Annotated in this window: 53 protein-coding genes and 1 pseudogene; 37 read left to right on the top strand and 17 right to left on the bottom strand. The window is 69.1% G+C overall.

Annotated elements, in window-relative coordinates:
• On the bottom strand, window positions 1-276 hold a 276-nt coding region (locus tag A8G18_RS05675), incomplete at its 3' end, for a glycosyltransferase family protein (protein ID WP_483414365.1).
• Window positions 277-450: 174 nt separating this feature from the next.
• On the opposite strand from A8G18_RS05675, the gene A8G18_RS05670 reads away from it, so the two are divergent.
• The 14 genes from A8G18_RS05670 to holA all read left to right on the top strand — a co-directional run bounded on the left by A8G18_RS05670 (window position 451) and on the right by holA (window position 15,250).
• Window positions 451-1,449: an NAD(P)H-dependent glycerol-3-phosphate dehydrogenase gene (locus A8G18_RS05670; RefSeq protein WP_064063080.1), complete on the top strand. Its 999-nt coding sequence runs from the start codon at window positions 451-453 to the stop codon at window positions 1,447-1,449.
• Window positions 1,450-1,454: 5 nt separating this feature from the next.
• Window positions 1,455-2,579, top strand: coding sequence for a cystathionine gamma-lyase (locus A8G18_RS05665; protein WP_084421539.1), 1,125 nt, complete (start codon window positions 1,455-1,457; stop codon window positions 2,577-2,579).
• A gap of 72 nt (window positions 2,580-2,651) precedes the next feature.
• Window positions 2,652-3,758 (top strand): D-alanine--D-alanine ligase family protein, encoded by a 1,107-nt coding sequence (locus tag A8G18_RS05660; RefSeq protein ID WP_064063078.1) that lies wholly within the window; start codon window positions 2,652-2,654, stop codon window positions 3,756-3,758.
• A gap of 48 nt (window positions 3,759-3,806) precedes the next feature.
• Window positions 3,807-5,090, top strand: coding sequence for a glutamate-5-semialdehyde dehydrogenase (locus tag A8G18_RS05655; protein WP_064063077.1), 1,284 nt, complete (start codon window positions 3,807-3,809; stop codon window positions 5,088-5,090).
• Window positions 5,091-5,119: 29 nt separating this feature from the next.
• The gene (locus A8G18_RS05650; protein WP_064063076.1) at window positions 5,120-6,016 is read left to right on the top strand and encodes an AAA family ATPase; all 897 of its coding nucleotides are present in this window, start codon (window positions 5,120-5,122) and stop codon (window positions 6,014-6,016) included.
• A gap of 1 nt (window position 6,017) precedes the next feature.
• Window positions 6,018-7,463, top strand: coding sequence for a vWA domain-containing protein (locus A8G18_RS05645; RefSeq protein ID WP_064063075.1), 1,446 nt, complete (start codon window positions 6,018-6,020; stop codon window positions 7,461-7,463).
• Window positions 7,464-7,482: 19 nt separating this feature from the next.
• Complete coding sequence (gene nadD / locus A8G18_RS05640) at window positions 7,483-8,196, top strand: nicotinate-nucleotide adenylyltransferase (RefSeq protein WP_084421535.1); 714 nt, start codon at window positions 7,483-7,485, stop codon at window positions 8,194-8,196.
• Window positions 8,193-8,603: a ribosome silencing factor gene (gene rsfS / locus A8G18_RS05635; RefSeq protein WP_064063073.1), complete on the top strand. Its 411-nt coding sequence runs from the start codon at window positions 8,193-8,195 to the stop codon at window positions 8,601-8,603. Before nadD ends, rsfS begins: the two co-directional genes overlap by 4 nt.
• Complete coding sequence (locus tag A8G18_RS05630) at window positions 8,600-9,271, top strand: histidine phosphatase family protein (RefSeq protein WP_064063072.1); 672 nt, start codon at window positions 8,600-8,602, stop codon at window positions 9,269-9,271. Before rsfS ends, A8G18_RS05630 begins: the two co-directional genes overlap by 4 nt.
• Entirely contained in the window at window positions 9,258-10,040 is a 783-nt protein-coding gene (gene octT / locus A8G18_RS05625; protein ID WP_064063071.1) for a diglucosylglycerate octanoyltransferase, read from the top strand. Before A8G18_RS05630 ends, octT begins: the two co-directional genes overlap by 14 nt.
• Before the next feature lie 5 nt (window positions 10,041-10,045).
• Entirely contained in the window at window positions 10,046-10,894 is an 849-nt protein-coding gene (locus A8G18_RS05620) for a DegV family protein (protein WP_064063070.1), read from the top strand.
• A gap of 147 nt (window positions 10,895-11,041) precedes the next feature.
• On the top strand, window positions 11,042-11,896 hold the full coding sequence (locus A8G18_RS05615) for a ComEA family DNA-binding protein (protein ID WP_064063069.1): 855 nt from the start codon (window positions 11,042-11,044) through the stop codon (window positions 11,894-11,896).
• A 28-nt stretch (window positions 11,897-11,924) separates the two neighbouring features.
• Window positions 11,925-14,282: a DNA internalization-related competence protein ComEC/Rec2 gene (locus A8G18_RS05610; RefSeq protein ID WP_064063082.1), complete on the top strand. Its 2,358-nt coding sequence runs from the start codon at window positions 11,925-11,927 to the stop codon at window positions 14,280-14,282.
• The gene (gene holA, locus A8G18_RS05605) at window positions 14,279-15,250 is read left to right on the top strand and encodes a DNA polymerase III subunit delta (protein ID WP_064063068.1); all 972 of its coding nucleotides are present in this window, start codon (window positions 14,279-14,281) and stop codon (window positions 15,248-15,250) included. The genes A8G18_RS05610 and holA overlap by 4 nt, the downstream gene beginning before the upstream one ends.
• Window positions 15,251-15,380: 130 nt before the next feature.
• Here holA and rpsT read toward each other — a convergent pair whose 3' ends face one another.
• Window positions 15,381-15,641: a 30S ribosomal protein S20 gene (rpsT, locus tag A8G18_RS05600; protein ID WP_016933984.1), complete on the bottom strand. Its 261-nt coding sequence runs from the start codon at window positions 15,639-15,641 to the stop codon at window positions 15,381-15,383.
• 370 nt (window positions 15,642-16,011) lie between these two features.
• On the opposite strand from rpsT, the gene A8G18_RS05595 reads away from it, so the two are divergent.
• Window positions 16,012-16,833 (top strand): aquaporin, encoded by an 822-nt coding sequence (locus tag A8G18_RS05595; protein ID WP_064063067.1) that lies wholly within the window; start codon window positions 16,012-16,014, stop codon window positions 16,831-16,833.
• A 24-nt stretch (window positions 16,834-16,857) separates the two neighbouring features.
• On the opposite strand, the gene A8G18_RS05590 is transcribed toward A8G18_RS05595, so the two are convergent.
• The gene (locus A8G18_RS05590) at window positions 16,858-17,514 is read right to left on the bottom strand and encodes a type II toxin-antitoxin system PemK/MazF family toxin (protein ID WP_064063066.1); all 657 of its coding nucleotides are present in this window, start codon (window positions 17,512-17,514) and stop codon (window positions 16,858-16,860) included.
• Window positions 17,515-17,574: 60 nt separating this feature from the next.
• Between A8G18_RS05590 and lepA the strand changes: the two genes are divergently transcribed.
• Complete coding sequence (lepA, locus tag A8G18_RS05585; RefSeq protein WP_425337691.1) at window positions 17,575-19,473, top strand: translation elongation factor 4; 1,899 nt, start codon at window positions 17,575-17,577, stop codon at window positions 19,471-19,473.
• Between the two features lie 35 nt (window positions 19,474-19,508).
• On the top strand, window positions 19,509-20,441 hold the full coding sequence (locus A8G18_RS22320; protein ID WP_084421533.1) for an NAD(P)H-dependent flavin oxidoreductase: 933 nt from the start codon (window positions 19,509-19,511) through the stop codon (window positions 20,439-20,441).
• Between the two features lie 68 nt (window positions 20,442-20,509).
• Here A8G18_RS22320 and A8G18_RS05580 read toward each other — a convergent pair.
• Window positions 20,510-22,450, bottom strand: a pseudogene (locus A8G18_RS05580) (glycoside hydrolase family 15 protein); the annotation flags it as partial.
• 66 nt (window positions 22,451-22,516) lie between these two features.
• Between A8G18_RS05580 and A8G18_RS05575 the strand changes: the two are divergent.
• The 6 genes from A8G18_RS05575 to A8G18_RS05555 all read left to right on the top strand — a co-directional run bounded on the left by A8G18_RS05575 (window position 22,517) and on the right by A8G18_RS05555 (window position 26,879).
• Entirely contained in the window at window positions 22,517-22,723 is a 207-nt protein-coding gene (locus A8G18_RS05575; RefSeq protein WP_016935190.1) for a hypothetical protein, read from the top strand.
• A gap of 172 nt (window positions 22,724-22,895) precedes the next feature.
• Window positions 22,896-22,988, top strand: coding sequence for an Ms4533A family Cys-rich leader peptide (locus A8G18_RS23625; protein WP_332307017.1), 93 nt, complete (start codon window positions 22,896-22,898; stop codon window positions 22,986-22,988).
• Between the two features lie 152 nt (window positions 22,989-23,140).
• Window positions 23,141-24,169 (top strand): sulfate ABC transporter substrate-binding protein, encoded by a 1,029-nt coding sequence (locus A8G18_RS05570; protein WP_064063064.1) that lies wholly within the window; start codon window positions 23,141-23,143, stop codon window positions 24,167-24,169.
• Between the two features lie 114 nt (window positions 24,170-24,283).
• Window positions 24,284-25,081, top strand: a complete 798-nt coding sequence (gene cysT, locus A8G18_RS05565) for a sulfate ABC transporter permease subunit CysT (protein ID WP_016933374.1) — start codon at window positions 24,284-24,286, stop codon at window positions 25,079-25,081.
• Window positions 25,078-25,884, top strand: a complete 807-nt coding sequence (gene cysW / locus A8G18_RS05560; protein ID WP_016933375.1) for a sulfate ABC transporter permease subunit CysW — start codon at window positions 25,078-25,080, stop codon at window positions 25,882-25,884. Before cysT ends, cysW begins: the two co-directional genes overlap by 4 nt.
• Entirely contained in the window at window positions 25,881-26,879 is a 999-nt protein-coding gene (locus A8G18_RS05555) for a sulfate/molybdate ABC transporter ATP-binding protein (RefSeq protein WP_064063063.1), read from the top strand. Before cysW ends, A8G18_RS05555 begins: the two co-directional genes overlap by 4 nt.
• A 6-nt stretch (window positions 26,880-26,885) precedes the next feature.
• On the opposite strand, the gene A8G18_RS05550 is transcribed toward A8G18_RS05555, so the two are convergent.
• From A8G18_RS05550 to A8G18_RS05520, 7 genes are all read right to left on the bottom strand, one after another.
• On the bottom strand, window positions 26,886-27,764 hold the full coding sequence (locus A8G18_RS05550) for a universal stress protein (RefSeq protein WP_016933377.1): 879 nt from the start codon (window positions 27,762-27,764) through the stop codon (window positions 26,886-26,888).
• Between the two features lie 96 nt (window positions 27,765-27,860).
• Window positions 27,861-28,751 (bottom strand): polyphosphate kinase 2, encoded by an 891-nt coding sequence (ppk2, locus tag A8G18_RS05545; RefSeq protein WP_016933378.1) that lies wholly within the window; start codon window positions 28,749-28,751, stop codon window positions 27,861-27,863.
• A 103-nt stretch (window positions 28,752-28,854) separates the two neighbouring features.
• Entirely contained in the window at window positions 28,855-29,598 is a 744-nt protein-coding gene (locus A8G18_RS05540; RefSeq protein WP_064063062.1) for a sirohydrochlorin chelatase, read from the bottom strand.
• Entirely contained in the window at window positions 29,595-30,929 is a 1,335-nt protein-coding gene (locus A8G18_RS05535; RefSeq protein ID WP_016933380.1) for a sulfate adenylyltransferase subunit 1, read from the bottom strand. Before A8G18_RS05535 ends, A8G18_RS05540 begins: the two co-directional genes overlap by 4 nt.
• 2 nt (window positions 30,930-30,931) lie before the next feature.
• Window positions 30,932-31,876, bottom strand: coding sequence for a sulfate adenylyltransferase subunit CysD (gene cysD / locus A8G18_RS05530; protein WP_064063061.1), 945 nt, complete (start codon window positions 31,874-31,876; stop codon window positions 30,932-30,934).
• Window positions 31,873-32,598, bottom strand: coding sequence for a phosphoadenylyl-sulfate reductase (locus tag A8G18_RS05525; protein ID WP_064063060.1), 726 nt, complete (start codon window positions 32,596-32,598; stop codon window positions 31,873-31,875). Before A8G18_RS05525 ends, cysD begins: the two co-directional genes overlap by 4 nt.
• A 49-nt stretch (window positions 32,599-32,647) precedes the next feature.
• The gene (locus A8G18_RS05520) at window positions 32,648-34,366 is read right to left on the bottom strand and encodes a nitrite/sulfite reductase (RefSeq protein ID WP_016933793.1); all 1,719 of its coding nucleotides are present in this window, start codon (window positions 34,364-34,366) and stop codon (window positions 32,648-32,650) included.
• A 392-nt stretch (window positions 34,367-34,758) separates the two neighbouring features.
• Here A8G18_RS05520 and hemW point away from each other — a divergent pair, with 392 nt between their 5' ends.
• A complete protein-coding gene (gene hemW / locus A8G18_RS05515) occupies window positions 34,759-35,970 on the top strand; it encodes a radical SAM family heme chaperone HemW (RefSeq protein ID WP_026003210.1) in 1,212 nt (403 codons plus the stop codon).
• Between the two features lie 96 nt (window positions 35,971-36,066).
• Here the strand turns inward: hemW and A8G18_RS05510 are convergent, their stop codons facing one another.
• Window positions 36,067-36,420: a type II toxin-antitoxin system VapB family antitoxin gene (locus tag A8G18_RS05510; protein WP_064063059.1), complete on the bottom strand. Its 354-nt coding sequence runs from the start codon at window positions 36,418-36,420 to the stop codon at window positions 36,067-36,069.
• 158 nt (window positions 36,421-36,578) lie between these two features.
• On the opposite strand from A8G18_RS05510, the gene hrcA reads away from it, so the two are divergent.
• The 4 genes from hrcA (at window position 36,579) to A8G18_RS05490 (ending at window position 40,480) form a co-directional block, all read left to right on the top strand.
• Complete coding sequence (gene hrcA, locus A8G18_RS05505; RefSeq protein WP_016933790.1) at window positions 36,579-37,622, top strand: heat-inducible transcriptional repressor HrcA; 1,044 nt, start codon at window positions 36,579-36,581, stop codon at window positions 37,620-37,622.
• 47 nt (window positions 37,623-37,669) lie between these two features.
• Complete coding sequence (dnaJ, locus tag A8G18_RS05500) at window positions 37,670-38,821, top strand: molecular chaperone DnaJ (protein WP_016933789.1); 1,152 nt, start codon at window positions 37,670-37,672, stop codon at window positions 38,819-38,821.
• Window positions 38,822-38,830: 9 nt separating this feature from the next.
• Entirely contained in the window at window positions 38,831-39,589 is a 759-nt protein-coding gene (locus A8G18_RS05495) for a 16S rRNA (uracil(1498)-N(3))-methyltransferase (RefSeq protein WP_064063058.1), read from the top strand.
• 78 nt (window positions 39,590-39,667) lie between these two features.
• Entirely contained in the window at window positions 39,668-40,480 is an 813-nt protein-coding gene (locus tag A8G18_RS05490) for an alpha/beta hydrolase family protein (RefSeq protein ID WP_064063057.1), read from the top strand.
• Here the strand turns inward: A8G18_RS05490 and A8G18_RS05485 are convergent.
• Complete coding sequence (locus tag A8G18_RS05485; RefSeq protein WP_016933434.1) at window positions 40,424-42,037, bottom strand: MFS transporter; 1,614 nt, start codon at window positions 42,035-42,037, stop codon at window positions 40,424-40,426. The two genes, A8G18_RS05490 and A8G18_RS05485, sit on opposite strands and share 57 nt — an antisense overlap.
• 182 nt (window positions 42,038-42,219) lie before the next feature.
• Between A8G18_RS05485 and A8G18_RS05480 the strand changes: the two genes are divergently transcribed.
• The 5 genes from A8G18_RS05480 (at window position 42,220) to era (ending at window position 46,864) form a co-directional block, all read left to right on the top strand.
• Window positions 42,220-42,822 carry a TetR/AcrR family transcriptional regulator gene (locus tag A8G18_RS05480; RefSeq protein ID WP_016933435.1) on the top strand — a complete coding sequence of 201 codons (603 nt, stop codon included), beginning with the start codon at window positions 42,220-42,222 and terminating at the stop codon, window positions 42,820-42,822.
• 102 nt (window positions 42,823-42,924) lie between these two features.
• Window positions 42,925-43,983, top strand: a complete 1,059-nt coding sequence (locus tag A8G18_RS05475; RefSeq protein ID WP_016933436.1) for a PhoH family protein — start codon at window positions 42,925-42,927, stop codon at window positions 43,981-43,983.
• A gap of 49 nt (window positions 43,984-44,032) precedes the next feature.
• Entirely contained in the window at window positions 44,033-44,575 is a 543-nt protein-coding gene (gene ybeY / locus A8G18_RS05470; protein WP_064063056.1) for an rRNA maturation RNase YbeY, read from the top strand.
• A 58-nt stretch (window positions 44,576-44,633) separates the two neighbouring features.
• Window positions 44,634-45,950 carry a hemolysin family protein gene (locus A8G18_RS05465; RefSeq protein WP_064063055.1) on the top strand — a complete coding sequence of 439 codons (1,317 nt, stop codon included), beginning with the start codon at window positions 44,634-44,636 and terminating at the stop codon, window positions 45,948-45,950.
• Window positions 45,947-46,864 carry a GTPase Era gene (gene era, locus A8G18_RS05460; RefSeq protein WP_064063054.1) on the top strand — a complete coding sequence of 306 codons (918 nt, stop codon included), beginning with the start codon at window positions 45,947-45,949 and terminating at the stop codon, window positions 46,862-46,864. Before A8G18_RS05465 ends, era begins: the two co-directional genes overlap by 4 nt.
• 17 nt (window positions 46,865-46,881) lie before the next feature.
• Here era and A8G18_RS05455 read toward each other — a convergent pair whose 3' ends face one another.
• The 4 genes from A8G18_RS05455 to A8G18_RS05440 form a co-directional block, all read right to left on the bottom strand.
• The gene (locus tag A8G18_RS05455; protein ID WP_064063053.1) at window positions 46,882-47,529 is read right to left on the bottom strand and encodes a cysteine hydrolase family protein; all 648 of its coding nucleotides are present in this window, start codon (window positions 47,527-47,529) and stop codon (window positions 46,882-46,884) included.
• A gap of 47 nt (window positions 47,530-47,576) precedes the next feature.
• Window positions 47,577-49,166, bottom strand: coding sequence for a permease (locus A8G18_RS05450; RefSeq protein ID WP_115311580.1), 1,590 nt, complete (start codon window positions 49,164-49,166; stop codon window positions 47,577-47,579).
• Between the two features lie 266 nt (window positions 49,167-49,432).
• Complete coding sequence (locus A8G18_RS05445) at window positions 49,433-50,008, bottom strand: TetR/AcrR family transcriptional regulator (protein WP_064063052.1); 576 nt, start codon at window positions 50,006-50,008, stop codon at window positions 49,433-49,435.
• Window positions 49,999-51,408: an amidase gene (locus tag A8G18_RS05440; protein ID WP_064063051.1), complete on the bottom strand. Its 1,410-nt coding sequence runs from the start codon at window positions 51,406-51,408 to the stop codon at window positions 49,999-50,001. The genes A8G18_RS05445 and A8G18_RS05440 overlap by 10 nt, the downstream gene beginning before the upstream one ends.
• Before the next feature lie 103 nt (window positions 51,409-51,511).
• Between A8G18_RS05440 and recO the strand changes: the two genes are divergently transcribed.
• The 4 genes from recO to A8G18_RS05420 all read left to right on the top strand — a co-directional run.
• Window positions 51,512-52,342 (top strand): DNA repair protein RecO, encoded by an 831-nt coding sequence (recO, locus tag A8G18_RS05435; RefSeq protein WP_084421531.1) that lies wholly within the window; start codon window positions 51,512-51,514, stop codon window positions 52,340-52,342.
• Entirely contained in the window at window positions 52,299-53,105 is an 807-nt protein-coding gene (locus tag A8G18_RS05430; RefSeq protein WP_064063049.1) for an isoprenyl transferase, read from the top strand. The genes recO and A8G18_RS05430 overlap by 44 nt, the downstream gene beginning before the upstream one ends.
• Complete coding sequence (locus tag A8G18_RS05425) at window positions 53,102-53,527, top strand: hypothetical protein (protein ID WP_016935069.1); 426 nt, start codon at window positions 53,102-53,104, stop codon at window positions 53,525-53,527. Before A8G18_RS05430 ends, A8G18_RS05425 begins: the two co-directional genes overlap by 4 nt.
• A partial coding sequence (locus A8G18_RS05420; RefSeq protein ID WP_064063048.1) for a T3SS (YopN, CesT) and YbjN peptide-binding chaperone 1 occupies window positions 53,524-54,070 on the top strand: 547 nt, incomplete at its 3' end. The genes A8G18_RS05425 and A8G18_RS05420, both read left to right, overlap by 4 nt.

The raw sequence follows: 54,070 nt of genomic DNA, 5'->3' as shown, positions 1-54,070 counted from the left end.
CGCTGCGCGCAGCGCGGCATTGAGCGGATCGGGGGAGCCGGGCGGGACGTGGTCGGGAAGGACGTCCGCGTCGCATGCCCGCGCGGCGACCGCGACGCGATCGTCGGCCGTGACGACGGTGACCGTCACGTCTCCGGCGGACAGCGCCGCCGTGACGGTGTCCTGCAGCATCGCGAGCACCAGCGATTCCCGTGCCACCGGGTCGAGAACATGGGCGAGCCGCGACTTCGCCAGGCCGAGGGCCTTGACGGGGACGAGCACGTGCGTCGCGGACATTGCCCGATTGTGCCATCAGCGACGAGTTCGGCCACTGCGCGGTCGACCGGCGCGGTCGGTGTGGCACGCGGTCCGTCCACCGACTCGGCACGGTGCCGTGGGGCCTGCGCGATACTGGGTACGACCGTGGGTGGTGACCGCCCGTGCCGGGCATCGGACGAGAGTGAGGATCGCGTGACCACAGCAGCAGTTCTGGGCGCGGGTTCGTGGGGGACGGCGTACGCCAAGGTGTTGGCCGACGCCGGAACGGACGTGACGATCTGGGCGCGACGCGAGGAGGTGGCGCGCGGCATCGCGGAACGGCACGAGAACTCCGATTATCTGCCCGGTGTGGAACTGCCGCACTCGCTGAAGGCCACCGCCGATCACCGGGTGGCGGTGGCGGGCGCCGACTTCGTCGTCCTCGCCGTACCGAGCCAGACCCTGCGCACCAATCTCGAGGCGTGGAAGGCGGATATCGGATCCGACGTCACACTTCTGAGTCTCGCCAAGGGAATCGAGAGCGGCACCCTGATGCGCATGAGTCAGGTGATCGGTCAGGTCACCGGCGCCGAGCAGAATCGGATCGCCGTGTTGTCCGGCCCCAACCTCGCTCGGGAGATCGCCGAGGGGCAACCGGCCGCGACGGTGATCGCGTGCCCCGATTCGACCCGTGCCATGGAGATTCAGAAGTCTTGCGCGACAAAGTATTTCCGTCCGTACACCAATTCGGACGTGATCGGTTGCGAGATCGGCGGCGCGTGCAAGAACGTCATCGCACTCGCCTGCGGCATGGCCGCCGGTATCGGACTCGGTGAGAACACCGTGGCGAGCATCATCACCCGCGGTCTCGCCGAGATCACCCGTCTCGGAACCGCCCTCGGGGCGAAGCCGGCCACGCTCGCCGGCCTCGCCGGCGTCGGCGATCTCGTCGCGACGTGCACCTCCCCGCTGTCGCGCAACCGTTCGTTCGGCGAACGCCTCGGCCGCGGCGAATCGCTCGAGAGCGCACAGGAGGCCACCCACGGCCAGGTGGCCGAAGGGGTCAAGTCGTGCACCTCGGTCCGCGCCCTCGCGGCGAGCTACGACGTCGAGATGCCGCTCACCGACGCCGTACATCGCGTGTGCCACGAAGGCATGTCGGTACCGGATGCGATCGGGCAGCTGCTCGGGCGCCGGATCAAGCCGGAATGAGCCGCATGACGGGCGATTCGACACGCTGCGTGAAGGCGGTTGCACACGAAGGCGTTCCGGGCTCCCCGTTGCAGGCGGGACCGGTCTTCGCCGCGCCGTACCTCCTCGGCGAGGACGAACGCGACGACGTCGATACCTACGCGCGGGCCTCGAATCCCGGCTGGCGCGCACTCGAATCGGCGCTCGCCGCGCTCGAACACGCCTCGGCGGCGCGCGTCGTCGGCTCGGGCATGTCGGCGATCACGGTCGCGTTGCGATCGCTCGTGGCCCCGGGCAGCACGGTCGTCGTCCCCTCCGACGGCTACTACCAGGTGCGCAAGTTCGCCACCGGATACCTCGCACCGCACGGCATCGAGGTGCACGAACTCTCCGTCGCCGAATTCGCGGACGGCTCGCTGCGGCGCGTGCTCGACGGCGCGGGGAAGGGAGCGGTCGTCCTCGCCGAGACACCGTCGAATCCCGGTCTCGACACGGTGGATCTGCGTGCGACCGCGGCGGCGTGCCGTCGCGCCGGGGCATTGCTGCTCGTCGACAACACCACCGCCACCCCGCTCGGGCAGCGTCCGCTCGACCTCGGGGCCGACGTCGTGGTGGCCAGTGGCACGAAATCGCTCAGCGGGCACAGCGACCTGCTGTTCGGATATGCCGCCGTCGCCGATCCCGGTCTGCTGCCCGCGATCGACCGGGAGCGGTTGCTCTCGGGAACCGTCCTGGGGCCCTTCGAGACCTGGCTCGCGCACCGCAGCCTCGGCACCGCCGGGCTGCGCTTCGAACGGCAGTGCGCCAACGCGCTCGCCGTCGCCGCGATGCTGCTCGGGCACCCCGCCGTCACCGACGTCCGTTATCCCGGACTCGTCTCCGACCGGGCGCATGCCGTGGCCGCCGGGCAGATGAGCCGATTCGGTCCCTTGCTCACCTTCCGGTTGCCCGGCCGCGACGAGGTGCACCGTTTCGTCCGCGCCGCCACGCTGGTCGCGCCGGCCACCAGTTTCGGCGGCATCCACACCACCGCGGATCGCCGCGCACGCTGGGGCGATGCCGTGCCGGAGGGATTCGTCCGGTTGTCGTGCGGAATCGAGGACACCGCCGATCTGCTCGCCGATCTCGACGCGGCGCTGAACGCACGCTGAGCGAGGGCGGATGCCCGGTGTGGACGGGACTCGGCTGGGTCTCGGCGAGGCGCTACCGGTACGGTGCGACACGTGAGTACGCCCCGCACCCGGGTGGCCGTCGTCTTCGGTGGTCGCAGCAACGAACATTCCGTGTCCTGCATCTCGGCAGGCAGCATCCTGCGCCATCTCGACCCGGAGAAGTACGAGGTCGTGCCCATCGGCATCACTCCCGAGGGTGCCTGGGTTCTCGGTGACGCCGACCCCGCTCGCCTCGCCGCGGCCGGTCGCGAGCTGCCCGTCGTCGCCGGTGACGGCTCCGATCTCGTCCTCACCGCGGATCCCACCCGCGGGGGCGACATCGTCGCCCTCGACGAGGGTTCCTACGGCCGGGTGCTCGCATCGGTCGACGTGGTGTTCCCGGTCCTGCACGGCGCCTACGGCGAGGACGGCACCATCCAGGGACTCCTCGAACTGGCGAACATCCCGTACGTGGGTCCCGGTGTCCTCGCCAGCGCCGCCGGTATGGACAAGGAATTCACCAAGAAGCTGCTCGCGGCCGAAGGGCTCCCCGTCGGTTTCCAGATCGTCATGCGCCCCGGCACCGCGATCCTCACCGAGGAGCAGAAGGCCCGTCTGGGCCTGCCCGTCTTCGTCAAGCCCGCCCGCGGCGGGTCGTCGATCGGTATCAGCCGCGTGGCCGACTGGGCGGCCTTCGACGCCGCGGTCGCCAAGGCCCGAGAGCACGACCCGAAGGTCATCGTCGAGTCCGCGATCATCGGGCGTGAGGTCGAGTGCGGCGTGCTCGAATTCCCGGACGGTGACGTGCGGGCGAGCGTGGTGGCGGAGATCCGCATGCCCGACACCTCCGGCGACCACGAGGCGTTCTACGACTTCGACACGAAGTATCTCGACGACGTCTGCGAATTCGACGTGCCGGCGAAGCTCGACGAGGAGACCTCCGACCGGATCCGCGAACTCGCGGTCCGGGCCTTCCGGGCCCTCGACTGCCACGGCCTGTCCCGCGTCGACTTCTTCGTCACCGAGGACGGACCGGTGATCAACGAGATCAACACGATGCCCGGTTTCACGTCGATCTCGATGTACCCGCGGATGTGGGAGGCCACCGGCGTCGAGTACGCCGAGCTGCTGTCGATCCTGGTGGAGACGGCGCTCGTGAGGGGCACCGGCCTGCGCTAGCGGCACGCGGCCTGTCGGCCACCGCCAGGACCCGACTAGGCTGGACCCATGACTGCCGTGACCCCCGACTCAGCTGCGACCGACGCCGGCACGGACATCCGCGAAGCCGTCCACGAGGCCGCGCGTCGTGCCCGTGTGGCCTCGCGCCGGCTCGCGCTGCTCACCACCACCGAGAAGGACGCGGCACTGCACGCCGCCGCCGACGCTCTGCTCGCTGCCGCCGACACCGTCCTCGCCGCGAACGCGGAGGACATCGAGGCCGCCCGCGCCGGTGGCACCGAGGAGGCCATCCTCGACCGGCTGCGCCTGACCTCCGCCCGGATCGACGGGATCGCCGCCGGCCTGCGCCAGGTGGCCGGACTGCCCGACCCGATCGGCGGAGTGGTCCGCGGCTCGACCCTGCCCAACGGTCTCGAGCTGCGTCAGGTTCGCGTCCCGCTGGGCGTGGTCGGAATGGTGTACGAGGCCCGCCCGAACGTCACGGTCGACGCCTTCGGTCTGGCACTGAAATCCGGCAACGCCGCACTGCTGCGCGGTTCGTCGTCCGCGGCCCGGTCGAACGCCGCGCTCGTCGACGTGCTGCGCGCCGCGCTCGAGGAGCAGGGCATCCCCGCCGATGCCGTGCAGCTGCTGCCGAGCGCCGACCGCTCGTCGGTCACCCATCTCATCCAGGCCCGGGGTCTGGTCGACGTGGTGATCCCCCGGGGGGGTGCCGGCCTGATCGCGGCCGTGGTCCGCGACGCCACCGTCCCCACGATCGAGACGGGCACGGGCAACTGCCACGTCTACGTCCACTCCGCGGCCGACCTCGCGATGGCCGAGAAGATCGTGATCAACGCGAAGACGCGCCGGCCCAGCGTGTGCAACACCGCGGAGACGATCCTCGTCGACAAGGCGATCGCGGACACCGCCGTCCCGAAGCTGTTGCGGGCCCTGCAGGAGCACAGCGTGACGGTCCACGGCGACCTGCCCGGCCTCGTGCCCGCGACCGAGCAGGACTGGTCGGACGAGTACCTCTCGCTCGACGTAGCCCTCGCAGTGGTCGACGACCTCGACGCCGCCGTCGACCACATCGACCGCTACGGCACCGGCCACACCGAAGCGATCGTCACCGCGGACCTCGCCGCCGCACGGGAGTTCACGACTCGGGTCGACGCCGCAGCCGTTATGGTCAACGCTTCGACGGCGTTCACGGACGGCGAGCAGTTCGGTTTCGGCGCGGAGATCGGTATCTCCACCCAGAAATTGCACGCCCGGGGTCCGATGGGCCTGCCCGAACTGACGTCCACGAAGTGGGTGGTGTGGGGCGACGGCCACACCCGCCCCGCCTGATCGTTACCGGTCCGACGAAAGGAACCAGCGTGGATCGTGCGCTGCCCACCACCCCGCCGATCTTCGCGGACGTCCAGGACGTGATCGATCGTCTGGCCGGTACCGGATATCTCGCCGACAAATCCACCGCGACCGCGGTGTTCCTCGCCGACCGTCTCGGCAAGCCGTTGCTGATCGAGGGACCCGCGGGCGTCGGCAAGACCGAACTGGCCCGGGCCGTCGCCGAGACCTCCGAGGCGGAACTGGTGCGTCTGCAGTGCTACGAGGGGGTCGACGAATCCCGCGCGCTGTACGAGTGGAACCACGCCAAGCAGATCCTGCGCATCCAGTCGGCGGGGGCGACCGCCGCGGCGGGTGAGTCGTGGGACCGCACCAGGGAGGACGTCTTCTCCGAGGAGTTCCTGCTGTCGCGGCCGTTGCTCACCGCGATCCGCCGGGAGGATCCGACGGTGCTGCTCGTCGACGAGGTCGACAAGGCCGACGTCGAGATCGAAGGTCTGCTGCTCGAGGTGCTCAGCGACTTCGCGGTCACGGTGCCCGAACTCGGTACGATCCGTGCCACCCGGAAGCCGTTCGTGGTGCTCACCTCGAACGCCACCCGCGAATTGTCGGAGGCGCTCAAACGGCGGTGCCTGTTCCTGCACCTGGACTTCCCCGACGCCGATCTCGAACGCCGGATCCTCGCGAGCCGGGTGCCCGACCTGCCCGACGCTCTCGCCGATCACCTCGTGCGCACGGTCCGGGTGCTCCGAAGTATGCAGCTCAAGAAGGTCCCGTCGGTGGCGGAGACCATCGACTGGGGCCGCACCCTGCTCGCCCTCGGACTCGACACCCTCGACGACAACGCGGTCCGCAGCACGCTCGGCGTGATCCTCAAACACCAGTCCGATCAGGTCCGCGCTGCCGCCGAGCTCCGGTTGAACTGACATGGCCGCAGCGCACCTTCCCGGATCCGCGGTGCCACCGGCACCCCACGGCCTGCCCGGGCACCTGGTCGGATTCGTGGAGGCGCTGCGTCGCCGCGGCATCGCGGTCGGCCCGTCCGAGACCGTCGACGCCGGACGCGTGATGACGGTGCTCGACCTCCTCGACCGGGAAGCCTTCCGCGAAGGTCTCGCCTGCACACTGCTCCGCCGTCCGACCCACCGTCCGACCTTCGACGCCCTGTTCGACCTGTGGTTCCCGCCCGCGATCGGACGGCGCGAGGCCGACGGTCCGCAGGTGAGCATTCCACGCACCCCGACAGGGGAGGTCGACCTCGACGCGCTGCGCGACCTGCTCGCCGAACTGTTGTCCGAGGAGTCGCCGGAGGCGCTCGAGGCCACCGAGATGCTCGTCTCCGGCATCGTGGACGAACTCGGTCGGTACGCATCGTCGAACGGACCGTCCTTCTCGGCCTACCAGGCGCTGCGGGACGTCTCCCCGGACACCCTGCTGACGAAGATCCTCGAGGGGCTTCTCGGAAACGGCACCCGGGAGGAACGCGACGACACCGCCTACGAGAGCGAGGTCGCGCGTCGCACCGCGGCCCAGCGGATCGCCGATTTCCGGGCCATGATCGAACGCGAGACCCGCCGCCGCACCGCCGAACAGCTCGGCCGCGAACGCGTCGAGAAGTACGGGGTGCCCAAGCTCGCCGAGGAAGTCGACTTCCTGCGCGCCTCCGACGCGGAACTCGTGGCCCTGCGCCGAAGCGTCGTGCCGCTCGCACGGCTGCTCGCGAGCCGTCTCGCCGCGCGCCGCCGCCGTGCCCGCGCCGGCGCCATCGACCTGCGCCGCACGCTGCGCAAGTCCATGTCCACCGGCGGTGTGCCCATCGATCCGGTGAACCGCAAGCCCCGGCCGGCGCGCCCGGAACTCGTCGTACTGTGCGACGTCTCCGGTTCCGTAGCCGGGTTCTCCCACTTCACGCTGCTGCTCGTGCACGCCCTGCGCGAACAGTTCTCCCGCGTGCGCGTGTTCGCATTCATCGACACCGCAGACGAGGTCACCCACTACTTCTCGGCCGGCGCCGAGCTGGGGGAGTCGATGTCGCGGATGCTGCGGGAAGCGAAGCTGATCACCTACGACGGTCACTCCGACTACGGCAACGCGCTGGGCAGCTTCGCCGAGAACCACGCCCACGCCCTCACCGGCCGCAGCTCGCTGCTGATCCTCGGCGACGGCCGCACCAACTACCGCAATCCGAACCTCGAAGCCCTCGACCATCTCGTGTCCGTCGCGCGCCACGCGTACTGGCTCAACCCCGAGCCGAAGGGGCAATGGGGTTCCGGCGACTCGGCCGCTCGCGTCTACAGCGAGGTCGTCACGATGCACGAGTGCCGGTCGGCGCAGCAGCTCGCGACGGTGGTGGCGAGTCTGCTCCCCGTGTGAACCCGTAAGCTGGACAACCGTGCATCAGCCAACGGATCGGCCCTCGGCCCCCAGGCGCCGCCTGGGCGTCATGGGCGGGACGTTCGACCCGATCCATCACGGACACCTCGTGGCGGCCAGTGAGGTCGCCGCGAGCTTCGACCTGGACGAAGTGATCTTCGTGCCCACCGGGCAACCCTGGCAGAAGACCGGCCGCGAGGTCAGTGCCGCCGAGGACCGCTACCTGATGACGGTGATCGCGACCGCATCCAACCCGCGGTTCTCCGTCAGTCGCGTCGACATCGATCGCCGCAAACCCACCTACACCGTCGACACGCTGCGAGATCTCAGCAAGCAGTATCCCGATGCGGACCTGTACTTCATCACCGGTGCGGACGCACTGGGATCGATCCTGTCCTGGCAGGACTGGCAGACCCTGTTCGACCTCGCGCGCTTCGTCGGGGTGTCCCGGCCCGGATACGACCTGCACGCCGAGCACCTGGCACCGCATCTGGACGACCTCCCCGCCGAGGCGGTGAGTCTCGTGGAGATCCCGGCCCTGGCGATCTCCTCCACGGACTGCCGCAGGAGAGCCCGGGAGAACCGCCCGGTCTGGTATCTGGTGCCCGACGGAGTGGTGCAGTACATCAGCAAACGCCGGCTCTACCGCACGAATACGCACCGCGACGGAGATCCCGTCCCGGCGTTCGACGGAAACACCCCCGGCACCATCGAGAGAAAGAGCACGCAGTGAGCGCAACGGCAGAAGCCACGGAGATGGCCCGAATCGCAGCCCTGGCCGCCGACGAGAAACTCGCCACCGATGTTGTGGTGCTCGACGTGTCCGAACAGCTGGTGATCACCGACTGCTTCGTCATCGCGTCGGCGCCCAACGAGCGTCAGGTCAACGCCATCGTCGACAACGTCGAGGAGAAGCTGCGCCTGGCCGGACACAAGCCGGTCCGCCGCGAGGGCACCCGCGAAGGACGGTGGACGCTGCTCGACTACGTCGACGTCGTCGTGCACATCCAGCATGAGGACGAGCGCAACTTCTACGCCCTCGACCGTCTGTGGAAGGACTGCCCGACCATCGAGGTCGACGGTGTGGGCGGCCCCCGCACCGCTCTCGACGCCGCTGCCGACTCCCCGGAGGACGTGTGAGTCGTCCGGGGGAGGACACTCGGAGCCCGCGGGTGCGTCAGCTGGTCCTGCTGCGTCACGGGCAGACCGAGTACAACGCCACCCGCCGCATGCAGGGGCAGCTCGACACAGACCTGTCCGAGCTCGGCCGACGGCAGGCACTCGTCGTCGCGGACGTGATCGCCCGCTTCGATCCGATCGCCGTCGTCTCGTCGGATCTGCGCCGCGCCTACGACACGGCGACCGCACTCGGCGACCGCATCGGATTGCCCGTCGAGATAGATACGCGACTGCGCGAGACGCATCTCGGCGAATGGCAGGGTCTGACCCACTCCGAGGTCGACGCCGTCGCTCCGGGTGCGCGCAACTCCTGGCGCGCGGACGCCACCTGGGCACCGCCGGGAGGCGAGAACCGAGTGGACGTGGCGCGGCGCAGCATCGCCGTCGTCGGCGAACTGCTCGACAAGTACGAGAACTGGAGCGACCGGCCCATCGTGCTGGTCGCGCACGGTGGTCTGATCGCCGCGCTCACCGCGGCACTGCTCGATCTGCCGGTGGACCGATGGCCCGTCCTCGGTGGACTGGGGAACACCGGCTGGGTGCAGCTCAGCGGGTACGGAGAGGTGCCGTCCTGGCGTCTCGACGTGTGGAACGCGTCGGCCACGGTGGCCCCCGATGACGTCCTCTGAATCGACGCCGCTCGAGGCCGACGTCGCCCCGCGACGTCCGGTCCTGTTGGTGATCGGCGATTCGCTGAGCTATTACGGCCCGAAGGGCGGCCTGCCCGCCGATCATCCGCAGATCTGGCCCAACCTGGTTGCGGCCGAACTCGGGTGGGACGTCGAACTCGTCGCCCGGATCGGGTGGACCACACGCGACGCGTGGTGGGCGATGACCCAGGACCCGCGCGTGTGGGCCGCGATTCCGCACGCCGGAGCCGTGGTCCTGGCCGTGGGCGGTATGGACACCCTGCCGTCGCCGCTGCCCACCGCACTGCGGGAAGGCCTGCGCTACATCCGCCCACCGGCTCTGCGCCGGGCGGCGCGCACCGCCTACGGGTGGTTGCAGCCGCGACTGTCGCCGCTGGGCCGCCCCGTGGCGCTGCCACCGCGGGTCAGCGTCGAATATCTCGAAACGATCAGGGACGCACTGGCATACATGCGTCCCGATCTGCCCGTGATCGGCACCCTGCCCTCGGTGCATCGGAGCGAACAATACCGGTCGGTCCATGCCGGCCGGCTCCCCGCGGCGCGTGCGATCACCCACTGGGCGGCCGAGAAGTCGGTTCCCCTCGTCGATCTCGCCGAGGCGGTGAGGGAGAATATCTTCTCCGACGATGCGAATCCCGACGGGATCCACTGGGGCTGGGAGGGACACCGGCGAGTCGCCGCCGCGGTCGGCGACGCCGTCCGGATCGTGCATCGGGATGCGGAATTCCCGGTGGAGGGCCTACGGTAGGCGTCGTGCCCGTCGTCGTCGTCACAGATTCGTCGAGTTGTCTCGACCCCGAACTGGTCGGTCGGTACGGTATCCGCGTAGTGCCGCTGCACATCATCGCGGCCGGACGCGACCTCCGCGAGGGCGTCGACGAACTGCCGGAGGACCTGTCGACCGTAACCACCTCCGGTCCGTCGCCCGCCGAGCTCACGGACGCCTACACCGAAGCGCTCGAGGCCAGCGGCGGCGACGGCGTGGTCGCGGTGCATCTCTCACGTGTGCTGTCCGGTACGTGGGACGCCGCCCGACACGCCGCGGAATCGCTGGGCGACCGTATCCGGCTCGTCGATTCGCGGAACACCGCAATGGGTTCCGGCTTCGCCGTTCTCGAAGCGGTGCGTGCCGCTCGGGCCGGAGCCGATCTGGTACGGGTGCACGACCGGGCGGTGGAGGTCGCGGCGTCCGCCCGGACCCTGCTCGTCGTCGACCGGCTCGACCATCTGCGCCGGGGTGGCCGGATCGGCACGGCCACAGCATTGCTGGGCACCGCGCTCGCGATGAAGCCGGTCCTGCACATCTCCGACGGCAAGCTCGTCCTGCGGGAGAAGACCCGCACCATGACCAAGGCGATGGCGAAACTCGTCGACGGTGCGGCCACGGACGTCGGCGACGAACCGCTCGTCGCCGTGCACCATCGCGACGCGCCGGATCGTGCGCGCAGCCTTGCCGATCAGCTCGCACAGCGACTCCCGGACGGCACCGAGATCATCGTCTCCGAACTCGATGCGGTGCTCGGCGCGCACGTCGGACCGGGCGCGGTCGGTGTCGTCGTCGCGTCTGCGGCGACCGGGGCATCCGGCACCTCGGAGGACTGAACCTCTCTACGCCACGCCCCCGACCGCATCGCGGCGGCCGGGGACCGATTCGCACGTTCATCCACAGGGATACGAGTCATCCACAGCCCCGGCCGGATCGGTGGCGACACGGGACCCGGCCGGTGTGGACGCCGTTAGCGTCGCGGCATGGCGAGCAGTGACCACCGTGACCTCGCGCGCACCCGTCTCGGCGCGATCACACGTTCCTCGGCGGACATGCCTGCGGAACCGTCCTGGACGAACGGCAGGCCGACGAACGACGACCATCCCTGGGCGGATCCGGACGGCGACGACGAACCCGTTCACTCCGGTGCCGTCCGGGAGCGGTTCGCCGATCGGCTGACCGCCGCGCGGTGGGACACGGGACGGCGGGGGACCGCTGCTCTCGCAGGGATCGGAGTGCTCGCTGCCACTGTGGCCCTCGTCGTCGTATGGCGCGACCGTCCCGTCGCCGAACCGGTGCCACCCCTCCCGCGGGTCGAGGTCGTGGAATCGGCCGAGCCTTCGGACGCGCTCCGGCCGAGGGCGGCAGAGGCGGCACAACCGGGTACGGCCGAGATCGTCGTCAGCGTCGTCGGGGCGGTGGCACGCCCCGGCCTCGTGCGGCTGCAACCCGGCACGCGCGTCGCGGACGCGCTCGACGCTGCCGGTGGTGCTGCGGACGGAGCCGATCTCGTGGGACTGAACCTGGCCCGGCGGGTGGCCGACGGCGATCAGATCGTCGTGGGAATCGCTCCGCCCCAACCTGTTCCGAATACCAGTGGAATCGTGGGCGCGCAGCCGTCGGGTGCCGGTCCGACGGAGGCAGGTGGGCTGCTGAACCTCAATGCGGCCGACGAGGCCACGCTCGACGCCCTGCCCGGAGTCGGACCGGTGACGGCTGCGGCGATCGTGTCGTGGCGGGACGCGAACGGACCGTTCACGGACGTCGAACAACTCGGTGAGGTCGACGGGATCGGACCGGCGCGGTTGGCGAGGTTGCGTGAACTGGTCACCGCGTGACGATGCGGCTGCGCGAACCGGTGATCGCGTGACCGCACGCGGCGATACCGCGGTCCCGACGGTTCTCGACGCGCGGCTGGTGCCGTGTGCGCTCGCCGCGTGGGGCGTGACCCTGCTGGCCTTGTACACCGGCTGGCGGATCGTGAGCGTCGTGGCGCTCGTCGCCGTCGTCGGGTGCGCGGTGACGGCCCGTCTCGTCGCGACCGGCCGCCTGCGGCGCGTCGGTGCGGGGGTCCTCCTCGCGGTATCGGCCGTCGTCGCGGGATTCGGGTCGGCCGCCGGACTGCGGATGTGGGCGGCCGATCATCACCCGATCGCTTCCGCAGCGGAGACCGGATCGTGGGCCACCGTCGTTCTCGTCCCGACCGACGACCCGCGACGCATCCGGGCGGCGGCGTTCGACGGCACGCCCCGGGTGCGTATTCCGGCACGCCTCGAGCACGTGACGACGGGCGGGCGGGCCCTCGACACCGGAGGATCGGTGATGGTCTTCGCGCCGGCCGACTCGTGGGGTGATCTTCTACCGGCGCAACAGGTCACCGCACGTGTGCGAGCGGCACCGCACACCGGGCCGGGCACCACGGTGGCGGTGCTCCGAGCGGAGACCGCGCCGACGGTGATCGGCGCACCACCGGTGTGGCAGCGGTGGGCCGGAACGGTACGAGAGCGCCTCGCGCAAGTGGGTTCCGCCGTGCTTCCCGATGATCGGGCCGGCCTGCTGCCCGGTCTCGTGGTGGGGGACACCACGGCGCTGACCGACGAGGTCCGCGAGGACTTCCGGGTGGCCGGACTGACGCACTTGACGGCCGTATCGGGCGCCAATGTCGGCGTCGTACTCGGAGCGGTGCTGCTGCTCGTGCGCGCGGTCGGACTCGGTCCGCGTTCCGGGACCGTTCTCGCCGCAACGGCTCTCGTCGCGTTCGTCGTCGTGGTCCGTCCGTCGGCGAGCGTGGTGCGTGCTGCGGCGATGGGATCGATCGGTCTGCTGGCGTTCGTGACGGGCCGTGAGCGACAGGCACTTCCCGCCCTGTGTGCGGCGGTCGGCGTGTTGCTCGTGCTGATGCCGGATCTCGCCGTCGATGTCGGGTTCGCGTTGTCGGTGTCCGCTACGGCAGCGCTGATCGTCGCCGTACCGCCCGTGGTGGCTCGACTCACGGATCGCGGGTGGCCGCGGCCCGTTGCGGAGGTCACGGCGATGTCGCTGGTCGCCTTCGCGGCGACCGCGCCTCTCGTCGCGGCGGTGAGCGGGACGGTGAGCGTCGTGTCGGTGGTGGCCAACTGTCTCGTCGCCCCGGTGCTCGCGCCGCTGACGGTCCTCGGCGCGCTCGTAGCGATGGCCGCCTGCATCTTCCCGTGGGCGGGTGAGGTACTCGCACGTGGCACAGGTCCGTTCCTGTGGTGGCTGATCACGGTGGCGGACCGAGCGGCGTCCTTGCCGTCGGCCGAACTGGAGGTGCCCGACGGGCCGGCGGGAGCCGTCACCGCAGCCCTGGTGATCGCCACTGCATGGTCGGTGGTCCGTCACCGGCGAGCGCGGGTGGCGGCTCTCGTGATCGCGCTGGCGATCGCAGCGGTGTGGCTGCCGGTGCGTGTGCTGAGGCCCGGCTGGCCCGGAGCCGAATGGGTGCTCGTCGCATGCGATGTCGGCCAAGGCGATGCGCTGGTGCTGGCTGCGGGGGACGGACGCGCCGTCGTCGTCGACACCGGGCCCGAGCCGGAGCCCATCGACCGGTGCCTGCGCCGGTTGCGGATTCGTGAGGTCGCGTTGATCGTGCTGTCGCACCTGCACGCCGACCACACGGGTGGGCTCCGCGGTGTCCTCGACGGGCGGTCCGTGGAGGCGGTCGTGGTCGGTCCGGGTGTTGCGGATGACGGGGCCGCCGAAGGCCTCCGGCCGGCGACCGAGATCGGTGTCGCCGTGCGGGAAGTGCGTGCCGGTGCGGTGCTGCGCGCGGGCGACCTCGACATCCGGGTGCTCGGCCCCGATACGCCGGGGACGGGCCGCTCCGAGAACGACGACTCTCTCGTCCTGGCGGTCGAGACCGTCGTGGGGCGGATCCTGCTCCCGGGTGACGCCGAGGAGTCCGCGCTCGATGCGCTCGTACGATCCGGCATCGACGTGCGTGCGGAGGTGCTGAAGGTGCCGCACCACGGATCCCGCACCACGCCCGAGCGTTTCCTCACCGCCGTGCGGCCGAGCGTCGCCGTCGTCAGCGCCGGACGCGACAATCTCTTCGGGCACCCGCACCCCGAGATCGTCGCGACGCTGGCTGCAGTGGGGACGCGCGTGCTGCGTACCGACCTGCACGGCGACGTCGCCGTGGTCCGTGCCGCTTCCGGGGCGCTCGCGGTGGTGTCGGACGTGCGTGGCACGATCGAACCGTGAGCGACGCGTCCCTGCATCTGGTCCTCGGTGAGGAAGAACTGCTCGTCGACCGTGCTGTCGCGCAGATCGTGTCCGACGTCCGCACGCGCAGCGACACTCCGGGCGATCTACCGGTCTCCCGGCTCCGCGCGGGCGACGCCGGTGTCCCCGAACTGGCCGAGCTGCTGAGCCCGTCGCTGTTCGCCGAGGAGCGCATCGTGATCCTCGAATCCACCGCCGACGCCGGGAAGGACGCCGCGGCGCTCATCCTCGACGTCGCGGCCGATCCGCCCCCGGGCGTGACGCTGGTGATCCTCCACAGCGGTGGGGGCCGCACCAAGACGATGGTGCCCGCGCTCCGCAAGTGCGGCGCCGAGGAACACATGTGTGCCGCTCCCGCGAAAGCGGGGGAGAAGGCCGCCTGGGTGCGCACGTTCGTCCACAAGGAGTTCCAGGCCGCGGGCGTACGGGTCTCCGGCGACGTCGAACAGCTCGTCATCGAAGCAGTGGGATCCGACCTCCGCGAACTCGCTGCCGCGTGCGGCCAGCTCGTGGCCGACACGGGCGGCAAGATCGACGCCGCAGCCGTGCGGCGCTACTACTCCGGCAAGGCCGAGGTGTCGGGATTCGATGTGGCCGAGAAGGCCGTGGCCGGTGACACCGCCGGAGCGCTCGAAGCGCTGCGATGGGCGATGCACCGCGGCGTCGCCCACGTATTGCTCGCCGATGCCCTCGCCGATGCCGTTCACACCATCGCCCGTGTCGGCTCGGCCGGTCGGGGCGACCCGTTCTCACTCGCCTCGTCGCTCGGCATGCCGCCGTGGAAGGTCAAGAAGGCTCAGGCCCAAGCGCGGACGTGGGCGCCGGCGTCCATCGGCACGGCGCTCACGGTGGTGGCCGCTCTCAACGCCGACGTCAAAGGGGCGGCGGCCGATCCGGATTACGCGCTCGAACACGCCGTGCGGGTCATCTCGCAGTTGGCGGCCTGAGCCGTCCGCGCGCCTCACTCGGTTTCGGGGCGACCGGCACCGTGTGGCATCCGACGCCACTGAGGCCGTCCCCTGCGGGGGACGGCCTCAGTGAAGCAGAGCCTGCGTCTACTACCTCGGAGCGATGAACTCAGAGCTTGTTGGCAAGCTTCGCGAGAGCAGACTTCTTGTTGGCGGCCTGGTTGGGGTGGATGACACCCTTGCTGGCAGCCTTGTCGAGCTGACGGCTGGTGGCGACGAGGAGCTCGTTGACCTTGTTCTTGTCGCCGGCGGCCGCAGCCTCGCGGAACGAACGGATCGCCGTACGCAGCGACGACTTCACCGACTGATTCCGGAGTCGGTTGCGCTCGTTGGTGCGAATCCGCTTCACCTGGGACTTGATGTTGGCCACGCGTAAAATCCTGTCGTCTTGCTGGTAGCTGGTAGGAAAGCTCTGGGTGCATCCGAGCACCGATGGACAAGGCTACCAAGAGCGGTTCCCAAAGCCCAAACCGGTGGAGAATGCACCCTCGTCACCAGCGCTGATGTTTCCTACGAGACAGTCCCCGTCCGATCGACGGTGTTGTCGTGCCTGGGTCGACGCTTCCTCGCCTGCTGCCCGGGCGGACACGCCACAGCGCACGATGTCGTTGTCGAGGTGACGACGCTTGCGTAGTCTGCGTCACAGCGCGAACGGCGCGTTCGCCCAGCGGTGCATCGACTCGAAGTGTTCTACCACCAGGTTCCGCCTGCGTGCGGAGCCGCGAACATCGAGGTGACCCATGGAACCCCCACGCGATCCCGAATCCCGGCTCGACGAAGATCTCGCGCGCGAGACGTCCCTGGAAATCCGTGATCCCGGTGAGTTCTCCGACCTGCGGAAGTACGTGGCGGAGGCCATCGGGACGTTTCTTCTGGTGTTCTCCGCGGTGGGTACCGCAGTGTTCGCCGGAAGCCGTGTCGGCCAGCTCGGCGTCGCATTGGCGTTCGGCCTGACCCTGCTGTTCCTCGTGTACACCATCGGCCCGATCTCCGGGTGCCACGTGAACCCGGCGGTGACGCTGGGGCAACTCATCGTCGGGCACGTGACCCCGGTGCGTGCCGTGGGCTACTGGATCGCGCAGGTCGTCGGCGGCCTGATCGCCGGTCTGACGCTCTACGCGGTGGCATCGTCGCTGCCGAGCTACAACCGTGCCGCGGACGGCCTCGGGGCCAACGGCTGGGGTGCACACAGTCCCTCGGCCGTACGCGGCCCGCTCGGCGGTGTACTCCAGAACGGCTACGGCATCGGCGCGATGATCGTCGTCGAGGTCCTGCTCACCGCGGTACTGGTGTTCGTGGTGCTCGGTGCGACCGATCAGATCGCCGACGCACCGATCGCCGGCATCGCCATCGGGTTCACCCTCGCCGTGATCCACCTGATCTCGATCCCGATCGACAACACCTCGGTCAATCCCGCGCGCAGCCTGGCCGTCGCCTTCTATCAGGACGGCGCGCTCGGGCAGCTGTGGGCGTTCATCGTGTTCCCGCTCATCGGAGGCGCACTCGGAGCCCTCGTGTACACCTTCCTCTTCGGACGGCGATACGGGCTCAGAGCTTCCTGAATCCCCGATCGGGAGCGGCCCCGTTCAGCTCCAGCCGAACTCGGTGCGGAGCCGGACCGCGACCTGATCGAACCGTGCCCGGGGAAGGATCGCCCCCTCGCGGCGGATGCCGTCCTCCGGGACGTCGAGCACGCGATCGAGTCGAACCCAGCTCGGACGGTTCTCCACGTCCCACGGTCCGGAGCCGATCCCGAGCCAGTCGCGCTGACCGTCGCGGTCGGTGTTCGACGACAGCATCAGTCCGAGCAGCGTCGAGTCGTCGCGTCCCACCACGAGCACCGGGCGGTCCTTGCCCTGCGCCGGGTCGTCCTCGTAGGCCACCCAGGTCCACACGATCTCGCCCGGATCGGCGCGGCCGTCCAGGTCGGGGGAGTATTCGAGGCGGCGCGCACGCTGGGCGGTCGGCGTGGTGCGCGAGGCCACCGGCCGGCCGGGGGCCGGGCGCTTCGTGCCGGCGGGGGTCTTCGCAGCGCCGGGCTTCGGTGCCGCCGTCCCGGCAGCACCGGGCTTCGGTGCCTCGGTGGTACCGCTTCCGGAGGTGCCGGTCTGTGCGGTCGGGTTCAGCGCGGCGCGTGCCCTGTCGAGCGCTCCGGACTGCTGCAACTGCTGGTAGATCTTCGGTCCCTGCTCGACGGCGAGACGCCCGAGTTGCCTGCCCAACTTCTTCCATGTACCGGCCACGGGAACCGAGCTTAACCGGACCGGACACGGGCGAAGTCCCGGCCGCTGCCCGACTTGGATATTCTGCAGGGTGACCGCGGTCTGCAGGCCGCTGCCAGTCCGAGTCAGGAGCACGACATCAGCACCTTCGCCGACACCACGTTCACGGACCCCGCGAAGATCCGGAACTTCTGCATCATCGCGCACATCGACCATGGAAAGTCGACGCTCGCCGACCGGATGCTGCAGCTCACCGGGGTGGTCGAGGAGCGGCAGATGCGCGCTCAGTACCTCGACCGCATGGACATCGAGCGCGAGCGCGGCATCACGATCAAGGCGCAGAACGTGCGCCTGCCGTGGAAGCTCGACGGTGAAGACTTTGTGATGCATCTGATCGACACGCCCGGTCACGTCGACTTCACCTACGAGGTCTCCCGTGCGCTCGAGGCGTGCGAGGGGGCGGTCCTGCTCGTCGACGCCGCGCAGGGCATCGAGGCGCAGACCCTCGCCAACCTCTACCTCGCGCTCGACAAGGACCTGACGATCATCCCGGTCCTCAACAAGATCGACCTGCCCGCGGCCGATCCCGATCGGTACGCCGGCGAGATCGCGAACATCATCGGCTGCGAGCCGTCCGACGTGCTCCGGGTCTCGGGCAAGACCGGCGAGGGTGTCCCCGAACTCATCGACGCCGTGATCCGGCAGGTGCCGCCGCCGGTGGGCGACGCCGATGCGCCCGCCCGCGCCATGATCTTCGACTCCGTCTATGACACCTACCGCGGCGTCGTGACGTACGTGCGTGTGGTGGACGGCAAGATCGTCCCCCGCGAGAAGATCAAGATGATGTCGACGGGCACGACCCACGAACTGCTCGAGGTCGGCATCGTCTCGCCCGAACCCAAGGCCACCGCCGGACTCGGCGTCGGCGAGGTGGGCTACCTCATCACCGGCGTGAAGGACGTGCGCCAATCGAAGGTCGGCGATACCGTCACCACCGCCCGCAACGGTGCCGAGGAGCCGCTCACCGGCTACCGCGAACCGCGCCCGATGGTCTACTCCGGTCTGTATCCGCTCGACGGCTCCGACTACCCGGTGCTGCGCGACGCGCTCGACAAGCTCCAGCTCAACGACGCCGCGCTCACCTACGAACCCGAGACGTCCGTCGCCCTCGGCTTCGGTTTCCGCTGTGGCTTCCTCGGCCTGCTGCACATGGAGATCACCCGCGAGCGCCTCGAGCGCGAGTTCGGCCTCGACCTGATCTCCACCGCCCCGAACGTCGTGTACCGCGTGGTGCTCGAGGGCGGGGAGGAAGTCGTCGTGACGAACCCGTCCGTGTGGCCCGAAGGCAAGGCGCGCGAGATCTACGAACCGATCGTCAAGTGCACCATCATCGCGCCGAGCGAGTTCATCGGCTCGATCATGGAACTGTGCCAGTCGCGGCGCGGCGAGCTCGGCGGCATGGACTACCTGTCCGAGACCCGCGTCGAACTGCGGTACACGCTGCCGATGGCCGAGATCATCTTCGACTTCTTCGACTCACTCAAGTCGCGAACCCGCGGTTACGCCTCGATGGACTACGAGGAGGCCGGCGAGCAGCAGGCCGCGCTGGTGAAGGTCGACATCCTGCTCCAGGGTGAGGCCGTCGACGCGTTCAGCGCGATCGTCCACAAGGATGCCGCCGCCGCCTACGGCAACAAGATGACGACCAAGCTCAAGGAACTCATCCCGCGGCAGCAGTTCGAGGTTCCCGTCCAGGCGGCCATCGGCTCGAAGATCATCGCCCGCGAGAACATCCGGGCGATCCGCAAGGACGTTCTCGCCAAGTGCTACGGCGGCGACATCAGCCGTAAGCGCAAGCTGCTCGAGAAGCAGAAGGAAGGCAAGAAGCGGATGAAGACGATCGGCCGGGTCGACGTGCCACAGGAAGCGTTCGTCGCCGCGCTCTCGTCGGAGGCCTCGTCGGACAAGCCGAAGAAGTAGCCGTCCCTGCTCCGACGCCCATCGGAAGGATTCGCATGCTCGACACCTGGCTCACCCGTGAACTCGGAATCTCCGTTCCCCTGCTGGGCGCGCCCATGGGTGGACGGGCCGGCGGGCGGCTCGCCGGCGAGGTGACCCGTGCCGGCGGTCTCGGCCTCATCGGCGCCGCCCGGTACAACACCGCCGAGTGGATCGCGGGGGAGGTCCGCACCGCCCGCGAGATCGGAGGCGGACCTGTCGGATTCGGCCTGATGACCTGGGCGCTCGCCGACGACGACAGCCTCCTCACCGCCGTGCTCGACCACCGGCCGCAGCTGGTCACGCTCTCGTTCGGCGATCCCGCACCCTACATCGCGCGGGTCCACGAGGCAGGGGCCGTGGTGCTCTCGCAGATCAACACGATCGACGATCTGCGGGTCGTCGAGGCGGCGGGTGTCGACGCGGTGATCGCGCAGGGCCACGAGGCCGGTGGGCACACCGGCAGGATCGGCACCCTGCCGCTGCTGCAGGAGGTGCTCGAGTCGACGTCGCTGCCGGTACTCGCCGCAGGTGGCATCGCCACGGGTCGCGGCCTGGCGGCGGTGCTCGCGGCGGGTGGGCAGGGCGCCCTGGTCGGTACGGCCCTGCTCGCCAGTCCCGAGACCGTCGGCCCGGACTACGCCCGCGGCCGGCTCGTCGAGGCGGGCAGCGCCGACACCGTCTACACCGACGTCTTCGACAAGGCCCGGCACCAGCCGTGGCCGGCGCGATGGGGTGGACGCGCCCTGCGCAACGCGTTCACCGACGAATGGCATGGCCGGGACGCCGACGAGGAGACCCTCACGGAGGTGTACACGGGCGACGATCCCGACATCGGTGTGGTGTACGCGGGGGAGGCGGCCGGGCTGGTGCGGTCCGAGCGGCCCGCGGGCGAGGTGATCCGGGACATTGCCGAACAGGCGGAATCGCTGCTGTCCCGGTTCCGCTGAGGTGTGACATCGGCGCGGACGCCCCCGCTCGAGTCGAATTCGACGTGATCCGGCCGTAGCTCGGGGCGGTCGCGCGCCGGCCGGAAGTTGCCCGCTCCGATCTCGCGTTCGGCGCGGATGACATGGACGACGGCGTTGATGAGCGCCAGATGGGTGAAGGCCTGAGGGTAGTTCCCCAGATGCCGTCCCGTGTCGGTGTCGATCTCCTCGGCGTAGAGCTTCAACGGACTCGCGAAGTCGAGCAGACGTTGACACAGTGCGGCGGCCCGCTCCACCTCACCGATCTCGACCAGCGCCGACACCAGCCAGAACGAGCAGATGGTGAACGAGCCCTCCTTGCCCGCGAGCCCGTCGTCGGTCGTCTCGACCCGATAGCGCAGTACGAGCCCGTCCTCGGTGAGTTCGTCGGCGATCGTCAGCACCGTGGCCCGCACCCGCGGATCGTCCGCGGGCAGGAACCGCAGCAACGGGATCAGCAGCGCGGAGGCGTCGAGTGAGGGATGCCCGTAGCGCTGAGTGAACACCCCGCGTTCGTCGACGCCGTGCTCGAGGATGTCGGCCTTGATCTCGTCGGCGACGGCTGCCCACTTCCGGGCGTAGTCGGGCCGGCCCTGGAGTTCGGCGAGTTTCGCGCCGCGGTCGAGTGCCACCCAGCACATCACCTTCGAGGACACGAAGTGCTGGGGTTCGCCCCGCACCTCCCAGATGCCCCGGTCGGGCTTGCGCCAGTTGGCCGCTGCTTCTTCCACCTGCCGGCGCAGCGTGTGCAGCAACGTCTGGGGAAAGTGTCCGCGGGACTTCACGTGCAGATACACCGAATCGAGCAGCGTGCCCCAGATGTCGTGCTGCTGTTGGTGATAGGCGTCGTTGCCGATCCGGACCGGGGTGGCGCCGTCGTACCCGCTCAGATGCTCGAGGGTCGACTCGGGCAGTTCGCGCTCACCACCCACCCCGTACATCACCTGAAGTGGATATCGCACCCCGTCCGCGTCGCGCGAGACGTCGAGGATGAACGAGAAGAAATCGTCGGCCTCCCGATCGAACCCGAGTGTGTACAGGCCCCACAACGCGAAGGTCGAATCGCGCACCCACGCGTAGCGGTAGTCCCAGTTGCGCTCTCCGCCAGGGGTTTCCGGTAGCGATGTGGTCGACGCGGCGAGCAGCGCCCCGGTCGGGCTGTAGGTCAGTCCCTTGAGTGTGAGGGCGCTGTGCTGCAGGTAGGTGCGCCAGGGGTGATCCGGGAATCGGCCCGTCGTGATCCATTCCCGCCAGTAGTCCTGGGTGGCGACCATCTTGGCCATGGCCTCGTCGAAGGTGTGCGGCATCGGGCAGTCCGACCACGCCAGTGCGACGAACGCCGTGTCGCCCTTGTGGAGTCGACGCCGCGCGCGGACCTCGCGGTTCTCGATCCCGAGGCGCAGATCCGTGGTCATGCGCAGCGTCGGGTGCTCGTCCGGTGCGTTCCTGCACACCGCGGTGGCCTCTTCGTAGACCTTGCCGGTGTAGCTCCACTCGGTCCGGCCGCGGTGGTAGTCGAAGGCAGGTTCGCAGCTGACATACAGGTCCACGGTCCCGTTCACGCAACGCACCGTCCGCAGCAGCATGTGCTCGGCCTCCCAGTCGGACGGGGTCCGGCGATGCGTCGTCGAGCGCTCCTCGACGTCGTACCAGGGGGCCATGACCAGCGCGTCCCGCACGATCATCCATCCCGTGTCGGTCTGCCAGGTCGTCTCCAGGACCAGGCCGCCCGGCAGGTACCGGCGTGCGGCAGGAACCGTGCGGTCGTGCGGCGACAACCGGAAATGTCCCGCGCTGCGGTCCAGCAGCGACCCGAACACGCTGGGGGAGTCCGGTCTGGGCACACACATCCACTCCACCGTGCCGTCGCGCGCGATCAGGCAGGTGCTCTCGCAGTCCGAGAGGAATGCGTAGTCGTCGATGGGTGGGAACGGACTCCGCCGGAAGGGTGCCCCTGCCGGCGGTGAGGAGGAGTGGTGATGGTGGTCCATCCCTCCATGATCACCGTGGGCCGGGCGGATCGCAGGGTGGTTGCCGAACCTACTAGGGTGTAGCCAATGGATCGGGTGGCATCGTGGTGGGACGGCTTCGAGCTGTGGCTCGCGGGCCTGTCCTTCGTCCCCCAGGTGGCCCTGGTATCGGCGGTGCTGGTGCCGGCCTGCTTCGGGGTCGCATGGTCGCTCGATCGGGCGATGGCCGGCGTCTTCCGACTGCTCGGCCGTGAAGAGACGGACTCGCCCGCCACGACGACGGAGGATTGCTGACATGCCGCGTTCGCGCGTGACCCTGGCGCTGATCGCGCTGCTGATCATCGTCGTCGTCGCATGGCTCCTCTCCATGTGAGCACTCCGCTCGCGGATCCGGTTCCGGTGCTCGATCCGCGGTGTCCGAATCGTCGATTCCGGTCGACCTTCCACCTCTGCTAGTCTCTCCCGCGTGTCCGCGACCACAGTGCCCCACATCCGCCATGAACTGGCGTTGATCGCTGTGGGCATGCCTTCGGTCGCCGACATCGACTGTTGTCGCTGACCCCCCTCTTCTCTGCGGTCCCCGTGTCCGGGTCTGCCCGGTTCCTGCCGGTTCCGCATCCTCGCGAATTCCGACCTGTCCGATCCCGGCAGCTCCTCGTCCGGGTCAGGCCGCATTCATTCCCCTCGAAACAGCCCCTCAGGAGGCTCGTCATGAAACGTTCCAGGCTCGTCGTCGCGACGCTCGCGGCGGTCACCGCGATCACCACCCTGACCGCCTGCTCCGGAGGTTCGAGCGACACCGTCGGAGCGGAGAGCGGGGCCGACGGATCCGGCGGCACGGTCGATCTCTACGCCTACGCGGTGCCGAAGGTCGGGTTCGACCTGCTGATCCCCGCCTTCCAGGAGACCGAGGAAGGGGAGGGCGTCGTCTTCCAGCAGTCCTACGGGGCCTCCGGAGACCAGTCCCGGAAGGTGCGCGACGGCGCCGAGGCCAACTTCGTGAACTTCTCGGTCGAGCCCGACATCACCCGTCTCGTCGACGCCGGACTGGTCGACGAGGGGTGGAACGACAACGCCTACAAGGGGATTCCGTTCGGATCGGTCGTCACCATCGTGGTCCGTGAGGGCAATCCGAAGAACATCCGCGACTGGGACGACCTGCTCCGTCCGGACGTCGAGGTCGTCACGCCCAACCCGTTCAGTTCGGGTTCGGCGAAGTGGAATCTGCTCGCGCCCTACGCCGCGAAGAGCAACGGTGGCGCCGACCCGCAGGCCGGCATCGACTACGTCACCGCGTTGGTCACCGATCACGTGAAGGTGCAGCCGAAGTCCGGTCGCGAGGCCACCGAGACCTTCCTCCAGGGCACCGGCGACGTGCTGCTGAGCTACGAGAACGAGGCACTGTTCATCGAGCGCAACGGCGACCCCGTCGAGCACGTCACCCCGCCCGTCACCTTCAAGATCGAGAACCCTGCGGCGGTGCTGAAGAACGCGAAGGATGTCGAGGTCGCGCAGGCGTTCAACGACTTCCTGTACACCCCCGAGGCGCAGCGTCTGTGGGCCGAGGCCGGCTTCCGGCCCGTCGACCCGGCCGTCGCCGAGGAGTTCGCCGACGAGTTCCCGCAGCCGGAGACGCTGTGGACGGTCGCCGACCTCGGCGGCTGGGACACCGTGAACGAGGAGCTGTTCGCCGACAGCACCGGTACCATCGCGGTGATCTACGACAACGCCACGAAGTAGAGCACGCGCGTGACCGTTTCGGAACACACCGCCGGGTCGGGAGATTCGTCTCCCGCTCCGGCGGGTTCGCGTCGCGGGCCGTCCACTGCGGCCCCCGCCCGGCCGCGACGCCGGATGTTCACCGGCGCCGTCGGGCCCCTCGGTATCGGCATCGCCACCCTGTGGTTGAGCCTGATCGTCCTGCTTCCCCTCGCAGCCCTGGCCTTCCACTCCGTCTCGGACGGACTCGGAACGTTCGTCGATGCGATCACCGCGCCCGCCGCCCTCGCGACCCTGCGGATCACCGTCGTCGTCTCGCTGGTCGTCGCGGCGATCAACGCCGTGATGGGCACAGTGATCGCGTGGGTGCTCGTCCGTGACGAGTTCCCGGGGAAGAAGTTCGTCGACGCACTCATCGACTTGCCCTTCGCCCTGCCCACGATCGTCGCGAGCATCGTGCTGCTCTCGCTGTACGGACCGCAGAGCCCGATCGGTGTGCAGCTCAACGCGACCGAGCCGGGACTGGTCGTGGCGCTGGCGTTCGTCACGCTGCCGTTCGTGGTGCGCTCCGTGCAGCCGGTGCTCATCGAAGCCGACCGTGAGGTCGAGGAGGCCGCCGCCTCGCTCGGCGCCGGCAACGTCACGATCTTCCGCACGGTGGTCCTGCCGGTGCTCGCACCGGCGATCCTCGGCGGCACCGGGCTGGCCTTCGCCCGCGCCATCGGTGAGTACGGCTCGATTGTGCTCATCGGCGGCAACATCCCCTACAAGACGCAGGTCGCGTCGCAGTACATCCAGCAGCAGATCGAGATCGACCGATCGGTCAACGCCGCCGCGGTCTCCGTCGCGCTGTTGGTGCTCGCGTTCGTCGTGCTGTTCGTTCTGCGCCTGGTCGCGAACCGCGGATTGCGCCGAGAGGAGGACGACCGGTGAAACCGTCCCTCGCATCCCGACTGTCGCTGCGCTTCGTCGCGCTCGCCTATCTGTTCGTGCTGTTGCTCGTCCCGATCGGGGTGATCCTCTACCGCACCTTCGAGAACGGCATCGTGGCGTTCGCCGAGTCGATCAGCACCCCGGCGGCGATCTCGGCGCTGAACCTGTCGCTGCTGATCGTCGCGATCGTCGTTCCCCTGAACGTGCTCTTCGGCATCGTGGTCGCGCTGGCGCTCGTCCGCGGCCGATTCCCGGGGCGGGGACTGCTGCAGGCCGTCGTCGACCTGCCCTTCGCCGTCTCACCGATCGTCGTGGGTGTCGCGCTGATCATGCTGTGGGGCGCCAACGGCTGGTTCGGTGCCGTCGAGGATCTCGGCGTCAAGGTGATCTTCGGGCTGCCGGGCATGGTGCTCGCGACGATCTTCGTGACCCTGCCCTTCGTGGTGCGCGAGGTCGAACCGGTGTTGCGCGAGATCGGGGAGGAGCAGGAGCAGGCAGCCGCGACCCTCGGCGCGAACACGTGGCAGACCTTCTGGCGGATCACGCTGCCGGCGATCCGCTGGGGCCTGACCTACGGCATCGTCCTCACCGTCGCGCGAGCCCTCGGCGAGTTCGGCGCCGTCATCATGGTCTCGTCCGGCTTCCCCGGCGTCTCCCAGACGCTGACGTTGCTCGTCCACGCCCGGTACATCGACGACCACAACACCTTCGGCGCCTACAGCGCCGCGACCCTGCTCATGGCCATCGCGGTGATCGTCCTGCTGCTGATGACCCTGCTCGACCGGAAGAGGAGCACCGAATGATCACCGTCACCGGGGCGCGCAAGAACTACGGAGACTTCGCCGCACTCGACGACGTCGGCATCGACATCCCGTCCGGCTCGCTCACCGCGCTGCTCGGGCCGTCGGGTTCGGGGAAATCGACCCTGCTGCGCTCGATCGCCGGCCTCGAGACCCTCGACGCGGGCACCGTCCACATCGCCGGTGAGGACGTCACCGACATCTCCCCGCAGAAGCGCGACATCGGCTTCGTCTTCCAGCACTACGCGGCGTTCAAGCACATGACGGTGCGTGAGAACGTCGCCTTCGGACTGAAGATCCGAAAACGCCCCAAGGCCGAGATCACCAGGCGGGTCGACGAACTCCTCGAGATCGTCGGGCTCGGCGGATTCCAGCGACGCTATCCGGCACAGTTGTCCGGCGGCCAGCGCCAGCGCATGGCGCTCGCCCGAGCCCTCGCCGTCGATCCGCAGGTGCTGCTGCTCGACGAGCCGTTCGGTGCGCTGGACGCGAAGGTCCGCGCCGACCTGCGCACCTGGCTGCGTCGCCTGCACGACGAGGTCCACGTCACCACTGTGCTGGTGACGCACGACCAGGAGGAGGCGCTCGACGTCGCCGACCGCATCGCGGTGATGAACGCCGGACGTATCGAGCAGATCGGAACACCCGAGGAACTCTATGATCGCCCGGCGAACAGCTTCGTCATGTCGTTCCTCGGGACGGTGTCCGAACTCGACGGTGTGCTGGTGCGCCCGCACGACATCCGGCTGACTCGGCAGCCCACCCTCTCCGAGACGTCCGGTGAAGCTGTCGGTGTCACGCGGGCGACCGTCGAGCGTGTCGTCCGGCTGGGCTTCGAGGTGCGTGTCGAACTGCGCAACGATGCGACCGGCGGGCAGTTCACGACGCAGATCACCCGCGGCGAAGCTCAGAACCTGGGACTCGTCGCCGGCGACACGGTCTACGCGCACGCCCCGGCTGCGTCGGAGGACGAACCTCTCGGTACCCTCGCGCCGTGAACGGGGTCAGTGGGCTTCCGCACCCGCTTCCGCACGGCGCCGGGCCCTGCAGATCATGACCGGACAGCAGCTGTGGTGGATCAGCCCTTGGCTGCTCGAGCCCACGATCGAGGCGGCCAGAGGGCTTCGGCCGTGGCTTCCCACCACGACGAGCTGGGCGGTCTTCGACTCCTCGAGCAGCACGATGTCGGGCTTGCCCCGCTCCACCCGGTAGGAGACGTCGACGTCGGGATACTGCTCGGTGTATCCGGCCGTGTTCGTGATCATCTCCTTCTTCCGGTACTCGACATAGGCCGACCAGTCCCTGAATCGTGAGCCCTCGCCGTATGTCAGGGTCGACTGCTCGGTCCAGGTGTGGAGCACGACGAGCGGCGCCTCGAGCGCACACGCGGTCGCGAAGGCCTGTTCCACGGCGGCCGCACTGAGCTCGGTACCGTCCACCCCGACGACGACCGGACGGCCGTCGGGCGGCCGGAACCCCTCCCGGCTGCGCCACGTCACCACCGGGCATTCGGCGTTGTTGGCGACGGATACGACGTCGGAGCGCCGGACCATCGACTGCCATTCGCTGGTGGTGGTGTGTCCGAGAACGATCATCCTTGCCTCGCGCGACAGTTCGGTGAGCACGCGATCCGGTTTGCCCGACGGCGTGGACCGTCGAACCTCGACCCGGTCGACCGCGCCACGAACCGCTGCTTCCGCGGTGGTGAGAACGGCCTCCGACGGGTCGGTGCCGTTGTCGGAGGTGGGGGGATGAACGTGGACCAGGTCGATCGGTTCGCCGAGACGTCGGGCAACGCAGGCGGCCCACCGGGCCGCATCGAGTGCGCTGTCCGATCCGTCGATGCCGACGACGATTCCGTGACCGACATTGGCTGTGCCCATGCTGCCTCCTCACGTCACCATCCAGTGTGGTACGGATCACAGCGTGTGCGCCAGCCCTGCCGGTCCCGGCAGGTGCGGAACACCGCTACGGAGGTCCTAGTCGCCGACGGCATCCTTGCCGCGCCGGACGATCATCGGGTCGGCCGGGAAGACGATCTGGCGGTCCTTGTCGTCGTACTCGAACTGGTCGAGGAAGAACCGCATCGCGTTGATCCGGGCCCGCTTCTTGTCGTTGGACTTGATGGTCGTCCACGGCGCCCAGTCGGTGTCGGTGCGCCGGAACATCTCTTCCTTCGCGTCGGTGTACTGGTCCCATTTGTCGAGCGACTCGAGGTCCATCTCCGACAGCTTCCATCGCCGGACCGGATCGAGCTGGCGGATCGCGAAGCGGGTGCGCTGTTCCCTCCGGGTGACGGAGAACCAGAACTTCGTCAGAGTGATGCCGGCGTCCACGACGAGCTGTTCGAACATCGGGACCTGTTCCATGAAGCGCTCGTATTCGTCGTCGCTGCAGAAGCCCATGACGCGTTCGACCCCGGCGCGGTTGTACCAGGACCGGTCGAACAGTACGAGTTCACCGGCGGTGGGGAAGTGCTGAATGTAGCGCTGCAGGTACCACTGACCGTGCTCGCGGTCGGACGGCTTGTTGAGCGCGACGGTGCGGGCGTGCCGGACGTTGATGTACTCCTGGAACCGTTTGATCGTGCCGCCCTTGCCGGCGGCGTCGCGGCCCTCGAACACGATGATGTGCTTGGATCCGTTGTCCTTGGCCCACGACTGGAACTTCAGCAGTTCGATCTGCAGGAGATACTTCTCGACCTCGTAGGTGGCGCGATCCATCCGAGTGTCGTACGGATAGTTCTCCCGCCAGGTGTCGACGGCCTTGCCCTCGATGTCGATCAGGTCGGGGTCCTCGCCGTGGTCGTCGCGCACCGAGTAGCCCTCCGTGCGGAGCCGATCGATGTAGCGACGGAGTTCGTTCTGCACGCGCGGTCCTCCCGGATCACGGATATCGAGTGACGCCCTGTGGTTACGTTGTAGCGGAGGAATGCGAATCGCGGGTGAACTCGGACGGAGAGTCGGTGGCGACTCAGGCCACGCGCAGCTCGTGTCCCCGACGCAGGGTCTCGGTGTACCGCTCGGTGATCACCCGCGCGACGGCGTCGTGCCGGGTGAGGGTCTGCGCGACCCGCACGTGCCCGAGGTTTTCGGCGGCGGTGCGGGCGCGATCCCACAGCAGCCCTGGGGCGAGGATCCACGGTGTCAGCACGACGGTGCGGGCGCCGCGAGAGGTGAGGGTGTCGAGGGTCGCCTCGACCGACGGCGCCGTGGTGGCGAAGCACGCCGCGGCCCGCGTCCACGCCGTGCCGGCGAGAATGCGGGGCACGACCAGTTCCGTCGTCCGGTTCGCTTCGGGGCGCCGCGATCCCACCGCGCACACCGCGACTCCCACGGACGGATCGTCCACCGACACACCCGTCGCCGTGATCAGGTCGCGAGCCGCGTCGACGAGGAGGTCGTCGTCGCCGAGGATCGGTGAGCACAGCACCTCGAGCAGCGGATGACGTTGCTGCGCCTCGTGCAACAGGGCCGGCAGATCGACCCGCGCGTGGAAGGCGCTGCCGAGCAGCAGCGGCACCACCGCGACCTGCCGATGCCCGTCCGCGGCGAGCGCGTCGAGGACCTGCCCGACCGACGGGGTGTTCAGGTCCAGGAACGCGAGTCGCACGTCCAGACCGGGATTCTCGGCCCGGACGGTGTCGAGCGCAGCAGCCACGGCCCGCGCCGATCGCGGGTCGCGACTGCCGTGCGCGACGGCGACGAGCGGCATCATGCCGGGACGCGGTCCCCGAGCTCGATGTCGGCGAGTCCGTCGCCCACGAGTCCGGCGGCGAGGGTGTTGCCCCCGGCCGGATCGATGAGCAGGAAGCTGCCGCTGCGACGGTTGACGCGGTAGTCGTCCGCGGCGATCGGCTCTGCGACACGCACCGTGATGCGCGCGATCTCGTTGAGCTCGATGCTCTCCGGGCTGGGGACGGAGGAGAGGTTCTGCTCGTCGAACCGCTCGTCGATCGTCCCGACGATGGCCTGCGTGGTGCGGGTGCCGTGCTTGAGCAGCAGCCGGGCGCCGGGGCGCAACGGCTTCTCGGCGAGCCAGCACACGGTGGCCTCGAACTCGGACAGCGGCTCCGGTGCGGCCTCCGGTGTGGCGATGATGTCGCCGCGGGAGACGTCGACGTCGTCGGCGAGCACCAGCGTCACCGACCGGCCGGCGTGCGCGACATCGAATGCGCCGTCGGCACTGTCGATGCGCTCGACGGTGGTGCGGACACCGGACGGCAGCACGACGACCTCGTCGCCGGGACGCACGGAACCCGCTGCGACCTGACCCGCGTAGCCGCGGTAGTCGGGGAACTCCGCCGTGCGGGGACGGATCACGTACTGCACCGGGAAGCGCAGACCGGTCTCGTGCCGGCCGTGCACATCCGCGTCGACGGGGACCGACTCGAGATACTCGATGAGGGTCGGACCGTCGTAGTAGGGCGTGTTCTCGCTGCGCACCGCCACGTTGTCGCCGTGCAGCGCGGAGACCGGGATCTCCTGCACGTCCTCGGTCGCCCAGCCGAGCGAACTCGTCAGCTCGCCGAACTCCGCGGAGATCTGCGCGAACACCGCGGCCGGATCCTCGACGAGGTCGATCTTGTTGACCGCGAGGACCAGCTTCGGCACACCGAGCAGGGCGAGCACCGCGGCGTGCTTGCGGGTCTGCGAGACGACGCCCTTGCGCGCGTCGACCAGCAGGACGACGAGCTGCGCGGTGGACGCACCCGAGACGGTGTTGCGGGTGTACTGGACATGGCCGGGGGTGTCCGCCAGGACGAAACTGCGCTTCGGTGTGGCGAAGTAGCGATACGCCACGTCGATGGTGATGCCCTGCTCACGCTCGGCGCGCAGGCCGTCGACGAGCAGCGACAGGTCGGGGGTGTCGAGGCCGCGATCGACCGACGCGCGGGTGACGGCGTCGATCTGGTCGGCGAGCACGGACTTGGTGTCGTACAGCAGCCGGCCCACCAGGGTGGACTTGCCGTCGTCGACCGAACCGGCGGTGGCGAGGCGCAGCAGCTGCGTGTCGCTCTGCACGGCCCGCTCGTGGAGGTCGCTCATGATCAGAAATAGCCCTCTCGCTTGCGGTCTTCCATCGCCGCTTCGGAAACCCGGTCGTCGCCGCGGGTGGCGCCGCGCTCGGTCAGTCGTGATGCCGCGACCTCGGCGAGGATCTCCTCGTTCGTGGAGGCCTCGGACAGGATCGCGCCGGTGGTCGATCCGTCGCCGACGGTGCGGTAGCGCACCGAACGCGTCTCGAGCTCTTCGCCTTCGGACGGGCCGCCCCAGACACCCGGGGTCATCCACATGCCGTCGCGGCGGTAGACGGGACGCTCGTGCGCGTAGTAGATGCTCGCCAGGTCGACGTTCTCGCGGGCGATGTACCGCCAGATGTCGAGTTCGGTGAAGTTGCTCAGCGGGAAGACGCGCACGTGCTCACCGGGTGCGTGCTTCCCGTTGTACAGATTCCACAGTTCGGGACGCTGACGCTTCGGGTCCCACTGGCCGAATGCGTTGCGCAGCGAGAAGATCCGCTCCTTGGCGCGCGAACGCTCCTCGTCGCGGCGGCCACCGCCGAAGACGGCGTCGAACCGGTTCTCCGAGATCGCGTCGAGCAGCGGCACGGTCTGCAGCGGGTTGCGGATGCCGTCGGGACGCTCGGTGAGCCGGCCGTCGGCGAGATAGTCCTCGACGCTCGCGACGTGCAGTCGCAGGTTGTACTTCGAGACCACGTGGTCGCGGAACTCGAGGACCTCGGGGAGGTTGTGGCCGGTGTCGACGTGCAGCAACGCGAAGGGCAGCGGTGCCGGCCAGAAGGCCTTGATCGCCAGGTGCAGCAGGACGGTGGAGTCCTTGCCTCCGGAGAACAGGATGACGGGTCGTTCGAACTCGCCCGCGACCTCGCGGAAGACGTGGATCGCCTCCGACTCGAGGGCATCGAGGGTGTCGAACCGGTTGCCGTCCGACAGTGTCCGGGCTTCGGTGGGATTCGTATCGGTGAGTGTCATGAGGCGTGCAACCCGCATTCGGTCTTGGCTCGGCCGGCCCAGCGCCCGCTGCGCGGATCGGCTCCGGGAAGTGGTTTGGTGGTGCACGGGGCGCACCCGATGGACGGGTAGCCCTCGTCGACGAGGGGATTGACGAGGATCCCGTGTTCGTCGATGTAGTTCTGCATGTCCTCGTCGGACCATGCCGCGATCGGATTGATCTTCACCAGCCCGAACGCGTCGTCGAACGAGACGAGCGGAGCGTTCGCGCGGGTGGGGGCCTCGACGCGGCGGATGCCGGTCACCCATGCGCGGTAGCCCTTCAGGCTCTCCGTCAGCGGCACCACCTTGCGCAGGCGGCAGCACTCGTTCGGATCGCGGGCGAACAGATCCTTGCCGAGCAGGTCGTCCTGCTCCGCGACCGACTGCTGTGCCTGCGCGTCGACGATGTTCACGCCGTACACCTGCGCCACCGCGTCACGTGTGCCGAGCGTCTCGGCGAAGTGGTAGCCGGTGTCGAGGAACAGCACGTCCACCCCGGGGCGCTGCTGCGCGGCGAGATGGACCAGGACCCCGTCCTGCATGTTGGACGCGACGATGTAGCCGCTGCGTCCGCTGTCGGTGGGGGTACCGAACGTCTCGTCCGTCCAACGCAGGAGTTCCTGCGCCGACGCACCCTCGAGTTCTGCCGCCCCCTGCGCGGCAATACTCCGGAGTTCGTCGATGTTCGTGTCGATCGTCATCGCGTCCCTTCCCGATCCGTCTTCGTGTCGCCCGCTGCAACAGTGCCGGTCATCGCAGGTCGGCCTCCTCGGCCCGGACGGCCCATTCGCCGAAACGCTCGCCCTCGGTGCGCTCCTTGACGAAAGTGCGCACCACCCGCTCGATGTAGTCGCCGAGTTCGGCGCTGGTGACCTTGTGCTGGCGCAGCTTGCGCCCGAACTTCGCGTCGAAGCCCAACGCACCGCCGAGATGCACCTGGAATCCCTCGACCTGGTTGCCCTCACCGTCGTCGACGAGCTGGCCCTTGAAGCCGATGTCGGCGATCTGGGAGCGCGCGCACGAGTTGGGGCAGCCGTTGATGTTGATCGTGACCGGGACGTCGAGCTGCGCGTTGATGTCGGCGAGCCGCTCCTCGAGTTCGGGCACCAGGGCCTGCGAACGCTTGCGTGTCTCGACGAAGGACAGCTTGCAGAACTCGATTCCCGTGCAGGCCATGAGATTCTTGCGCCACGGCGACGGCGAGGCCGGCAGACCCAGCGCCTCGAGCTCGGTGACGAGCTGCTCGACCTTGTCGTCGGCGACGTCGAGCACGATGAGCTTCTGGTAGGGCGTGAACCGGATCCGGTCGGAGCCCGCCCGCTCGGCGGCGTCGGCCACCGCGGACAGGATCGTGCCCGAGACACGGCCGGCGATCGGCGCGACCCCCACGGCGTTGAGGCCGTTGCGCAGCTTCTGGACGCCGACGTGGTCGATCGGACGCTCGGGAGCGGCCGGGGCCGGGCCGTCGATCAGCGGACGCTTCAGGTACTCGGTCTCGAGCACCTCGCGGAACTTCTCGATGCCCCAGTCCTTGATGAGGAACTTCAGGCGCGCCTTGGAGCGCAACCGGCGGTAGCCGTAGTCGCGGAAGATCGCGACGACGCCCTCCCACACGTCGGCGACCTCGTGTAGCGGGATCCACGCGCCGACCCGTTGCGCGAGCATCGGGTTGGTGGACAGACCGCCACCGACCCACAGATCGAAACCGGGACCGTGCTCGGGGTGCTCGACGCCGATGAAGGCGACGTCGTTGATCTCGTGCACGACGTCCTGCTGGCCGGAGATCGCGGTCTTGAACTTGCGCGGCAGGTTCGAGTACTCGGGGTTGCCGATGTAGCGGCGCACGATCTCGTCGATCGCCGGGGTGCCGTCGATGATCTCGTCGAGGGACTCACCGGCGAGCGGTGAACCGAGTACGACGCGGGGGCAGTCGCCGCACGCCTCGGTGGTCTTCAGGCCGACCGATTCGAGACGCCGCCAGATCTCCGGGACGTTCTCGACCTCGATCCAGTGGTACTGGACGTTCTGGCGGTCGGACAGGTCGGCGGTGTCGCGGCCGAACTCGGTGGAGATACCGGCGATCGTCCGCAGCTGGGTCACATTCAGGGCGCCGGCGTCGCAGCGCACCCGCATCATGAAGTACTTCGCCTCGAGCAGGTCGAGGTTCTCGTCGCCGGTGTACGTGCCGTCGTAGCCCTGCTCGCGCTGCGTGTACAGACCCCACCAACGGAACCGGCCGCGCAGGTCGCTCTTGTCGATGCCGTCGAAACCGGTGTGCGCGTAGATATCCTCGATACGCCGACGGACATTGAGCGGGTTGTCGTCCTTCTTCGCTTGCTCGTTCGCGTTGAGCGGCTCCCGGTAACCGAGGGCCCACTGTCCCTCGGCGCGGCGGTTGGCAGGTCGCGCAGTGCGGCGTGCGGGCTTGGCCGACTCGTCGGCGGGAGTGACGTCGGTGGTCGACGACATACAGGGTCTCCTGATGTTCGCTGGAACCGGATCGGCGAGCGCAGGAGGGGGCTGAACCTCGTGCACGCATGCTTCGACCCGGCGGGATCTGGGATGTGCCGGGGAGTGCCGACTACGAACAGTCGGCGCAGAGACAAGCGGCGCAAGGCAGACAGCAGGACGCGCAGACGCGCTTGAAGTCGACGTGGCGTCGCGCCACGAGTCGCACTCCGGGTCCTGTCATGCCGACCATTGTGCCATGTCACCGGGGCGATTCCGAATTGTGGCCGGTATTTCCACCCGATTTTCGGGAAATGTCGAGGTAGGGGGCTCGCGCGCGGAGGCGCCCTCCGGGTCTCTGGAAGACTGGGGTCGTGAACACCACGGAGATCGGTCGGCGCACCGGCACGGAAATCGGTATCGCGGGTCGTCCGGCCGGTCTCGAACTTCCCGCTCCGGCGCTCGCGGGGGTGGGGACGCGACCGTTCGGGGTGTACGTGCACGTGCCCTTCTGCGCGACCCGCTGCGGCTACTGCGATTTCAACACCTACACGGCCGGTGAGCTCGGCAGCGCCGCCTCACCGCAGTCCTGGCTCGAGGGTCTGCGCCGCGAACTCGACGCCGGCGCCCGGTTGCTCTCGGACACCGGACGACGGGCACCCGCCGCCGAGACGGTCTTCGTCGGCGGCGGCACCCCCTCGCTGCTCGGCGCAGACGGGCTCGCGCAGGTGCTCGACGCGATCCGCGACTCGTTCGGACTCGCGCCCGGCGCCGAGGTGACCACCGAATCCAACCCCGAATCCACCTCCACGCAGTTCTTCTCGGCCATCCGGGAGGCCGGATACACCCGCGTGTCGCTGGGCATGCAGTCCGCCGCGCCGCACGTGCTGGCGGTTCTCGACCGCACCCACACACCCGGGCGGCCGGTCGCGGCGGCGAAGGAAGCGCGCGCGGCCGGTTTCGCCCATGTCAACCTCGATCTGATCTACGGCACACCGGGCGAGCGCGACGCCGATCTCGATGCCTCCCTCGACGCGGTGCTCGAGGCGGGCGTCGACCACGTCTCGGCGTACGCGCTCATCGTCGAGGACGGCACCGCGCTCGCGCGCCGTGTGCGTCGCGGCGAGCTGCCCGCACCGGACGACGATGTGCTCGCCGCGCGGTACGAACGGATCGACGCACGACTCGCCGAGGCGGGTATGACCTGGTACGAGGTGTCCAACTGGGCGAAGGCCGACGATCCGTCGGCGCGCTGCGCCCACAACCTCGGCTACTGGGACGGTGGCGATTGGTGGGGTGCCGGACCGGGGGCACACAGTCACGTCGGCGGCGTGCGCTGGTGGAACGTCAAGCACCCCGCCCGCTACGCGTCGACTCTCGCCGACGGTGTCCTGCCCGTGGCGGGCAGCGAACACCTCACGACCGAGGACCGGCACACCGAACTCGTGATGCTCACCGTCCGGCTGCGCACGGGCCTGCCGCTCGCCGTGCTCGACGCCGAGGAGCGCGAGGCGGCGGAGACGGTGATCGCCGACGGTCTCGCCGTGGTGCACGACGGCCACCTCGTGCTGACCGACCGGGGCAGGCTACTGGCCGACGCGGTGGTCCGCTCGATTCTCACCTAGCCGGCTCGTCCGTGCCCACTGCTTCCCGGTCGTGGCCCGAGCTCGGCCGGTCCGTCGGACGTCGGTCGAAACGGAACGAATCCACTCCTGATCCCGCTACGCGGGAGACGTGCCCCGAACCTCGGCACCCGGATCGGAAGCGGCACCGGGAATCAACAGGTCGTACTCGAACACCCGGACGTGCATCACCGGCCGGTTCCGCAGCGCGGACTGCACCGCCCGGTGGAGTCCGTCCTCGAGATACAGCACGCCCTGCCACTGGACGGCGTGCGGGAACAGATCGCCGTAGAAGGTCGAATCCTCCGACAACAGCCGGTCGAGTTCGAGAACCTTCGTGGTCGTGACGATCTCGTCGAGGCGCACCTGACGGGGCGGAATCCTCGACCAGTCGCGCAGAGACAGTCCGTGATCGGGATACGGCTTGCCGTCCCGGACGCCCTTGAAGATCATGCGAACACATTACGGGGAACGCGCTGCCGACGTCGCGTCCGGTGCCGGGATGGTGTCGCGCACGTGCCCGACACCTGCACGGTCCTCGCGCGATTAGACTGGCAGGGTACGGCCCCGAGAGGTGCGGTCCTGCAGGCGGTGGAAACGGAGGTGGCGGGTTGTCGAGTACCGAGGAGCGGAGATTCAAGGTCTTGCGCGCCATCGTGGCGGATTATGTGTCCACCAAGGAGCCGATCGGCTCCAAGACTCTCGTCGACCGGCACAATCTCGGTGTATCCAGCGCCACGGTCCGCAACGACATGGCTGTGCTCGAAGCCGAGGGCTACATCACACAGACCCACACGAGTTCCGGGCGCGTACCCACCGACAAGGGCTACCGCCAGTTCGTCGACAGGATCGCCGAGGTCAAGCCGCTCTCGTCGGCCGAGCGTCGCGCGATCCTGCAGTTCCTCGAATCCGGTGTCGACCTCGACGATGTGCTGCGGCGCGCGGTGCGTCTGCTCGCACAGCTCACCCGTCAGGTCGCGGTCGTGCAGTACCCGACGCTCTCGGCGTCGTCCGTGCGACACCTCGAGGTGGTCGGGCTGACACCGGCGCGGCTGCTGCTCGTGCTCATCACCGATTCGGGTCGGGTGGATCAGCGGATCGTCGAACTCGGCGACGTGATCGACGAGGACGGTCTGTCGCGACTGCGTGAGCTGCTCGGCGGGGCGCTGGCCGGCAAGCGGCTCGCTGCCGCGTCCATCGCGGTCACCGAACTCGCCGACAACGCGCCGGAGGATCTGCGCGACGCGCTCATCCGGTGCACCACGGTGCTGGTGGAAACCCTCGTCGAGCATCCCGAGGAACGCCTCGTGCTCGGCGGCACCGCCAACCTCACCCGCAACGCCGCGGACTTCGACGGCCACGGGATCGTGCCGGGATCGTTGCGCACGGTCCTCGAAGCGCTCGAGGAGCAGGTGGTGGTGCTGAAGCTGCTCGCGTCCAGCCAGGACGCCGGCCGGGTCACCGTCCGCATCGGTGAGGAGACCCAGTTCGAGGAGATGCGCACCACCTCCGTCGTGTCCACCGGTTACGGTGCCGCAGGTACGGTCTTCGGTGGTCTGGGAGTGCTCGGCCCCACCCGGATGGACTATCCGGGAACCATCGCATCGGTGGCTACCGTTGCGAGATATATCGGTGAGGTGCTCGGCGAGCGCTGAGCACCGTCCATTTTCTGTGTAGAACGAAGTAAGGACGAGAACCAAACGTGGCACGGGACTACTACGGGACGCTCGGCGTGTCCAAGAACGCGACCGACCAGGAGATCAAACGGGCGTACCGCAAGTTGGCGCGCGAGCACCACCCCGACGTGAACCCCGACGAGTCGGCGCAGAAGCGTTTCCAGGAGATCTCGGCCGCCTACGAGGTGCTGTCGGATCCCGAGAAGCGACGCATCGTCGACCTCGGCGGCGATCCGCTCGAACCCGGTGGCGGCGGCGCCGGTGGCTTCGGGGGTGCCGGCTTCGGTGGCGGACTCGGCGACGTCTTCGAGGCGTTCTTCGGTGGCGGGGCAGGCGGATCCCGCGGCCCGCGCGGCCGCGTCCAGCCCGGCGCCGACTCGCTGCTCCGCACCCGGCTGACCCTCGAGGAATGCGCTCGTGGCGTCACCAAGACGGTCACCGTCGACACCGCGATCCTGTGCGATGCGTGCACCGGTTCCGGTACCCACGGCGACTCTAAGCCCGTGCGATGCGAGACCTGCGGTGGTGCCGGCGAGGTCCAGTCGGTGCAGCGCTCCTTCCTCGGCCAGGTCATGACGTCCCGGCCCTGCCCGACCTGCCGCGGTGTCGGCGAGACCATCCCGGACCCCTGCCGGAAGTGCGGCGGCGACGGTCGCGTGCGCGCCCGCCGTGAGATCACCGTCAAGGTGCCTGCCGGTGTGGGCAACGGCATGCGCATCCGCCTCGCGGCCCAGGGTGAGGTCGGCCCCGGCGGTGGTCCCGCCGGCGATCTCTACGTCGAGGTGCTCGAACAGCAGCACGAGGTGTTCGTCCGCGACGGCGACGATCTGCACTGCACCATCCGGGTGCCCATGGTCGACGCCGCGCTCGGCACCGCGGTGACGGTCGACACGATCCTCGACGGCCCGATCGAGATCACCGTCGATCCCGGCACCCAGCCCGGTTCGGTCTCGGTGCTGCGCGGTCACGGCATGCCGAAGCTGCGGTCGGGCACGCGCGGTGATCTGCACGCCCATCTCGAGGTCGTGGTGCCCACCCGGATCGATCACAAGCAGACCAAGCTGCTCGAGGATCTGCGCCGGCACAGCGACCGCGAGCGTGTCGAGGTCGTGACGACCGGTTCGCAGAACTCCGGCGGCCTGTTCTCGCGTCTGCGCGACGCGTTCAGCGCCCGCTAGGTCGCCCGGGTGGCCGCGACACTGTTCTACCTCGACCCGCTGCCCGCCGAAGGGCAGACGGCCGTGCTCGACGGCAAGGAGGGCCGCCACGCCGCCACGGTCCGTCGCATCGCGGTCGGCGAACGGCTCGTGTTGTCCGACGGTGCGGGTGGGGTCGCCGACGTCGAGGTCACCGCGGTGGCGAAGGATCGGCTCGAAGCCCTCGTGCTCGGTCGTCGCGCCGTCGCCCGGCCGCGTCCGAGTGTGACGGTCGTGCAGGCGTTGCCGAAGTCCGACCGGTCCGAACTCGCCGTCGAACTGGCCACCGAGGCCGGGGCCGACGAGTTCGTGCCGTGGCAGTCGGCGCGGTGCGTCGCACGATGGGATGCCAAGGCGGACAAGGGTGTTGCCAAATGGCAGGCTGTTGCGACCTCGGCGGCCAAACAGTCGCGGCGTGCGCACGTGCCCACGGTCGGCGCGCTGCACCGCACCCCTGAGGTCGTCGCCCGCGTGCGGTCGGCCGTCGAGCGCGGTGACGTCGTCGCGGTGCTGCACGAATCCGCGACCACTCCCTTCGCCGACCTGCCGGTGGGCGACGCCGATTCGCTGACGCTGATCGTCGGTCCCGAAGGCGGACTCGACGACGCGGAGGTCCACGCTCTCGTCGACGCGGGGGCTGTGGCCGTCGGTCTCGGCCCCACGGTGCTGCGTACCTCGACCGCGGCGGCCGTCGCACTCGGAGCGATCGGCGTGCTCACCGACCGGTGGCGCACCCGGCCGCTGCACTAGGGACCGTGTGCGGGTCCCGACTCTCTGCACTGAGGGACCGCGTGCGGGTCCCGACCCTCTGCACTGAAGGAATTCCTCTTGGCTCGCACCAGAATCGCCTACGGCGCCCACTCGCAGCAGTTCGGGCACGTCTTCCTGCCCGACCTCGAGTCTGTGACGGGGCCCGTTCCCGTCGTCATGGTCGTCCACGGGGGTTCGTGGCACGGTCGTTACCAACTCACCTTGGGCACGGCGCTCGCCGTCGATCTCGCTCGTCGCGGTGTGGTGGCGTGGAACGTCGAGTACCGGCGCCTCGAGGCCGGTGGCGCGTGGGACGAGATGTCCGCCGACCTGGTTGCGGCGTTCGAGACGATCTTCACCGAGGTCGTTCCGCACTCGCAGCGCGCCGGCGTCGAGATCGACGTCGACCGTGTCCGGCTCGTCGGTCATTCGGCGGGAGGTCAGCTGGCGGTGTGGCTCGCCGGTGAGAACACATCGGTGCGGCCGGAATTCGTGGTCTCGCAGGCAGGAGCGCTCGACCTGGTCACGCCCGGGGAGCGAGGCCGCCGTGTGCACGCATTCGAGGCGCTCTTCGGTGCGTCCTACACGGATGAGCCGGAGCGTTACCGCTGCGCCTCACCCACGCACCGGGTGCCGATCGGTGTGCCGGTCGCGGTGCTGCACGGCACCATCGACGAGCAGGTTCCGGTGAGTGTGGCGCACCGCTACGCCGAGGTGGCCGCGACAGCGGGAGATCCGGTGTCGCTGGAATTGTTCGACGGCGACGACCATGTCGCCTTCCTGAACCGCACGACCCGCTCCTGGGAGCGATCGCTCGAACTGCTCACCGCTCCGTCAGTCGCCGACCTCGGCATCGCTGCGGGAGTGGGCGGGGAGTCCGCGGGGGAGTAGCGCCGTGACCGCCGCGGCGCCGACGAGCAGGACGATACCGGCGACGAGGCTCGCGGACGAGATCGCCTGCGCGAACGCCGCGGACGACGCGTCGAGCAGAGGTTGTGCGTACGACGCCGCGAACGGATGGGCTGCGAGTTCCTCCGCGACGATCGCCGCACCGCCCACCGAGTCGCCGGCCGCCTCGATCGCCATCGCCGCCTGCTCGGCCATCGGGCCCGTCAGATCTGCCATCGGGAATCCGTCGAGGAAACCGGAGATCTCACGGTGATAGGTGGTCGCGAGGATCGAGCCGAGTACGGCGATGCCCAGTGAACCGCCGAATTCCACTGCGGTGTCGTTCAATCCGCCCGCCGATCCGAGATCCGAGTCGGGGAAGCCGCCCATGACGAGGTCGGTGGACGGGGGTGTGGCCAGGCCGATGCCCAGCCCCAGTAGCAGCAACGAGATGAGGAAGGGTGTGAAACCGGAGCCGGTGTCCGTGACGGTGAGGGCGAGGATGCCTGCCGCTGCGGCGATCATGCCCGCGCCCACGAGGAGCCGCGCGCCCAGGCGAGGGGCGAGCCGGCCGCTCAGCGCCGCGCCCAGCGAGACCGTCGCCGCAAGGGGGAGCAGACGCAGCCCCGTCTCGAGGGGGCCGTAGCCCAGCACGAACTGGAACTGCTGGGAGACGAAGTAGATGGCTCCGAATGCGACGAGGAAGAGCAACAGCACCGCGACGCAGGCACCGCCGACGGTCCGGTCCGCGACACGGTGCAGATCCAGCAGCGGCCGGGGATGGCGCAGTTCCCACACGACGAAGAGAACCGCGACGACCACCGAACCGACCGTGGTCGCGATCACCCCGGTGCCCCAACCGAAGTGGAAGCCTTCGATGATCGCGTAGACGATCCCGCCGAGGGCGAGGACCGACAGGGCGCCGCCGATCCAGTCGGTGCGGGTGAGATCGTCGGCCTTCGATGCGGGCACGAGGATCATGGCGGCGAGGGCGGCGAACGCCGCGATCGGCACGTTGATGAGGAAGGTCGACCCCCACGAGTTCGATTCGAGGAGCCATCCGGCGAGCAGGGGGCCGAGGGCGATGGCGAGGCCCGAGGTGGCCGCCCATGCGGCGATCGCCCGGGCACGCTCGCGCGGGGGGAACATCGCGACGAGCAACGACAGCGTCGCGGGCATGATGACGGCGGCGCCCACACCCATGACGATGCGTGCGACGATCACATCACCCGCGCTGTCGGCGAGCGATCCGTACACCGCCCCGGCGGCGAACCCCGCCAGGCCTGTCAGCAGTGCGCGTCGGCGGCCGTACCGGTCGCCGAGCACGCCGAACAGCAGCATCAGCGCGGCGTAGGGGACGGTGTAGCCGTCGATGATCCACTGCATGTCGGCGCTGGTGAGCTGCAGGTCGCGCAGCATTCCGGGCGCTGCGACGATGAGTGAGGTGTTCGCCATCACGACGATGAGCAGGCTCAGGCACAGCACCGCGAGTCCTGCCCAGCGCAGCCGGTAGGGTTCCTTCGCCCCGCTCCCTTCCGATCGGGTGACAGCAGTGGTCATCGGGCTCTCCTCGGGGTGCTGGGTGGACGGGGCCGGGCCCCGTTCTGCACGGCGCTGTGCAAGTTACAGAGCTACACACCCATGTGCAACTAAAATGAAAGACAGATCACAGTCAGCAGGAAGAGGCGAAGAACGTGGAGAACTCGGTCGCTCGACCACGAACCCGATTCATCGCGAACCGCATGCGCATACTCGACGCGGCAGTGATGTGTTTCGCCACCGACTTCGACGCGAGCATGGACGATGTCGCGAAGGCCGCGGGCGTGGTCCGCCGCACGGTGTACGCGCACTTCCCCAACCGGGAAGCGCTCGTCGAGGGGATCGTCGACGACGCCTCGACCGCGCTCGCCGAGGCCCTCGACCACCCCGAACCGGAGGACCCCGAGGTCGCCCTTGCGGTGGAGGGGCTACGGACCTGGCCGATCGGCGACCGCTATCGCGTGCTGCTCTCGTTCGCGCGCAAGGAGGTGGGTGAGCAACGTATCGCCGAGCTCGTCGCGCCGGTGCGCTCACGCGTCCTCGGGCTCGTCGAACGTGGACTCGCGCAGGGGCAATTCTCCGACTACCTTCCGGCGCCGGTGCTGGTCGGGATGATGGAGGGCCTGACGATGGCCACGCTCGAGCAGGCCAACCTCGGTCTGGTGGACGACTCGGGCGACACCATCGTGCTCGGCAACCTCGTGCTGGCCGGGGTCTCACCCGATCGGGCACCGGCCGTCCTCGCCGAGGCGCGGCGATGGCTCGCGGAGGCCACCTCGGGAGACGGGGGCACCGAAGCCCGGTGAAACGCACTGTTGCGGGAGGGTACGCCCCGCCCGGCGCTAGACTGGCACGAACACGACGACCGTCGTGCACGAGCCGAACCGAAAGCAGGACGTACCGTCCACGTGAGTGAACCAGACCGACCCCACGAGCCCGCCGAACTCGAACCGACCACGGTCAGATCGAGCCTGGACCTCCCGTCGGAGGCCGCAGCGCCCCTGCTCGGAGCCGCGGACGAGAACCTGATCGCCCTCGAGACCCTCCTGGCGGCGGACATCCACGTGCGGGGCAACACCGTCACGCTGACCGGTGCACCCGCCGACGTCGCCCTCGCCGAACGCGCGCTCGCCGAGCTCGTCACCCTCGTCCGACGTGGTCAGCCGCTCACCCCCGACGCCGTGCGCCGCACCGTGGGCATGCTCACCCAGGGGCTCTCCGAGTCGCCGGCCGACGTGCTCAGCCTCGACATCCTGTCGCGTCGCGGGAAGACGATCCGGCCCAAGACCCTGAACCAGAAGCGGTACGTCGACGCCATCGATGCTCACACCATCGTCTTCGGCATCGGCCCAGCCGGTACGGGCAAGACCTATCTCGCCATGGCGAAGGCCGTGCAGGCGCTGCAGACCAAGCAGGTCAACCGCATCATCCTCACCCGGCCCGCCGTCGAGGCCGGGGAACGACTCGGCTTCCTGCCGGGCACCCTGTACGAGAAGATCGACCCCTATCTGCGTCCGCTGCACGACGCACTGCACGACATGATGGATCCCGAGGCGATCCCGAAGCTCATGCAGGCCGGGGTGATCGAGGTTGCGCCCCTGGCATTCATGCGGGGCCGGACCCTCAATGACGCGTTCATCATCCTCGACGAGGCGCAGAACACCACGGCCGAACAGATGAAGATGTTCCTCACACGCCTGGGCTTCGGCTCCAAGATCGTCGTGACCGGCGACATCACGCAGATCGACCTGCCCGGCGGTGCCCGCTCGGGTCTCGCCGCCGCCACCGAGATCCTCGACGGCATCGACGACATCCACATCGCGCGACTCGACAGCAGCGACGTCGTGCGGCACCGGCTCGTCTCCGACATCGTCGACGCCTACGGCCGTTTCGAGGCCGGCCGCGACGGCGACGGGATCTCCGGCAACCGCGCCCAGCGCCGCGCGCAGCGGGTGCAGCGTCGATGAACCCCCTTGTAGATCAACCGACTACCGTCGTGCAGAAGGAACTCCAGTCATGAGCATCGAGATCTCGAACGAATCGGGCATGGACGTCTCGGAGGAGGAACTCCTCGACGTCGCTCGCTTCGTGATCGCCCGGATGGATGTGCATCCGGCGGCGGAGTTGTCGATGGTGCTCGTGGACCTCGACACCATGGCCGATCTGCACGTGAGGTGGATGGACCTGCCCGGCCCCACCGATGTGATGTCGTTCCCCATGGACGAACTCGAGCCCGGCGGACGTCCCGACGCTCCGGAGCCGGGCCCGTCGATGCTCGGCGACATCGTGCTGTGTCCGCAGTTCGCCGCAGACCAGGCGGTCAAGGCCGGTCACCCGGTGGACCACGAGCTCGCCCTGCTCACCGTGCACGGCATGCTCCACCTCCTGGGCTACGACCATGCCGAGCCGGAGGAGGAGAAGGAGATGTTCGGCCTGCAGAATCAGCTCCTCGCCGAGTGGTACGAGGAGGTCCGCCGCGCCGAGCAGGAGGCACTCCTCGCCGCCCGCGACCGGAAGCTGCTCGGCAAGGCCGGTTTCGTCGACACCCCCGAATCATGAGCGGCGACAGTACGAACCCACCTGATCGGACGACGCCGACCGGGGGAGTGACGGTCGCGTGAGTACCGTGCCCCTCGTCGTCCTGGCGGTCGTCCTGGTGGTGCTCGGCGGTCTGTTCGCCGCCGTCGATTCCGCCCTGAACACCGTATCCGCTGCGCGCGCCGAGGAACTCGCGAAAGAGGGCCGGACCGGTGCGCGGCGCCTGCTCGCTCTGCTCGACGATCGGCCCCGCTACGTCAATCTGACGGTGCTGCTGCGGATCCTCTGCGAGATCACCGCCACCGTGGTGCTCGTCGGTGCGCTGCTCGCCGTCCTCGACCGGACGTGGGTGCTCGTGGTGGGCGCCGCGGTGATGGTGATCGTCGACTACGTCGTGATCGGCGTCGGCCCCCGGACTCTCGGACGCCAGCACGCCTACCCGATCGCGCTCGCGGCCACCGGTCCGTTGCGGATCCTCGGTGTCCTGCTCGGTCCGATCAGCCGGATCCTCATCGCCGTGGGTAACGCCGTCACACCCGGCCGCGGTTTCCGGAACGGCCCGTTCGCCAACGAGATCGAGTTGCGCGAACTGGTCGACCTCGCGCAGGAGAGCGGGGTCGTGGCCGACGAGGAACGCCGGATGATCCAGTCGGTGTTCGATTTCGGCGACACCACCGCCCGCGAGATCATGGTTCCGCGTCCCGAGATGGTGTGGATCGAGGAGACCAAGACCGCCGGTCAGGCCACTTCGCTCGCGGTCCGCAGCGGACACTCCCGGATCCCGGTGATCGGCGAGAACGTCGACGACATCCGCGGTGTCGTCTACCTCAAGGATCTCGTCAAGCAGACCTACTACCACCGTGATGGTGGGCGCAGCGTCTCGGTGTCCGACGTCATGCGACCGGCGGTGTTCGTGCCGGATTCGAAGCGCCTCGACGATCTGCTCGCCGACATGCAGCGCGACCGCAACCACATGGCGGTGCTCGTCGACGAATACGGCGGCATCGCAGGCCTGGTGACGATCGAGGACGTCATCGAGGAGATCGTCGGTGAGATCGCCGACGAATACGACACCGGGGAGATCCCCGACGTCGAGGATCTCGGCGACGACACCTACCGGGTCTCGGCGCGACTGCCCGTCGAGGATCTCGGCGAACTGTTCGATATCGACATCGAGGACGACGAGGTCGACACGGTCGGCGGACTCCTCGGCTACGAGCTCGGCCGAGTTCCTCTGCCGGGCGCGGAGGTACGGACCCACGGCCTGCTGCTGCGCGGTGAGGGCGGACCGGACGTCCGCGGGCGGGTGCGCGTGAGCACCGTCCACGTGCAGCGGGCGGCACCCCACGAAGAACACAGCGATACCGATACGGCCACGACCGAGGAGCATGCATGACCGACACCGACTTCCGTTCCGGCTTCATCTGTTTCGTCGGCCGGCCCAACACCGGGAAGTCGACGCTCACGAACGCGCTCGTGGGCAGCAAGATCGCGATCACCTCGTCGCGTCCGCAGACCACCCGGCACACCATCCGCGGCATCGTCCACCGCGACAAGGCGCAGCTCATCCTGGTCGACACCCCAGGACTGCACCGTCCGCGCACCCTGCTCGGCCAGCGACTGAACGATCTGGTGCAGGACACCTACTCCGAGGTCGACGCGATCGGCATGTGCTTCCCCGCCGACGAGAAGATCGGCCCCGGCGACCGCTGGATCCTGGAGCAGGTGCGGCACATGGCGCCGAAGACCCCGGTCGTCGGTATCGTGACGAAGATCGACAAGGTCGGCAAGCAGCAGGTCGCGGCGCAGTTGCTCGCCGTGTCGAAGCTCCTCGGCGAGGACTGCGAGGTCGTGCCCGTCTCCGCGGCGTCGGGTGAGCAGGTCGAGGTCCTCATCGACGTCCTCGTCTCGCACATGGAACCCGGTCCGGCCTTCTATCCCGACGGCGAGCTCACCGACGAGCCGGAGGAGACCCTGATGGCCGAGCTCATCCGTGAGGCCGCGCTCGAAGGTCTCGGCGACGAGCTGCCGCACTCGCTCGCGGTGGTCATCGAAGAGATCACGGAACGTGAGGGCCGCACCGAGAAGCAGGGCGAGATGCTCGACGTGCACGCGCTGCTCTACGTCGAGCGGCCGAGCCAGAAGGGCATCGTGATCGGCAAGGGCGGCGCCCGGCTGCGCGAGGTGGGCACCGCCGCGCGCACCCAGATCGAGAAGCTTCTCGGCGTGAAGATCTATCTCGACCTGCACGTGAAGGTCGCGAAGGACTGGCAGCGCGATCCCAAACAGCTGGGCCGCCTGGGATTCTGACGCTCGCTGCGAGCCCCCTATCGGGCGGACGTGGTGACCGGCCGGGCGAGCCACACCGATGCGAGGTCGTCCGCGGTCACCACGGTCCCGAAGTTCTGCGCGACCACCGAGACCGACGCGGCGTGTGCCGCGGGGCTGTAGGACGCGGTGCAGTCCTCGACGAGCGAGACCCAGTACTCGTGGAAGAGGGCACTGCGCAGGCTCGATTCGACACAGATCTCCGTCGCGACGCCCGTGAACAACAGTGATTCGATACCGCGTGAGCGCAGAACCCGATCGAGCTCGGTGCCGACGAAGGCACTGAAGCGGTGTTTGACGATCACCGGTTCACCCGGCGCCGGCCGGACACCGTAGAACTCGACGCCGACGGTCCCGGGCCGGCAGGTCAGGCCGGTCCGGGCGGTATCGGGCCCGTCGCCGACCCGTCCCAGCCATTGGGGAGAGTCGGTGGTCTCGTCGTGTTCCGTGCTGATCCACACGACGGGCACACCCGCCCGGCGGGCGCCGGCGATCAGTTCCGCGAGGCGCGGCGTCATCGTCACCGCGGCCGAGACGTCGAATCCGCACCCGGCGAGAGCGCCGTCCGGCGAGCAGAAGTCGTTCTGCATGTCGATCACCACCAGCGCGCACCGCTGCGGGTCGTAGCGGAATCCCGACTCGTTCATGCGAGGGTCCTCTCGTCGAAGTTGGTTGTTCGTTACCTATGTGGTCGTCACCAGAGCACCACAGCGGCGACGGCGGCGACGAGCAAACCGCTCACCACCGGGATCGCGAGGCGGCGCACGAGATCACCGACCGGAACGCGGCAGAATCCCGCGACCACGATCAGCGACGACCAGATGACGAGGGTGCCGCCACCGGTCCAGGTCGCGGCGTTCTGCGCGAGGGCGGCGAGAGTCGCAGTGTCCATGCCGGCCTGCGGAGCAAGGGACGCAGCGATTCCGCCGGTGAGCGGCAGTCCGGCCCAGCCGGATCCGTCGAGGCCGATGAGCATCCCGATCACCACCATGCTCAGTGCCGCGAAGAGCCCGTTGTCGGGGGTGTACTCCTGGACCCGCTCGACGGCGTCGAAGAGGAACGCCGGTCCGGTTTCCGACTCGAGTCCGAGGATCGACCCGGAGTAGTCGGGGATGCCGAGATAGACGAATCCGGCCACGGGCAGAATGATTCCCATGGCCTTGAATGCGTAGGCGAGTCCGTCCACGAAGTGCGTGGCGCAGTGCTCGAGTGCGTCGGACCGCTGTGTCGTCAGGGTCACCGCGGCCATGAGCAGAAGCGCGCTGCCTCCCACCAGTGACGCTCCTGCTCCGTCCGACCACGGAACCAGATCGGTGAAACGCCCCAGCATCATGTAGACGAGCACGAGTCCGAATGTCGCCGGGACGCCGATCGCCCAGGCTCGGGCGGATGCGGGGCGGGTGAGAACGGGTGTGCTCGTCCGGGAAAGGACGGCGTCGACGCTCGGTACCGCGACGGTGTCGCTGTTCGGTACCGCGACGGTGTCGCTGTTCGGTACCGCGACGGTGTCGCTGCTCGGCACCGTGCCGACCGGCAACGGACGGTTCCCCTCTCCGGGCGGGAGATCCGCTGCAGCACCCGCCGCGGGCTCGCCGGGCGCGAGACCACCGGCGCTCGAACCGCCATCCTGTGTCGCGGAATCCCGGCTGCGGCGCGCGATCTCGCGACGGACGGTGAGGAACCACGCGAGCGTGGCCGCGGTCAGCCCGACGATCAGGGACAGCACCAGCGCGCGGTCGGCGATGTCGTCGGCCGGCACACCGGCGCCGCTCGCGGAGATCGACGGCGCCAGACCGATGACGTAGTCGGAAGCGAGCGCCATGCCCTGCCCCGAGATGGCGAGGGCGAGGGCAGCGCCGAGCGGCGGCAGTCCCGCCTTGATCGCCGCCGGAAGCAGCACCGCTCCGATCAGCGCGAGCGCCGGTGTCGGCCAGAAGAACAGCGACAACAGGTAGGTGACGACGAACAACACGATGTAGGCGATGCGGCCGTCGATCATCCATCGCCCGAACGGGCGCACCATGAGTTCGTCGGCACCGATGGAACGCATCGCGGCGAGCATCGATGTCACAGCTGCGATGACCACGAAGATCTCGAACAGGGCGCCACCTGCGGTCAAGGTCGCACGGAAAACCGACATGACGGCGGAGGCGATGTTGCCGTCGTAGGCCAGCGCGGTGGCGAAGGTTGCGAGGACCGCCGGGATCAGGACGTTCTTACGCAATGCCATGGCGACGATCAGGACGAGCAGGCCGAGCAGGAACACGATGTGCGCGACGGTCACGAGCAGCTCCTCGACGAGAGAACGTGCAGCGGGCGGCGACCGTGGACGGGTCGGCGCCGCACCATCGATGGGGCGACACAACCGTCGTGGGTCGGAACACGTTCGATCTTGAAGTCCCGTGCAGGCACCGGCAATGGGCCGATCAGCCGATCGTGCACGGCATCGCCTGTGCACAGTGCACTGTTCGTGACCGCGATGTTTCGTGGTGTACTCGACGTGAACGTGCGGTCACGCCCTGATCCCGGCCGCAGGGGTCCGCGAGCGGCTCAGGGCTGTTCCGCGGCTGCGGCGTGTAGAAGCAGCAGAACGGATTCCGACAGATTCGCTTCGGTCCCCGTCGACAGGCGGCGCAGCTGCAGGCCGGTGATGGTGGCGACGACCGTCGGGGCGATCGTCTCCGGTCTCGGCACACCGAGGGCGGAGAGGACGGAGACGGCCAGCATGTCGTAGGCGCGCCAGCACCGCGCGGCGACCTGCCGTAGCTCGTCGTCGCGTCCCGCCTGCACGTACAGTTCGAAGGGTGCGATGCGCTCGGCCGTGAAGGTCAGGTCGTGGGCGACCCGCTCGGTGAGCTCCGCCGCTTCGGTCAACGACAACGCCTGTGAGCGATAGCGATCGGTGAGTTCGCGCAGGCGCTCGGTCTCCTCGTCGACGAAGAACTCGAGGGCGGCCCGCAGCAGGTCGGCCTGGGTGGGGAAGTGGTAGGTGATCGATCCCAGCGATACCTCGGCGCGCGCCGCGATGCGCCGGTTCGTCACCCCCGCGACACCGTGGGTGCCGACGAGATGGAGGGTGGCGTGGACGATCCGCGAGCGGGCGTCGTCGCGCGTGGTCACCACCATTGCTCCGGGGTGTGCTCGTGCCACCGCAGCACCGACTCCAGTTGCGAGGCGAGGGACACCAGGAGCGGTTCGGAGTTCTCCGGACCGAGCAATTGGGCGCCCACCGGCAGGCGCTCCTCGGTGAATCCGGCCGGGACGTTGACCGCGGGCCAGCCCAGCACGTTCCACGGCCACGCGTACGGGCACGCGCCCGTGATGACCTTGTCGGTGGCCCAGCCGCCGATTCCGTCGATCGCCGTCACCGGTAGCGGCGGTGTGGCGGGGGTGGGGGCGAGCACCACGTCGAACCGGTCGAAGATGCGGCCGACCCGCCGGTGCAGGCGCGGCTCGGCGGCGCGTGCTGCGCGTAGCGGAAATCCGTGCAGCAGGCGGCCGGTGCGCGCGTTGGCGCGGGTGCGGACGTCGGGGAGAGACGGATCGGGCAGGCGATGCAGCCAGTCCTCGATGCCGGACATGGAGCGCGGAAGGAAGTTCAGCCCGAAGAGGATTCCGTAGTCGGGATCGGCGAGGGTCACCTCGTGCCCGAGATCGCGCAGCACGGCGGCGAGCGCGGCGATGCGGGTGCGGACGCGGGCGTCGAGGCGGGTGGGTGTCGCGGTGAACGGAATCTTCACCGACAGGGCGATGTTCAGCCTGCCCGGATCCCGCCCCACGGAGTCGGAGACGGTGAGTGGCGCGCACGTGTGCCGGTCGCCGGGATGGTTGCCGGACACGACATCGAGGAGCAGGGCCGCGTCGGCGACCGTGCGGGCGAGGGGACCGTGCGTGGTCAGTCCGTTGAAGGACTCGGCGTCGGGCCACATGGAGATACGGCCGCGTTGCGGCTTGATGCCGACGAGATTCGACCACGAGGCAGGGATACGGACCGATCCGGCGCCGTCGGATCCCAGCGCGGCCGGCACGAGCCCGGCGGCGACGGCGGCGGCGCTGCCGCCCGACGAACCGCCGGGGGTGTGGTCGCGCGACCACGCGCTGCGGGTGTGCCCGAACGCATCACCGCCGGTGAGCGGCCACTGGCCGAGTTCGGGGGAGTGCGTCTTACCGACGATCACGGCTCCGGCGGCGCGCAGGCGGCGCACGACCTCGGCGTCGGTGTCCTTCGGAGCGAAGGTGCCGGCGCACCCGAACATCGTCGTCTCGCCGACGACGTCGGTGTCGTCCTTGATCGCGATGGGGACCCCGAGCAGGGGCAGGCGTTCGCCGCTCGCGCGGCGCCGGTCGGCCTCGCGGGCCTCGTCGAGTGCAGCCGTGCGGCGCACGACACGGAAGGCGTTGAGGTGCGGCTGTGACTCGTCGATCCGGTCGAGGCTCGCACGGACGAGATCCGTGGAGGTGGTCTCGTCGCGGTCGAGCGCTCCGATGGTCGCCTTCAGGTCGCGCAGGTCGGTTCGAGCATCCATTGGTTCCCCCGTTCGTTCGAACGAACAATAACGCGTTTCAGTTCTGGGTGTCGAGTCCCTTCGCGGGTCGTCCCGTGTCACCGCGCCATGACAGACTCGGGGAGTGAGGCTTTATCGGGACAACGCGGTGGTGCTGCGCCAGCACAAGCTGGGCGAGGCCGACCGCATCGTCACCCTGCTGACACGCCGGCACGGACTCGTGCGGGCCGTCGCGAAGGGTGTGCGCCGCACACGCTCGAAGTTCGGCGCGCGGCTCGAACCGTTCGCCCACATCGACGTCCAGCTCCACCCGGGCCGCAATCTCGACATCGTCACCCAGGTGCAGACCCTCGATGCCTTCGCCGTGGGCATCGTCGACGACTACTCCCGCTACACCACCGCGTGCGCGATCCTCGAGACCGCAGAACGGCTCGCCGGTGAGGAACGCGCACCCGTACCGCGCCTGCACGCGCTCACCGTCGGAGCCCTCCGTGCGGTGTGCGACCACACCCGGCCACCCGAACTCGTGCTCGACGCCTACCTGCTGCGAGCCATGACCTACGCGGGATGGGCGCCGGCGATCACCCACTGCGCGCGCTGCGACCGTCCCGGCCCGCACACCGCCTTCCACGTCGCCGCCGGCGGCGCGGTGTGTGTGCACTGCCGTCCCCCGGGGGCGGCCACACCCGCACCGGGAGTGTTCGCACTGCTCGACGCGCTCGACCGCGGACGATGGGCCGAGACCGAATCGGCCGACGCGGCGGTGCGGCGCCAGGCCAGCGGCCTCGTCGCCGCGCACCTGCAATGGCACCTCGAGCGGCAACTGCGCTCGCTGCCCCTCGTCGAACGCGGTCGCACCGAGCCTCCGATCTCCAACCGGGCTGATGACGTCGCACGGGCCGTCCGGCAGGATGGGGATCGTGATTCGACGACGTACCACGCCCCCATCGTCTGAGCGGGTGATCCGGCCGCCCGACCCGCACCCGTCGGGCGCACGGCCTCCCGTCCTGCAGCCCGAGCTGATCCCGCAGCACGTGGCGCTCGTGATGGACGGCAACGGTCGCTGGGCGCAGGAGCGTGGTCTGCCGCGCACCGCCGGGCACGAACGCGGCGAAGCCGTGCTGATGGACACGGTGTGCGGATGCATCGAGATGGGCGTCAAGTGGCTGTCGGCCTATGCCTTCTCCACCGAGAACTGGAAGCGCAGCCCCGACGAGGTCCGGTTCCTCATGGGCTTCAACCGCGACGTGATCCGGCGACGCCGCGACGAGATGCACGAGATGGGTGTGCGCGTCCGGTGGGCCGGCCGCCGTCCCCGCCTGTGGCGCAGCGTGATCAAGGAACTCGAGATCGCCGAGGAGCTGACGAAGGACAACGACGTCATGACCCTCACGATGTGCGTCAACTACGGCGGCCGCGCCGAGATCGCCGACGCCGCACGGGAGATCGCCCGGCGTGTCGCGGCCGGTGAACTGGACCCCGAGCGCATCACCGAGTCGACCGTCGCGCGGTATCTCGACGAGCCCGAGATGCCCGACGTCGACCTGTTCCTGCGGCCCTCGGGCGAGCAGCGCACCTCGAACTTCCTGCTGTGGCAGTCCGCTTACGCGGAACTGGTCTTCCAGGACACGATGTTCCCCGATTTCGACCGGCGCGACCTGTGGGCGGCATGCGTCGAATACGCCTCGCGCGACCGGCGATTCGGCGGTGTGAAGTGACCTCCCTGCGCGAGCGGGTCGCGGTCGCCCTCACGCCCTTCGTCGACGTCCGCACCCCGTCGTCCGTAGCGAACGGCGACAGCTCGTTCGGATTCGACTACGGCGCCGTGCCCTTCGCGCTGCAGGTCGTCACACTCACCGAAGGACTCGACGTGGTCTCCGTCACCGGAGTGCTCGCATGGGATCTCCCGCTCGACGACGCCGTGCGCAGCCGGGTCGCGACCGCTGCCGACGCCCTGCAGTTCGGCTCGGTGCACCTCGTCGAACGCGACGCCGAGGCCGACGTCGTACTGCGGTACTCGTTTCCCGCGACCGGTCTCGACGACACGGCGCTGACCACCATGCTGCTGCTCGTGCTCGACGGCGCCGCCGACGCGCGCGGTGCCGTCGCAGGAACCCCCGATCCGAAGGAGAATTCGTGACCACGACCGACACCGACGCCGAGGCCACCCCCGAGGAGGTCGTCGCCGCCGACGGGTCGCATGCCGTCGCGATCCCCACCGAGGACGACGACACGCTGCGTGCCGCTGTGGTGGAGACGCTTTCGGAGATCCTCGAGGAGGCTCCCGAAGCCGACGAGGACGGCGAGATCCCGATCTGGATCGACGACGTGCTCACCTACGCGACCGTCGACGCCGAGGGTGGCTTCGTGCTGCTCACCACGTATCTGGTCGAGGGCATCGCGGGCCGCACCCGGGCGGCGGAGGTCCTCGGCGACCTGCAGGTCGAGTTTCCCGAGGTGAAGTTCGTCCTCGACAAGGACCGGGTCACCGTCGAGTTGCGGGTCGCGGCGTCGCCGCTCGTCCCGATCCATCTCGTGCGGGCCGTCGCGTCGCTCGTCCCGGTCGTCGAGCAGGCACGCGCGCTGGCGCAGCGCCTCGGGGGCGAGGCCTCGGTCTTCGAGGGTGAGGCCGATGGCGACGAGGAGGACCTGCTCGTCGACGGCTGCGGCTGTGGGGACTGCG

Source organism: Rhodococcus gordoniae (assembly GCF_001646655.1).
In the GTDB taxonomy this organism is placed as follows: domain Bacteria; phylum Actinomycetota; class Actinomycetes; order Mycobacteriales; family Mycobacteriaceae; genus Rhodococcus; species Rhodococcus gordoniae.
This window is presented reverse-complemented; position numbering and strand designations above follow the sequence as displayed.

What these genes read in the sequence shown, in the direction of transcription:
- A8G18_RS05525 (WP_064063060.1), bottom strand. Translation starts at nt 32,598, where the DNA reads ATGACGATCGACACGAACATCGACGAACTCCGGAGTATTGCCGCGCAG.
- A8G18_RS05455 (WP_064063053.1), bottom strand. Translation starts at nt 47,529, where the DNA reads ATGAACGAGTCGGGATTCCGCTACGACCCGCAGCGGTGCGCGCTGGTG.
- A8G18_RS05445 (WP_064063052.1), bottom strand. Translation starts at nt 50,008, where the DNA reads ATGGTGGTGACCACGCGCGACGACGCCCGCTCGCGGATCGTCCACGCC.
- A8G18_RS05665 (WP_084421539.1), top strand. Translation starts at nt 1,455, where the DNA reads ATGACGGGCGATTCGACACGCTGCGTGAAGGCGGTTGCACACGAAGGC.
- A8G18_RS05655 (WP_064063077.1), top strand. Translation starts at nt 3,807, where the DNA reads ATGACTGCCGTGACCCCCGACTCAGCTGCGACCGACGCCGGCACGGAC.
- cysT (WP_016933374.1), top strand. Translation starts at nt 24,284, where the DNA reads ATGTTCACCGGCGCCGTCGGGCCCCTCGGTATCGGCATCGCCACCCTG.
- A8G18_RS05510 (WP_064063059.1), bottom strand. Translation starts at nt 36,420, where the DNA reads ATGATCTTCAAGGGCGTCCGGGACGGCAAGCCGTATCCCGATCACGGA.
- A8G18_RS05595 (WP_064063067.1), top strand. Translation starts at nt 16,012, where the DNA reads ATGGAACCCCCACGCGATCCCGAATCCCGGCTCGACGAAGATCTCGCG.
- A8G18_RS05540 (WP_064063062.1), bottom strand. Translation starts at nt 29,598, where the DNA reads ATGATGCCGCTCGTCGCCGTCGCGCACGGCAGTCGCGACCCGCGATCG.
- A8G18_RS22320 (WP_084421533.1), top strand. Translation starts at nt 19,509, where the DNA reads ATGCTCGACACCTGGCTCACCCGTGAACTCGGAATCTCCGTTCCCCTG.
- octT (WP_064063071.1), top strand. Translation starts at nt 9,258, where the DNA reads ATGACGTCCTCTGAATCGACGCCGCTCGAGGCCGACGTCGCCCCGCGA.
- A8G18_RS05430 (WP_064063049.1), top strand. Translation starts at nt 52,299, where the DNA reads ATGGGGATCGTGATTCGACGACGTACCACGCCCCCATCGTCTGAGCGG.
- A8G18_RS05570 (WP_064063064.1), top strand. Translation starts at nt 23,141, where the DNA reads ATGAAACGTTCCAGGCTCGTCGTCGCGACGCTCGCGGCGGTCACCGCG.
- A8G18_RS05520 (WP_016933793.1), bottom strand. Translation starts at nt 34,366, where the DNA reads ATGTCGTCGACCACCGACGTCACTCCCGCCGACGAGTCGGCCAAGCCC.
- cysD (WP_064063061.1), bottom strand. Translation starts at nt 31,876, where the DNA reads ATGACACTCACCGATACGAATCCCACCGAAGCCCGGACACTGTCGGAC.
- A8G18_RS05480 (WP_016933435.1), top strand. Translation starts at nt 42,220, where the DNA reads ATGCGCATACTCGACGCGGCAGTGATGTGTTTCGCCACCGACTTCGAC.
- era (WP_064063054.1), top strand. Translation starts at nt 45,947, where the DNA reads ATGACCGACACCGACTTCCGTTCCGGCTTCATCTGTTTCGTCGGCCGG.
- A8G18_RS05550 (WP_016933377.1), bottom strand. Translation starts at nt 27,764, where the DNA reads ATGGGCACAGCCAATGTCGGTCACGGAATCGTCGTCGGCATCGACGGA.
- A8G18_RS05645 (WP_064063075.1), top strand. Translation starts at nt 6,018, where the DNA reads ATGGCCGCAGCGCACCTTCCCGGATCCGCGGTGCCACCGGCACCCCAC.
- A8G18_RS05535 (WP_016933380.1), bottom strand. Translation starts at nt 30,929, where the DNA reads ATGAGCGACCTCCACGAGCGGGCCGTGCAGAGCGACACGCAGCTGCTG.
- A8G18_RS05555 (WP_064063063.1), top strand. Translation starts at nt 25,881, where the DNA reads ATGATCACCGTCACCGGGGCGCGCAAGAACTACGGAGACTTCGCCGCA.
- A8G18_RS05485 (WP_016933434.1), bottom strand. Translation starts at nt 42,037, where the DNA reads ATGACCACTGCTGTCACCCGATCGGAAGGGAGCGGGGCGAAGGAACCC.
- A8G18_RS05575 (WP_016935190.1), top strand. Translation starts at nt 22,517, where the DNA reads ATGGATCGGGTGGCATCGTGGTGGGACGGCTTCGAGCTGTGGCTCGCG.
- A8G18_RS05440 (WP_064063051.1), bottom strand. Translation starts at nt 51,408, where the DNA reads ATGGATGCTCGAACCGACCTGCGCGACCTGAAGGCGACCATCGGAGCG.
- A8G18_RS05615 (WP_064063069.1), top strand. Translation starts at nt 11,042, where the DNA reads ATGGCGAGCAGTGACCACCGTGACCTCGCGCGCACCCGTCTCGGCGCG.
- ybeY (WP_064063056.1), top strand. Translation starts at nt 44,033, where the DNA reads ATGAGCATCGAGATCTCGAACGAATCGGGCATGGACGTCTCGGAGGAG.